The sequence below is a fragment of the Stenotrophomonas maltophilia genome, from assembly GCF_013464915.1.
Classification (GTDB): Bacteria; Pseudomonadota; Gammaproteobacteria; order Xanthomonadales; family Xanthomonadaceae; genus Stenotrophomonas; species Stenotrophomonas maltophilia_AT.
Genome location: NZ_RAVT01000033.1, coordinates 1 through 54,874, shown reverse-complemented (window position 1 = coordinate 54,874; position 54,874 = coordinate 1). Strand labels below are relative to the sequence as shown.

General features: G+C 68.0%; 51 protein-coding genes and 1 riboswitch. Of the genes, 25 read left to right on the top strand and 26 right to left on the bottom strand.

Annotation, left to right across the window (positions count from 1 at the left end; translation table 11 throughout):
• Positions 1-126 precede the first annotated feature (126 nt).
• Positions 127-3,189 (top strand): bifunctional diguanylate cyclase/phosphodiesterase, encoded by a 3,063-nt coding sequence (locus D7T59_RS12610; RefSeq protein ID WP_180863251.1) that lies wholly within the window; start codon positions 127-129, stop codon positions 3,187-3,189.
• A gap of 95 nt (positions 3,190-3,284) precedes the next feature.
• Here D7T59_RS12610 and D7T59_RS12605 read toward each other — a convergent pair whose 3' ends face one another.
• The gene (locus D7T59_RS12605; RefSeq protein ID WP_164137402.1) at positions 3,285-4,166 is read right to left on the bottom strand and encodes a LysR family transcriptional regulator; all 882 of its coding nucleotides are present in this window, start codon (positions 4,164-4,166) and stop codon (positions 3,285-3,287) included.
• A 97-nt stretch (positions 4,167-4,263) separates the two neighbouring features.
• On the opposite strand from D7T59_RS12605, the gene D7T59_RS12600 reads away from it, so the two are divergent.
• From D7T59_RS12600 to D7T59_RS12590, 3 genes are all read left to right on the top strand, one after another.
• Positions 4,264-4,674, top strand: coding sequence for a DoxX family protein (locus D7T59_RS12600; protein ID WP_164137401.1), 411 nt, complete (start codon positions 4,264-4,266; stop codon positions 4,672-4,674).
• Positions 4,675-4,705: 31 nt separating this feature from the next.
• A complete protein-coding gene (locus D7T59_RS12595; RefSeq protein WP_180851322.1) occupies positions 4,706-5,497 on the top strand; it encodes a dioxygenase family protein in 792 nt (263 codons plus the stop codon).
• 117 nt (positions 5,498-5,614) lie between these two features.
• Positions 5,615-7,264, top strand: a complete 1,650-nt coding sequence (locus tag D7T59_RS12590; protein WP_099552563.1) for a Na+/H+ antiporter — start codon at positions 5,615-5,617, stop codon at positions 7,262-7,264.
• 81 nt (positions 7,265-7,345) lie between these two features.
• On the opposite strand, the gene D7T59_RS12585 is transcribed toward D7T59_RS12590, so the two are convergent.
• Positions 7,346-7,594: a DUF3297 family protein gene (locus D7T59_RS12585; protein ID WP_012509930.1), complete on the bottom strand. Its 249-nt coding sequence runs from the start codon at positions 7,592-7,594 to the stop codon at positions 7,346-7,348.
• A gap of 90 nt (positions 7,595-7,684) precedes the next feature.
• Here D7T59_RS12585 and D7T59_RS12580 point away from each other — a divergent pair, with 90 nt between their 5' ends.
• Positions 7,685-8,227, top strand: coding sequence for a DUF6630 family protein (locus tag D7T59_RS12580; protein ID WP_005407911.1), 543 nt, complete (start codon positions 7,685-7,687; stop codon positions 8,225-8,227).
• Between the two features lie 327 nt (positions 8,228-8,554).
• Here D7T59_RS12580 and D7T59_RS12575 read toward each other — a convergent pair whose 3' ends face one another.
• The 5 genes from D7T59_RS12575 to msrB (D7T59_RS12555) all read right to left on the bottom strand — a co-directional run bounded on the left by D7T59_RS12575 (position 8,555) and on the right by msrB (D7T59_RS12555) (position 11,821).
• Complete coding sequence (locus tag D7T59_RS12575) at positions 8,555-8,830, bottom strand: DUF4031 domain-containing protein (protein WP_164137399.1); 276 nt, start codon at positions 8,828-8,830, stop codon at positions 8,555-8,557.
• 13 nt (positions 8,831-8,843) lie between these two features.
• Positions 8,844-9,332, bottom strand: coding sequence for a hypothetical protein (locus tag D7T59_RS12570; protein ID WP_164137398.1), 489 nt, complete (start codon positions 9,330-9,332; stop codon positions 8,844-8,846).
• A 133-nt stretch (positions 9,333-9,465) separates the two neighbouring features.
• Positions 9,466-10,404: a flagellar motor protein MotB gene (motB, locus tag D7T59_RS12565; protein WP_180851323.1), complete on the bottom strand. Its 939-nt coding sequence runs from the start codon at positions 10,402-10,404 to the stop codon at positions 9,466-9,468.
• Positions 10,405-10,407: 3 nt separating this feature from the next.
• The gene (motA, locus tag D7T59_RS12560) at positions 10,408-11,262 is read right to left on the bottom strand and encodes a flagellar motor stator protein MotA (protein ID WP_008264562.1); all 855 of its coding nucleotides are present in this window, start codon (positions 11,260-11,262) and stop codon (positions 10,408-10,410) included.
• 91 nt (positions 11,263-11,353) lie between these two features.
• Positions 11,354-11,821 carry a peptide-methionine (R)-S-oxide reductase MsrB gene (msrB, locus tag D7T59_RS12555; protein WP_049432331.1) on the bottom strand — a complete coding sequence of 156 codons (468 nt, stop codon included), beginning with the start codon at positions 11,819-11,821 and terminating at the stop codon, positions 11,354-11,356.
• Positions 11,822-11,961: 140 nt separating this feature from the next.
• Between msrB (D7T59_RS12555) and D7T59_RS12550 the strand changes: the two genes are divergently transcribed.
• Both D7T59_RS12550 and D7T59_RS12545 read left to right on the top strand, forming a co-directional pair.
• The gene (locus tag D7T59_RS12550; protein WP_099552569.1) at positions 11,962-12,333 is read left to right on the top strand and encodes a classical arabinogalactan protein 4; all 372 of its coding nucleotides are present in this window, start codon (positions 11,962-11,964) and stop codon (positions 12,331-12,333) included.
• A gap of 124 nt (positions 12,334-12,457) precedes the next feature.
• A complete protein-coding gene (locus D7T59_RS12545; protein ID WP_180851324.1) occupies positions 12,458-12,649 on the top strand; it encodes a lana protein in 192 nt (63 codons plus the stop codon).
• A 55-nt stretch (positions 12,650-12,704) separates the two neighbouring features.
• On the opposite strand, the gene D7T59_RS12540 is transcribed toward D7T59_RS12545, so the two are convergent.
• On the bottom strand, positions 12,705-13,184 hold the full coding sequence (locus D7T59_RS12540; protein WP_005407919.1) for a winged helix-turn-helix transcriptional regulator: 480 nt from the start codon (positions 13,182-13,184) through the stop codon (positions 12,705-12,707).
• Positions 13,185-13,333: 149 nt separating this feature from the next.
• Between D7T59_RS12540 and D7T59_RS12535 the strand changes: the two genes are divergently transcribed.
• Entirely contained in the window at positions 13,334-14,638 is a 1,305-nt protein-coding gene (locus D7T59_RS12535) for a D-amino acid dehydrogenase (RefSeq protein WP_164137394.1), read from the top strand.
• Positions 14,617-15,684: an alanine racemase gene (gene alr, locus D7T59_RS12530; protein WP_180851325.1), complete on the top strand. Its 1,068-nt coding sequence runs from the start codon at positions 14,617-14,619 to the stop codon at positions 15,682-15,684. The genes D7T59_RS12535 and alr overlap by 22 nt, the downstream gene beginning before the upstream one ends.
• Before the next feature lie 89 nt (positions 15,685-15,773).
• On the opposite strand, the gene D7T59_RS12525 is transcribed toward alr, so the two are convergent.
• Entirely contained in the window at positions 15,774-16,340 is a 567-nt protein-coding gene (locus D7T59_RS12525; protein WP_164137392.1) for a DUF3016 domain-containing protein, read from the bottom strand.
• A 243-nt stretch (positions 16,341-16,583) separates the two neighbouring features.
• On the opposite strand from D7T59_RS12525, the gene D7T59_RS12520 reads away from it, so the two are divergent.
• On the top strand, positions 16,584-18,572 hold the full coding sequence (locus D7T59_RS12520; protein WP_180851326.1) for a hybrid sensor histidine kinase/response regulator: 1,989 nt from the start codon (positions 16,584-16,586) through the stop codon (positions 18,570-18,572).
• 43 nt (positions 18,573-18,615) lie between these two features.
• On the top strand, positions 18,616-18,909 hold the full coding sequence (locus D7T59_RS12515; protein WP_111202444.1) for a DUF3247 family protein: 294 nt from the start codon (positions 18,616-18,618) through the stop codon (positions 18,907-18,909).
• A 70-nt stretch (positions 18,910-18,979) separates the two neighbouring features.
• Here D7T59_RS12515 and D7T59_RS12510 read toward each other — a convergent pair whose 3' ends face one another.
• Positions 18,980-19,243, bottom strand: coding sequence for a hypothetical protein (locus D7T59_RS12510; RefSeq protein ID WP_005407925.1), 264 nt, complete (start codon positions 19,241-19,243; stop codon positions 18,980-18,982).
• Positions 19,244-19,402: 159 nt separating this feature from the next.
• Between D7T59_RS12510 and D7T59_RS12505 the strand changes: the two genes are divergently transcribed.
• The 3 genes from D7T59_RS12505 to D7T59_RS12495 are packed head-to-tail and all read left to right on the top strand — an operon-like array spanning position 19,403 to position 21,845.
• Entirely contained in the window at positions 19,403-20,467 is a 1,065-nt protein-coding gene (locus D7T59_RS12505) for a class I SAM-dependent methyltransferase (protein ID WP_180851327.1), read from the top strand.
• Positions 20,464-21,165 carry a pseudouridine synthase gene (locus D7T59_RS12500; RefSeq protein WP_164137388.1) on the top strand — a complete coding sequence of 234 codons (702 nt, stop codon included), beginning with the start codon at positions 20,464-20,466 and terminating at the stop codon, positions 21,163-21,165. Before D7T59_RS12505 ends, D7T59_RS12500 begins: the two co-directional genes overlap by 4 nt.
• A complete protein-coding gene (locus D7T59_RS12495; protein ID WP_180851328.1) occupies positions 21,162-21,845 on the top strand; it encodes an HAD family hydrolase in 684 nt (227 codons plus the stop codon). Before D7T59_RS12500 ends, D7T59_RS12495 begins: the two co-directional genes overlap by 4 nt.
• A 77-nt stretch (positions 21,846-21,922) precedes the next feature.
• Here the strand turns inward: D7T59_RS12495 and fabB are convergent, their stop codons facing one another.
• Both fabB and fabA read right to left on the bottom strand, forming a co-directional pair.
• The gene (fabB, locus tag D7T59_RS12490; RefSeq protein ID WP_164137386.1) at positions 21,923-23,131 is read right to left on the bottom strand and encodes a beta-ketoacyl-ACP synthase I; all 1,209 of its coding nucleotides are present in this window, start codon (positions 23,129-23,131) and stop codon (positions 21,923-21,925) included.
• The gene (fabA, locus tag D7T59_RS12485; protein ID WP_005415130.1) at positions 23,131-23,646 is read right to left on the bottom strand and encodes a 3-hydroxyacyl-[acyl-carrier-protein] dehydratase FabA; all 516 of its coding nucleotides are present in this window, start codon (positions 23,644-23,646) and stop codon (positions 23,131-23,133) included. The genes fabB and fabA overlap by 1 nt, the downstream gene beginning before the upstream one ends.
• 190 nt (positions 23,647-23,836) lie before the next feature.
• On the opposite strand from fabA, the gene dinB reads away from it, so the two are divergent.
• Complete coding sequence (gene dinB, locus D7T59_RS12480; protein WP_180851329.1) at positions 23,837-24,931, top strand: DNA polymerase IV; 1,095 nt, start codon at positions 23,837-23,839, stop codon at positions 24,929-24,931.
• A 257-nt stretch (positions 24,932-25,188) separates the two neighbouring features.
• On the opposite strand, the gene D7T59_RS12475 is transcribed toward dinB, so the two are convergent.
• Both D7T59_RS12475 and D7T59_RS12470 read right to left on the bottom strand, forming a co-directional pair.
• The gene (locus tag D7T59_RS12475) at positions 25,189-26,103 is read right to left on the bottom strand and encodes an MBL fold metallo-hydrolase (protein ID WP_180851330.1); all 915 of its coding nucleotides are present in this window, start codon (positions 26,101-26,103) and stop codon (positions 25,189-25,191) included.
• Between the two features lie 86 nt (positions 26,104-26,189).
• Positions 26,190-26,828: an NAD(P)-dependent oxidoreductase gene (locus tag D7T59_RS12470; protein ID WP_180851331.1), complete on the bottom strand. Its 639-nt coding sequence runs from the start codon at positions 26,826-26,828 to the stop codon at positions 26,190-26,192.
• A 108-nt stretch (positions 26,829-26,936) separates the two neighbouring features.
• On the opposite strand from D7T59_RS12470, the gene D7T59_RS12465 reads away from it, so the two are divergent.
• From D7T59_RS12465 to gph, 3 genes are all read left to right on the top strand, one after another.
• The gene (locus tag D7T59_RS12465) at positions 26,937-27,866 is read left to right on the top strand and encodes a LysR family transcriptional regulator (protein WP_164137382.1); all 930 of its coding nucleotides are present in this window, start codon (positions 26,937-26,939) and stop codon (positions 27,864-27,866) included.
• Positions 27,863-28,654 carry a class I SAM-dependent methyltransferase gene (locus D7T59_RS12460; RefSeq protein ID WP_005412139.1) on the top strand — a complete coding sequence of 264 codons (792 nt, stop codon included), beginning with the start codon at positions 27,863-27,865 and terminating at the stop codon, positions 28,652-28,654. Before D7T59_RS12465 ends, D7T59_RS12460 begins: the two co-directional genes overlap by 4 nt.
• 64 nt (positions 28,655-28,718) lie before the next feature.
• The gene (gene gph, locus D7T59_RS12455; protein ID WP_180851332.1) at positions 28,719-29,375 is read left to right on the top strand and encodes a phosphoglycolate phosphatase; all 657 of its coding nucleotides are present in this window, start codon (positions 28,719-28,721) and stop codon (positions 29,373-29,375) included.
• A 141-nt stretch (positions 29,376-29,516) separates the two neighbouring features.
• On the opposite strand, the gene btuB is transcribed toward gph, so the two are convergent.
• The gene (gene btuB, locus D7T59_RS12450; RefSeq protein WP_164137380.1) at positions 29,517-31,358 is read right to left on the bottom strand and encodes a TonB-dependent vitamin B12 receptor; all 1,842 of its coding nucleotides are present in this window, start codon (positions 31,356-31,358) and stop codon (positions 29,517-29,519) included.
• 115 nt (positions 31,359-31,473) lie between these two features.
• A riboswitch (cobalamin riboswitch) is annotated at positions 31,474-31,696 on the bottom strand.
• 143 nt (positions 31,697-31,839) lie between these two features.
• Here btuB and D7T59_RS12445 point away from each other — a divergent pair.
• On the top strand, positions 31,840-32,418 hold the full coding sequence (locus D7T59_RS12445) for a histidine phosphatase family protein (RefSeq protein ID WP_164137379.1): 579 nt from the start codon (positions 31,840-31,842) through the stop codon (positions 32,416-32,418).
• A gap of 91 nt (positions 32,419-32,509) precedes the next feature.
• Here D7T59_RS12445 and D7T59_RS12440 read toward each other — a convergent pair whose 3' ends face one another.
• Both D7T59_RS12440 and D7T59_RS12435 read right to left on the bottom strand, forming a co-directional pair.
• Complete coding sequence (locus D7T59_RS12440; RefSeq protein ID WP_180851333.1) at positions 32,510-32,872, bottom strand: TfoX/Sxy family protein; 363 nt, start codon at positions 32,870-32,872, stop codon at positions 32,510-32,512.
• The gene (locus D7T59_RS12435) at positions 32,869-33,351 is read right to left on the bottom strand and encodes a GAF domain-containing protein (RefSeq protein WP_049432275.1); all 483 of its coding nucleotides are present in this window, start codon (positions 33,349-33,351) and stop codon (positions 32,869-32,871) included. Before D7T59_RS12435 ends, D7T59_RS12440 begins: the two co-directional genes overlap by 4 nt.
• A gap of 67 nt (positions 33,352-33,418) precedes the next feature.
• On the opposite strand from D7T59_RS12435, the gene bioD reads away from it, so the two are divergent.
• Positions 33,419-34,105, top strand: a complete 687-nt coding sequence (gene bioD / locus D7T59_RS12430) for a dethiobiotin synthase (RefSeq protein ID WP_180851334.1) — start codon at positions 33,419-33,421, stop codon at positions 34,103-34,105.
• A 122-nt stretch (positions 34,106-34,227) separates the two neighbouring features.
• Here the strand turns inward: bioD and D7T59_RS12425 are convergent, their stop codons facing one another.
• The 4 genes from D7T59_RS12425 to msrB (D7T59_RS12410) all read right to left on the bottom strand — a co-directional run bounded on the left by D7T59_RS12425 (position 34,228) and on the right by msrB (D7T59_RS12410) (position 39,010).
• Complete coding sequence (locus tag D7T59_RS12425; RefSeq protein ID WP_180851335.1) at positions 34,228-35,673, bottom strand: aminotransferase-like domain-containing protein; 1,446 nt, start codon at positions 35,671-35,673, stop codon at positions 34,228-34,230.
• Between the two features lie 240 nt (positions 35,674-35,913).
• On the bottom strand, positions 35,914-36,651 hold the full coding sequence (gene msrA, locus D7T59_RS12420) for a peptide-methionine (S)-S-oxide reductase MsrA (protein WP_180851336.1): 738 nt from the start codon (positions 36,649-36,651) through the stop codon (positions 35,914-35,916).
• A gap of 14 nt (positions 36,652-36,665) precedes the next feature.
• Positions 36,666-38,435: a cytochrome c biogenesis protein DipZ gene (locus D7T59_RS12415; protein WP_180851337.1), complete on the bottom strand. Its 1,770-nt coding sequence runs from the start codon at positions 38,433-38,435 to the stop codon at positions 36,666-36,668.
• Positions 38,436-38,437: 2 nt separating this feature from the next.
• Entirely contained in the window at positions 38,438-39,010 is a 573-nt protein-coding gene (gene msrB / locus D7T59_RS12410; RefSeq protein WP_164137373.1) for a peptide-methionine (R)-S-oxide reductase MsrB, read from the bottom strand.
• Between the two features lie 144 nt (positions 39,011-39,154).
• Between msrB (D7T59_RS12410) and D7T59_RS12405 the strand changes: the two genes are divergently transcribed.
• Positions 39,155-39,874, top strand: a complete 720-nt coding sequence (locus D7T59_RS12405; protein ID WP_180851338.1) for a response regulator transcription factor — start codon at positions 39,155-39,157, stop codon at positions 39,872-39,874.
• Positions 39,871-41,340, top strand: a complete 1,470-nt coding sequence (locus tag D7T59_RS12400) for a sensor histidine kinase (protein ID WP_180851339.1) — start codon at positions 39,871-39,873, stop codon at positions 41,338-41,340. The genes D7T59_RS12405 and D7T59_RS12400 overlap by 4 nt, the downstream gene beginning before the upstream one ends.
• Here the strand turns inward: D7T59_RS12400 and D7T59_RS12395 are convergent.
• Together D7T59_RS12395 and D7T59_RS12390 are read right to left on the bottom strand one after the other, a co-directional pair.
• Positions 41,337-42,683 carry an ATP-binding protein gene (locus D7T59_RS12395; protein WP_164137371.1) on the bottom strand — a complete coding sequence of 449 codons (1,347 nt, stop codon included), beginning with the start codon at positions 42,681-42,683 and terminating at the stop codon, positions 41,337-41,339. The two genes, D7T59_RS12400 and D7T59_RS12395, sit on opposite strands and share 4 nt — an antisense overlap.
• Positions 42,680-43,369, bottom strand: coding sequence for a winged helix-turn-helix domain-containing protein (locus D7T59_RS12390; protein WP_180851340.1), 690 nt, complete (start codon positions 43,367-43,369; stop codon positions 42,680-42,682). The genes D7T59_RS12395 and D7T59_RS12390 overlap by 4 nt, the downstream gene beginning before the upstream one ends.
• A gap of 350 nt (positions 43,370-43,719) precedes the next feature.
• Here D7T59_RS12390 and asnB point away from each other — a divergent pair, with 350 nt between their 5' ends.
• Positions 43,720-45,621 (top strand): asparagine synthase (glutamine-hydrolyzing), encoded by a 1,902-nt coding sequence (asnB, locus tag D7T59_RS12385; RefSeq protein ID WP_180851341.1) that lies wholly within the window; start codon positions 43,720-43,722, stop codon positions 45,619-45,621.
• A 448-nt stretch (positions 45,622-46,069) separates the two neighbouring features.
• On the opposite strand, the gene D7T59_RS12380 is transcribed toward asnB, so the two are convergent.
• Together D7T59_RS12380 and queD are read right to left on the bottom strand one after the other, a co-directional pair.
• Positions 46,070-46,417, bottom strand: coding sequence for a phasin family protein (locus D7T59_RS12380; protein WP_111113628.1), 348 nt, complete (start codon positions 46,415-46,417; stop codon positions 46,070-46,072).
• A gap of 116 nt (positions 46,418-46,533) precedes the next feature.
• The gene (gene queD, locus D7T59_RS12375) at positions 46,534-46,896 is read right to left on the bottom strand and encodes a 6-carboxytetrahydropterin synthase QueD (protein ID WP_004141227.1); all 363 of its coding nucleotides are present in this window, start codon (positions 46,894-46,896) and stop codon (positions 46,534-46,536) included.
• Positions 46,897-47,088: 192 nt separating this feature from the next.
• Between queD and D7T59_RS12370 the strand changes: the two genes are divergently transcribed.
• Together D7T59_RS12370 and D7T59_RS12365 are read left to right on the top strand one after the other, a co-directional pair.
• Positions 47,089-49,728, top strand: coding sequence for a TonB-dependent receptor plug domain-containing protein (locus tag D7T59_RS12370; RefSeq protein ID WP_180851342.1), 2,640 nt, complete (start codon positions 47,089-47,091; stop codon positions 49,726-49,728).
• Positions 49,729-49,802: 74 nt separating this feature from the next.
• Positions 49,803-52,397, top strand: a complete 2,595-nt coding sequence (locus D7T59_RS12365; protein ID WP_180851343.1) for a M14 family zinc carboxypeptidase — start codon at positions 49,803-49,805, stop codon at positions 52,395-52,397.
• A 559-nt stretch (positions 52,398-52,956) separates the two neighbouring features.
• Here the strand turns inward: D7T59_RS12365 and D7T59_RS12360 are convergent.
• Positions 52,957-54,378 (bottom strand): DEAD/DEAH box helicase, encoded by a 1,422-nt coding sequence (locus D7T59_RS12360; RefSeq protein WP_180851344.1) that lies wholly within the window; start codon positions 54,376-54,378, stop codon positions 52,957-52,959.
• Positions 54,379-54,874: the final 496 nt, after the last annotated feature.

Sequence of the window (54,874 nt, the reverse complement as noted above, 5' to 3'; positions counted from 1 at the left end):
TGGCCGTCCCTGTGGCTGGCCGGTCCTGTGCAGGATCTGGCTGAACGCGCCGAAGCGATCTTCACGTCGTCACCGGGGTGGTGCATGCTGGGCCCTGGAGCCCTGCGCGGACACGGGGAGGTGGCCATGCAGGACGGGGTCAGGCGTCAAGAATGGCGTTCGCCGGCCGTTGAGGTCGGGGATGTGGAGGATTCGTTCGCGCATGAAGCCAGCCGACTGCACAAGGAAGATCGACCGATGCCCGCGTTGAAGCGGGCGTTGGCCCGTCCGTTGCGCGCCATCACCTGGGGCGGCGTGCTGCTGGGCCTGTTGCTGGTGGCCGGATTGGCCACCATGCTGGCCAACGACCATCACCGCCGCCTGGAGGCCGCGCAGCGGCAGAGCCGGGCGCTGGCGGTGGGCAGCGAGCGCCTGCTGGCGCTGGAGCTGCGCAACCTGGAGCGGGCGATGTCCGGCATCGCCGCAGATGCCGCTGAACTGTTCCGCAGCGTGCCGGCGCAGGCGCCGGCACTGCTGGATGCCGCCATCGGTGGCGTGCTGCGCCGCCACGCTGAACTGCACAGCATCGTGGTGCTGGACAGCCACGGGCGCGCGCTGACCGCCGGCCGCGGCGACCTGCAGCTGCCGCTGTGGACCGACCCGCTGCGCCGCGGGCAGGGCAGCGCGCTGTACATCGGTCCGCCGCAGCGGGCCAGCGATGGCGGCTGGGTGGTGCCGCTGGCACTGCCGATGGCCGGTGAACGCTGGCTGTTGGCGCGGCTGCGCTGTGGTGAACTGCAGCGCATCGCCGGCGGCCTGGATGTGGGGCCCAACGGGCTGGTCTCGATCACCGATGCCGAGGGTTACATGCTGGCGCGCGTGCCCGATCCGCATGGCACCGTCGGTCGCCGCTACGACCTGCCGCGGCGTGACCTGCTCGGCAAGCAGGCGGTGGTCGAGCTCGGCAGCCTGCCCGGCGTGGTCGATGGTGTGCCGCGCATCACCACCATCAGCACGCTCGACCGCAGTCCGCTGGCGGTGCAGATCGGCCTGGCCGATGAAGACGTGCTGGCGCCATGGTGGCCCTACCTGCAGGCGTCGGTGGTGATTGTGCTGGCCTACATCGCGGTGCTGCTGGTGCTGCTGTATGCGGTGCGCCGTACGACCCGCCGCCAGCAATCGATGGCCGAGGAACTGAAGGCGGGCCATGCCGAGCTGCGCCTGGCCCATCAGGTCGGGCGCGTCTGTACCTGGTACGTGGACGAGGATGCCGCGTTGCTGCGCTGGTCACCGCTGGCACGCGAGATCTTCGGTGTGCAGACCGATGCGCTGCCGGTAGCCGATTTCTTCGCACGCGTGCATCGCGATGATGCCGCGCGCCTGCAGCAGGCCTTTGACCAGGCCTTCGCCGGTGGTGCAGTGCTCGACCAGGTGTTCCGCTTGGTGCTGCCCGGTGGTGAAGTGCGCTGGGTGGGTGCGCGCGGGCAACGGGTGGAGGTGGCCGACAGCGAGCGCCGCATGATCGGCGCGCTGACCGACCTGAGCGAGCGCTACCAGGCGCGCGAGCAGATGAGCGAAGTGGAACGCCGCTTCCGGCTGCTGTTCGATCGCAACCCGGCGCCATTCTGGGTGTTCGACCCGGACACGCTGCGCTTCATCGAGGTCAACGACGCTGCGGTGCGCCAGTATGGATACAGCCGCGAGGAATTCCTGGCGATGAGCATCCTCGACATCCGCCCGCGCGAGGGCTGGGACGAGGTGAAGGGAGCGATCGCCAAGGCCCGCGTTGGCGAGCTGCAGGACGCGGCAGTGCGGCTGCACCGGCGCAAGGACGGCAGCGTCTTCGAAGTGCGCGCGCATCTGTCCAAGCTCGATTTCGATGGCCAGCCGGCGTGCCTGGTGCTGGCCGAGGATGTCAGCGAACGGCTGGCCTACGAACGCGACCTGGCCTACCAGGCGCGGCACAACCCGGCCACCGGCCTGCTCAACGTGCGTGCGCTGACCGACCAGCTTGATGAGCAGGACGAGGGCTATACCATCGCTTTCGTGCAGTTGCGCGGCCTGCAGCTGGTGGCCGATACGCTGGGACGCGAGATCGGTGATGCGGTGCTGCAGTCGATGGCGACCCGCCTGGGCGGGTTGGGCGCGCGTTGCGGCACGCTGGCCTTCCAGCCAGCGGAGGACTTCGTGTTCGCCATCGGTGCCGGGCACGATACCCAGCGCGTGCTGGACGACCTGCTGCAGATCGTGTCGGCGCCGATGCGCGGCAAGGATTCGCTGCACCAGTTCGAGCCGCGCATCGGCGTGGCGGTGCATGTGGCCGGCGATGGTCACAGCGCCGAACAGGTGATCGGCATGGCAGCCCAGGCGGCGCATGCGGCGCGTGCCGAGGGCAACGTGGTGGTCTGGTTCGACGCGGCGGTGACCACGCGGCTGGCCGACCGGTTGCGCCTGGCCGGGCGCATCCATGCGGCCATCGACAACGAGTTCCAGCTGTACTTCCAGCCGATCCGGCACGCCAGCGATGGCAGCCCGGCGGCACTGGAAGCATTGCTGCGCTGGCCACAGGCCGATGGCAGCTTCATTCCGCCCAACGAGTTCATCCAGCTGTGCGAGGAGACCGGGCTGATCCTGGCACTGGGCCGCTGGGTGATCCGAGCGGCAGCGAAGGCGCAGCGGCGGTTGGTCGAGGCTGGCTGGGGCGAGCTGCCGATTGCGGTCAACGTCTCGGCCGTGCAGTTCTTCAACAGCGACCTGGTGGCCGAGTTCACCCGCGCCCAGCAGGAGTTCGGGTTGGCGCGGGGTGCGCTGCATGTGGAGCTGACCGAGAGCAGCCTGATGCGCAAGCCGGCGCAGGCGATGCAGACCATGCAGCGCCTGCACGAGCAGGGCATCAGCGTGTCGCTGGATGACTTCGGCACCGGCTATTCCAGCATGTCCTACCTGCAGCACCTGCCGCTGGACATCCTGAAGATCGATCGCAGCTTCGTAGCGGACGTGGAAACCAATCCGCGCAATGCCTCGATCTGCCGCGCGCTGCTGTCGCTGGGCCACAGCATGGGGCTGACCATCATCGCCGAAGGCGTGGAGACGCCGGGGCAGCTGGACTGGCTGGCCGCGCACGGCTGCGACCAGGTGCAGGGCTACCTGCTGGGGCGGCCGGCGCCGCTGGAGCGGATCATCGATGCGTTGGATGAAGTTGCCGCCTAAGTGGTAGTGCCGGCCGCTGGCCGGCATTCGCCCAGGCCCGGGATGTGTCTGATTGCCGGCCAGCGGCCGGCACTACCGGCAAGCGCCAGATTCGGCTACACCCCGGCATCCACCAGGTGGTCGATGAAACTGCGCACCTTCGGTGCGAGGTGGCTGCGGCTGGTGTAGACCGCGAAGATGCCGATCGGCGCGGCCTCCCATTCGGGCAGGATGCGCACCAGGCGGCCATCGGCCAGCGCGTCCTGCAGCAGGAAGTCCGGCTGCAGGATCACCCCCATGCCCGCAATCGCCGCTTCGCGCAGCACGTCGCCGTTGTTGGCGTGCAGCAGGCTGCTCACCGCCACCTTCACTTCGCCGCCGGGCCCCTGCAGCGGCCAGTTGTTGCCTGCGGCCCAGTAGCTGTAGCTCAGGCACGCGTGTGCCTGCAGCTCCTGCGGTGTCTGCGGCGTGCCACGCGCGGCCAGGTACGATGGCGCGGCGCACAGGCTCACCCGCGATTCGCCCAGGCGGCGCGCGATCAGCGTCGGCCCCGGCTCGCGGGTGATGCGGATGGCCACGTCGTAGCCTTCCTCGACCATGTCCACCAGCCGGTCGGACAGGGCCAGGTCCAGCTCCACCTGCGGGAAGCGCTGGCGGTAGCTGGCCAGCAACGGCCCGAGGCGGGCGATGCCCCAGCTGACCGGTGCGTTGATGCGCAGCGTGCCCGAAGGCTCCAGTGCCTGCGCGCCGATACTGGCCTCCAGCGCGTCGAATTCGGCCAGCAGGCGCACGCATTGGGCGTAGTAGGCGGCGCCGGCACTGGTCGGGCTGACCCGCCGCGTGGTGCGATGGAGCAGGCGGGTGGACAGGCGTTTTTCCAGCGCGGCGACCTGGCGGGTGACCCCGGCGGTGGACATGTCCAGCGCCTGGGCGGCGGCACTGAAGCCGTTGCGCTCGACCACCGCCACGAAGACCCGCATCGCGTCGAGGGTGTCCATTGTTGCGCCTTTTGAAATAAATACGGTCAAACCATCGTATTTATCGGCCCGTGAAGGCGCAATAACCTGTGCCTACTCCCTTCTAAGGTGCTTTCCGATGCACACCACGACCGCTCCTGTTTCGCCGCTGGCACCGTATGGCGCCACCCTGCTGCGCCTGGCCCTGGGCGTGCTGTTCCTGGTCCATGCGCTGACCAAGCTGCTGGTGTTCACCCCGGCCGGTACGGCGGCGTTCTTCGAATCGCTGGGGCTGCCCGGCGTGCTCGGTTACCTCACCATCGGCGTCGAGCTGGTGATCACCGCCGCGCTGCTGCTTGGTATCTACGCGCGCTGGGTGGGCCTGGTTGGCGTGCCGCTGCTGCTGGGCACCATCGTCACCGTGCACGGCGCCAATGGCTTCAGCTTCGCCAACGCCGGCGGTGGCTGGGAATACCCGGCCTTCTGGGCGTTGGCGCTGGTGGTGCTGTTCCTGGTCGGAGACGGCAAGTGGACCCTGCGTTCGCGCTGATCGCCGCCTGATCCTGCAACTGGAGAATTCCATGTCCCGCCTGCCTTCGCTGTACATCTCCCATGGTTCGCCGATGACTGCCCTGCATCCGGGCCAGGTTGGCGTGCGCCTGGCCGAGCTGGCGCAGGATCTGCCAACCCCGCGCGCCATCGTGATGGCCTCGGCGCACTGGCTGGGCCGGCAGCCGCGGGTCGGTGCGCATCCGCAGCCGCCGACCATCCACGACTTCGGCGGCTTCCCGCGCGCGCTGTTCGAACTGCAGTACCCGGCGCCGGGTGATCCGGCGCTGGCCGAAGAGGTGGCCGGCCGCATCGCCGCCGCTGGCCTGCCGGTGGCGCTCGACCCGCAGCGTGGCCTCGACCACGGCGCGTGGGTGCCGCTGCGGTTGCTGCGCCCGCAGGCCGACATCCCGGTGGTGCCGGTATCGATCCAGCCGCTGCTCGGCCCCGAACACCAGTTCGCGCTGGGCCGCGCGCTGGCGCCGCTGCGCGAACAGGGCGTGCTGCTGGTCGGTTCGGGCAGCATCACCCACAACCTGCACGACTGGGGCGACTACCAGGACGGCAAGGAAGCACCTTACGTGCGGCCCTTCATCGAGTGGGTGGAACAGCGACTGGCCGCCGACGACCGCCAGGCCCTGCTCGACTATCGCCGCCAGGCACCATTCGCCGAGCGCGCACACCCGACCGACGAGCACCTGCTGCCGCTGTTCTTCGCGATGGGCGCGGCCGGCGAGGGCGGCTTCGGTGCACGCCGCATCGACGCCGGTATCGATGCCGGCTTCCTGGCCATGGACCTGTACCGCTTCGATGGGGCGGCATGAGCCGGGGCTGACGCCAGGGGCCTCCCGTCGTCGCGGCTGCAGCCGCATGTGGTAGTTTTTTCCGGGTTTCCGGCGCTGGCCTCCGAGCCTCCCCACGCGCCGCTTCCTGGAAGAAGCATGCATACCATTGAAGTCGTCCTGGCGATGCTGGTGGCCGTTGTCGCCAGCGGCTACCTGGTTCGTGTCCTGCCGTTCTCGTTGCCGCTGCCGCTGGTGCAGATCGGCCTGGGCGCGGTCATCGCCGGGGTGTTCAACCGCGGCCACGCGCTGGAGCCGGAAGTGTTCTTCCTGCTGTTCCTGCCGCCGCTGCTGTTCCTCGATGGCTGGCGCATTCCCAAGCAGGGCCTGTTCCGCGACAAGGGCGCGATCCTCGAACTGGCGTTCGGCCTGGTGGTGTTCACCGTGATCGGCGCCGGCTTCCTGATCCACTGGCTGATTCCGGTGATGCCGCTGGCGGTGTGCTTCGCGCTGGCGGCCATCGTGTCGCCCACCGATCCGGTGGCAGTCGGTGCGATCGCCTCCAAGGCGCCGATTCCCAAGCGCCTGATGCACATCCTGGAGGGCGAGTCACTGCTGAACGATGCGTCCGGCCTGGTCTGCTTCCGCTTCGCGGTGGCCGCGGTGATGACCGGCACCTTCTCGCTGGCCACCGCCTCGCTGACCTTCGTGTGGGTGGCGGTGGCCGGCCTGGCGGTGGGCGTGGCGGTCACCCTCGGTGTATCGACCTTCCAGCGCTGGCTGTGGCGCCGTTTCGGTGAAGAGCCGGGCGCGGCGATGCTGGTCAACCTGCTCATCCCGTTCGCGGCCTACCTGCTGGCCGAAGAGATCCATGCCTCGGGCATCCTCGCCGCGGTCGCCGCCGGCATCGCGATGAGCTATGTCGAGCTGACCGGCCGCGTGTCCGGCAGCATGCGCGTGCAGCGCGCCGGGGTCTGGAACATGCTGCAGTTCAGCTTCAACGGCATCATGTTCGTGCTGCTGGGCGAGCAGCTGCCGGGCATCGTCGAGCGCGCCACCACCACCATGAACGAGAGCGGCCACCAGAGCGCGTGGTGGCTGCTGGTGTATGTGGTGGTGATCAACCTGGCGCTGGTGGTGCTGCGCCTGCTCTGGGTGTGGCTGTCGCTGCGCTGGAACCTGCTGCGTGCGCGTCGCCGTGGCCTGGAGCGGGGCGAGGCACCGAACTGGCGCATCGTGGTGGCGACCTCGGTGGCCGGCGTGCGCGGTGCGATCACCCTGGCCGGTGTGTTGACCCTGCCCCTGTTCCTGCCCGATGGCAGTGCGTTCCCGGCGCGTGACCTGGTGATCTTCCTGGCCGCATCGGTGATCCTGTTCTCGCTGCTGGGCGCCAGCATCGCGCTGCCACAGCTGTTGAAGGGCCTGCAGCTGCCGGCCGATTCGGGCGAACGCAAGGAAGAGGACCTGGCACGCCGGCTGTCATCGAAGGCTGCGCTGGCCGGGGTCGAGCGCATGCGCCAGCAGCTGGTGATGAACCAGAACACCGAGAACGTGCAGCTGTACAACGACGCTGCCTCGCGTGTGAGCCTGCTGTACCAGCGCCACCTGGAGCGCGACAGCGACGGGCCCGACGTGGACCCGGAGAAGGTGCGGCGCATGGAAATGGGGTACCGCCAGCTGCGCAGCGCCGGCCTCAATGCCGAGCGCGAGGAGCTGTTCCGGCTGACCCGGCGCGGGGTGATCTCCGATGAGATCTCGCGGCGCCTGATCCGCAACCTGGACCTGCTGGAATCGCGCAAGCGCGAGTGACGCTGCGGTCGGGCGCCGTCGATCGGGGTCAGATCCCTTTCCGCGGGAAAGGGATCTGACCCCAGGATCCGGGAGCCGCGCTTATTCCGGCTTGGTTTCCAGGAAATACGCCTCGACCTTGCCCTTGACCTTGATGGTCATCGGGTTGCCGCGGCGGTCGCGGGCCTTGCCGGCCTGCACGCGGATCCAGCCTTCGCTGACCGAGTATTCCTCGACGTTGTCGCGCTCGACGTCGTTGAAACGCACGCCGACGCCGCGCTCCAGCGCCTGCGCATCATGGAAGGGGCTGGCCGGGTTGATCGCCAGGTGGTCGGGAGGGGTATCGCTCATCGCTTCATTCACAGTGACGGCCACCAAGGCCGGCTTCAGCGGCACAGGATAAACCGTAGAATGCCGGCCTGCCCCAGAGGAAGCTCCGCCATGCCCGACAACAGCGACTATTTCGACTTCGAGGAAGACATCCACGACTTCGACGAAGACGGCTTCGAGGCGCGGGTCTGGAACCTGCTGGTGCTGATCAACCCGGGCGACGAGGAACTGGCTCTGCAGCAGTTCAACCGCTGGCGCGAGCACCTGGCCGAGGACGGGCAGCCGCTGGAAGCGGACAGCGACTGGCTGCCGGCCCTGTTCACCGCCATTGCCTGGCAGTCCGGTTTCGAGGTGGAACGTGATGACCTGGAATCGCTGCAGTCGGCGGTGAACGAGCTGTCGGCGCGCTTCAACCTGCAGCTGGACTGGGGCGGCGACCTGGACGACGAGGACTTCGCCGAAGACCTGGACGGCGTACAGCTGATGTCCACGGCCTTCGACCGCCTGCGCGAGCACAACTACACGCTGTGGAGCGTGGATGCCGGCAGCGACGGCTTCACCGGTGTGATGGCACTGACCCGCGACGACGACGCGATGCTGGCGCTGTGCTCGCTGCTGAACGTGGAAATCCGGCTGGGCAGCGACCCGTTCTGAGGGACGGGGTGATCGGCCTGGCATGGCCCGGCGGGGACGATCTGCTGGGCGCGGCCTGACGGGGTGATCCGACGGGGTGATCCGACGCGGGGATCCGACGCGGGGGGATCCGACGCGGGGATCCGACGCGGGGATCCGACGGGGTGATCCGACGGGGGGGATCCGACGGGGTAGAGTCGACTGTTAGTCGACTGCTCTCCGATCCGGCCGCGAAAACCCCGCGCTGCGCGCGATAGTCGACTAACAGTCGACTCTACCCCGTCGACTCTACCCAGCCGACTCTACCCCGTCGTCGCCGGTCGGTGCCTGGCGAGCGCTTGGCGTGGCCTACGGCCGGTATTGCGCCCGGGCGTTGGCAATCACCGCTTTGACCAGCTCGCGGTCGGCGTGCCGGGAAATCGCCCGCGCACCGAGCGCGATCGCCTGCGCGCGCAGCTCGGCGGTGACATCGTAGTGCGCGCCGCTGGCCTTGTTCTGGAAGGCCCGCGGGGGAATGCCGAGCTGCGCCGCCATGGCGTGCAGCTCGGGCAGGGTGTCGGCCATCAGGTGCGCCCAGCGCTGTCCGCGCCAGGGATGCACCGCGTCATCGACGTAGACCGTCACCGCCGCGGCCGGTTCAGGCCTGCGGCTTGCTGTCGCTGTCAGCGGCCGGCGCGGCCTCGGCAGCGGCTTCTTCAGCCACGGCGCCCTCGGCGGCTTCGCCTTCCTCGCCTTCAGCAGCGTCGACGCCTTCGAATTCGGCGACCAGCTTGTCCAGGTACTCGTCGGCGGTCTGCTCGGATTCGGCCGCCAGGGTGTCCAGCAGCTTCTGCAGCAGCTCGGAGTATTCCAGGTTGACCTTGCGGCCTTCCTTCTCCTGCACGTTGGCCAGGTGCTTGAGCATGGCCAGCATCGGAACCGGGTTCTCGGCGTTGCCCATGGTCTGGCCGCCGATGGCCAGCAGCCACTCACGGCCCTGCAGGCCGATGGCCGCAACCACCTGGCCGTCTTCGTTGGTCAGCACGGCATGGTTCTGCACCTGCTGCTGGGCGTTCAGGCGCAGGAACGGACGCTTGGCCTGCTGCTTCTTGCGCTTGTCGCGCTTGGCCTTGGAGTTCTGGGACATGGGGTGGGGTCACCTGGAAACGGAAAGACCGCCATTGTACTGGGTGCCGCGCTGCGCGCTCGCCGGGCCACGCCCGGCGAAGACCGGTCAGGGGTCGGATCCCTTTCCTGCGGAAAGGGATCCGACCCCGGCCTCACTTTGCCGGCCCCTGCGCGGCCTGCACATCCGGGTCGACGGTCGGCGCCGACAGCCCCACCTGCGGGCCGGCACCGGCCAGGGCAGCCTCCTCGGCGGCCCTGGTCATTACCACGATGCTGATGCGGCGGTTGATCGGGTTCTGCGGGTCGGCCCTGTCGAACAGCACGGACGAGGACAGGCCGACCACGCGGGTGATCTTGCTGTCATCCAGGCCGCCATCGACCAGTGCGCGGCGTGCGGCATTGGCGCGGTCGGCGCTCAGTTCCCAGTTGCCGTAGCCGCGCGCGGCCGAATAGGCGGTGATGTCGGTGTGGCCGGTCAGGCTGATCCGGTTCGGCACATGGTTCAGGTACTCGGCCAGCTCGTGCAGGATCTGCTGCGTATACGGCTTCAGCGTGGCGCTGCCGAGGTCGAACATCGGCCGGTTCTGCTTGTCCACGATCTGGATGCGCAGGCCTTCCGGGGTCAGGTCCAGCAGCAGCTGGTCCTTGAACGGTTCCAGTGCCTGGCTGCGGCTGATCGCCTCCTGCAGTTCCTTCATCAGCGCTTCCAGCTGCTGCTTGTCGCGCTGCTGTTCATCCACCGGCTGCGGAATCGATTTCTGCTGGTTCTGGAAGGGATCGTTGCTGTTGCCACGCGAGACATCGGTGGCGCCGCCCAGCTTGATCATCGAGGTGCTGGCACCGCCCGGCCCGGCCATGCCCGGTGCGGGCGTGGGGCTCTGCCCCGCCAGCGGGCTGGGGTTGCGGAAGTATTCGGAAATGGCCGCACGTTCGGGCTTGCTGGTGCTGGCCATCAGCCACAGCACCAGGAAGAAGGCCATCATCGCGGTCACGAAGTCGGCGTAGGCCACCTTCCACGAACCGCCGTGGTGGGCGGCGTGGCCGGCCTTCTTGACCCGGCGGACGATGACGGTGGGCTTGTTCTCGGCCATGGCTTACTTGACCGTCTTCAGGTGCTGCTCGAAATCGGAGAAGGCCGGGCGCACGTTCGACGGCAGCGTCTTGCGGGCGAACTCCAGCGCGATCTTCGGGTTGTAGCCGCGCAGGCAGGCCAGCAGGGCGGTCTTCACCGATTCGTAGATGCGGCTGTCCTGTTCGGCGCGGGCTTCCATTGCCGCCGCCATCGGGCCGACGAAACCGTAGCCCAGCAGGATGCCCAGGAAGGTGCCGACCAGCGCGCCGGCCACGTGGCCGCCCACTTCGACGATGTCGCCGCCGATCGAGCCCATGGTGATGACGATGCCCAGCACCGCCGCCACGATGCCGAAACCGGGAAGTCCGTCGGCGACCTTGGTCAGCACCTGCGACGGCGCCATGGCTTCGGCGTGATGCTTTTCCAGCTCCAGTTCCAGCAGCGGTTCCAGCTCGTGCGGCTCGATGTTGCTGCCGATCATCAGGCGCAGGCAGTCGGTGATGAAGTCGATCAGGTGGTGGTCGGCCTGCACCTTGGGGTAGTTGCCGAACAACGCGCTCTCGGCTGGGCGCTCGACATGGTCTTCCAGTGCCATGAAGCCTTCGCGGCGCGCCTTGTTCAGCAGTTCATAGAGCAGGCTGAGCACATCGATGTAGTCCTGCTGCTTGTAACGCGGGCCCTTGAACACGCCCACCATCGCCTGCAGGGTCTGCTTGACCGTCTTGGCCGGGGTGCCGACCAGGAACGCACCCAGCGCGGCGCCGCCGATGATGACCAGTTCGTAGGGCTGCCAGAGGGCACCCAGGCGGCCATGTGCACCAAGGTAGCCGCCCAGCACGCTGATGATGACGACCAGGAATCCAACGATGATGAGCATGGCGCGACGCAAGGAGAGGGGATATCTCCTTGTCGGCCCGTCGCCTGGTTTTCTGAAGAGGGAATTCTGTGAAATCGGTCAGCGGGGTGTTTCAGCCCGCCACGCCGGCCTCGGCACCGCCACGCTGCAGTGGATCGGGCCAGGGCTCGCCATTGCCGGTGAACGAAAGTGAGACGGAATTCAGGCAGTGGCGCTCATAGGTGGGCGGCGGACCGTCCGGAAATACGTGGCCGAGGTGGCTGCCGCAGCGTGCACAGGTGATCTCGGTGCGCACCATGCCGTGGCTGGTATCGCGGATCTCGCGCACGTGCGCCGGATCGAACGGGGCAAAGAAGCTGGGCCAGCCAGTGCCGGAATCGAACTTGGTACTGGAGCGGAACAGCGGCAGCGCACACAGCCGGCAGCAGTAGACGCCCTCGCGCTTGTTGTCGAGGAACACTCCGCAGAACGGTGCCTCGGTGCCGTGCTGCAGCAGTACGCGGCGCTCCTCGCTGCTGAGGCCGGCGACCAGCGCCTCGGTCTGGGTGGCAGTGGGGGGCGTCAGATCGAAGGCAGTCATGGCGGCGCTCCGTGGGGTCGATGGCCTGGGGATGCGGAAAAACGTGGGGGTGATGGCGCGACCTTGCAAGTGTGATGGCCGTTCATGGGCGGCACACAGGGGGTGGCGCATGGTAAAGACGATCCACGCCGGAGCGTGCCATGAAATCGCCCCTTCCCCTGTTGCTGATCGCCCTGCTGCCTGCGTTGGCGCTGGCCCAGGTGCCGACCGCCGATCCGACCGCCACCCGCAGCAGCACCACCGTGGCGCCCACCCCGGTGGCACCGCCGCCACAGGCCGCACGCCCGCAGCCGCAGGTACTGCCCTCGCCGCAGCCGGCGCAGCCGATCAAGTCCACGGGGCCGGCCCAGGTCGCGCCGACGCCGGTACCGAAGCCGGCCGACAAGGTCTATGACCGCAACGGTCGCATCATTCCCGGCGTGCGCCCGGCCGGTCCCAACCGGGTGTTCGATTCGCGCACCGGGCGTTATCTCGACAGCGTGCCGCAGGGCGACGGCCAGCAGATCCGGTAAGCCCGCGCCGCGCGCTGCGGCGCAGCTGAACCTCCGAAAACAACCGCGTGCCGATCACTGCTTTTTCGCCTGCGATTAACCGTTCCGGGACCACCGTGGCCGTGCGCCGGCATTCCGCCGCCGCATGTCCTTCGTCCACTGGATCGCGATCATGAAAAATCAGCAGAACCGTCATCCCGGCAAGGAACCGCAGGGCCGCAACCCGCAGCAGCAGCAGCAACAGCAGCAACAGCAGCAACAGATGGAGCCGCAGCAGTCGCACAAGGGTGGCAAGCAGCAGGAGCAGCGCTCGCAGAAGCATCCGCAGCAGCGCTGACGGATCCGGGGTCAGAGCCCGCGTTGCGGGATCTGACCCCACCCCCGCAGCAGCCTCAGTCCGGAATCGGCAGGCTCAGCGTTTCCTTCACCTCTTCCATCACGATGTAGCTCTTCGATTCACGCACGTGCGGCAGCGTCAGCAGGGTGCTGCCGAGCAGCTTGCGGTAGGAGGCCATTTCGCTGATCCGCGCCTTCAGCAGGTAATCGAAGTCGCCCGACACCAGGTGGCACTCCAGCACGTTGGGCAGCTTCAGGGCCGCGCGCCGGAACTCCTCGAAGATGTCGCCGGACTTGTAGGCCAGGCTGATCTCCACGAACACCAGCAGGCTGGCCTTAACCGCTGCAGGGTCCAGGTGGGCGTGGTAGCCGGTGATCACGCCCTCGCGCTCCAGCCGGCGCACGCGCTCGGTGCATGGGGTGGTGGACAGGCCGACCCGTTCACCCAGTTCGGTGAAGGAAATGCGGCCTTCGGCCTGCAGGATGCGCAGGATCTTGCGGTCGATCTTGTCCAGTTCACGGGTACGGGTGGCCATGGCCGTCAACCTTGGGGAATGAATTGCAGGAGAACATCCTGCCGGTTGATTGCAAATCAGGCAAATCAACTGGTATCGGCTGTCTATACTTCCCCAATTATGGTCCCGGCACGCTCCAGTGCAGGGAATGATCGGGTTGGAGAAGTCCCATGCGAGTCCTAGTTCTCGGCAGCGGCGTGATCGGCACCACCAGTGCCTGGTACCTGCGACAGGCCGGGTTTGAAGTCACGGTCATCGACCGCCAACCCGGCCCGGCGCTGGAGACCAGCTTCGCCAATGCCGGCCAGCTGTCGTTCGGCTACACCTCGCCGTGGGCAGCCCCGGGCGTGCCGAAGAAGGCGATCGGCTGGCTGTTCGAGAAGCACGCGCCGCTGGCGATCCGCCCGGGCATGGACCTGGCCCAGTACCGCTGGCTGTGGCAGATGCTGCGCAACTGCACCCACGAGCGCTACGCGATCAACAAGGCGCGCATGGTGCGCATGTCCGAGTACAGCCGCGACTGCCTGAACGAGCTGCGCGCGCAGATCGGCATCGAATTCGAAGGCCGCGACCTGGGCACCACCCAGTTGTTCCGCACCCAGCAGCAGCTGGACGCCTCGGCGCAGGACATCGAGATCCTGGCCCAGTACGGCGTGCCGTACGAGGTGCTGGACCGCGCGGGCATCATCCAGGCCGAACCGGCCCTGGCCCACGTCGATGGCCTGGTCGGCGCGCTGCGCCTGCCGCGTGACCAGACCGGCGACTGCCAGCTGTTCACCCGCCGCCTGGCGCAGATGTGCGTGGATGCCGGCGTCGAGTTCCGTTTCGACCAGGACATCACCGGCCTGGAGTTCGACGGCGACCGCATCACCGGCGTGCGCATCGACGGCAAGCTGGAAACCGCGGACCGCTTCGTGGTTGCACTGGGCAGTTACTCGCCTGCGCTGGTTGCACCGCTGGGCATGCGCCTGCCGGTGTACCCGCTGAAGGGCTACTCGCTGACCCTGCCGATCACCGACGCGGCGATGGCACCCACGTCGACCATCCTCGACGAGAGCTACAAGGTGGCGGTGACCCGCTTCGACGACCGCATCCGCGTCGGTGGCATGGCCGAAGTGGCCGGCTTCGACCTGTCGTTGTCGCAGCGTCGCCGCGAGACCCTGGAACTGGTGGTCAGCGACCTGTACCCGAAGGGCGGCGACCTGTCGCGCGCGCAGTTCTGGACCGGCCTGCGCCCGGCCACGCCGGACGGCACGCCGGTGATCGGCGCCACGCCGTTCCGCAACCTGTACCTCAACACCGGCCACGGCACGCTGGGCTGGACCATGGCCTGCGGCTCGGGCCGCTACCTGGCCGACCTGATGAGCGCGCGCCAGCCGCAGATCAGCACTGAAGGTCTGGATATTTTCCGCTACGGCCAGTACGGTCACGCGCCGCAACACGAGAACCGCACATGCGTCCTGCCCGCGCGCTGATCGATCTGGGCGCTCTGCGCAGCAACTACCGTCTCGCCCGTGAACTGGGCGGTGGCAAGGCCCTGGCGATCATCAAGGCCGATGCCTATGGCCATGGCGCGGTGCGCTGTGCCCAGGCGCTGGAAGGCGAGGCCGATGGCTTCGGCGTGGCCACCATCGAAGAGGCGCTGGAACTGCGCCAGGCCGGCATCCGTGCGCCGATCCTGCTGCTGGAAGGCATCTTCGAACCCAGCGACATGGCGCTGGTGGCCGAGCATGATTTCTGGTTCGCCGTCGGTTCGCCGTGGCAGCTGGAGGCCGTCGCCGCCTTCGACAGCCCGCGCCCGTTGACGGTGTGGCTGAAGCTGGACAGCGGCATGCATCGCCTCGGCCTGGACGTGGACAGCTTCCGCGCGGCGCATGCGCGCCTGTCAGCGCTGCCGCAGGTCGAGCGCATCGTGCTGATGACCCACCTGGCACGCGCCGACGAGCTGGACAGTGAGCGCACCCATGAACAGGCCACGACCTTCGCCCGCGCCATCGATGGCCTGGAAGGCGAGACCAGCGTGTGCAATTCACCCGCGCTGCTGGGTTGGCCGGACGTGCGCAGTGACTGGGTCCGCCCGGGCCTGATGCTGTATGGCGCCAACCCGCTGCCGGACAACACGGCACTGACCGAGCGCCTGCGCCCGGTGATGACGATGCAGTCGAAGGTGATCGCCGAGCGCTGGATCGAGGCCGGTGAGCCGGTCGGCTATGGCGCCCGCTTTGTCTCGAAGGCACGCACGCGTGTTGGCGTGGTCGCGCTGGGTTACGCCGATGGCTACCCGCAGTTCGCACCGAACGGCACGCCGGTGCTGATCGACGGCCAGCCCGGAGCCCTGATCGGCCGCGTGTCGATGGACATGCTGACCGTGGACCTGACCGCGCATGCGCAGGCCGGCATCGGCAGCGTGGTGGAACTGTGGGGCAGTGCACCGACGCTGTCCGAGCTGGCGCCGCGCTGTGGCGTGAGTGCCTACCAGCTGCCCTGCGCGGTCAAGCGCGTGGCCAAGGTGTACGTGTAGAGCCGAGCCCGCGCTCGGCTCTGGTAGCCGTTGACCTTGGCCGGTACCGTGAATGCGTGTCGACCAAGGTCGACACCTGCCGATGGGCCTTACCGCGCAGCGGTCGCCTGGCTGGCCAGCTGGCGCTTGACCCAGTCATCGATCAGGCGCTTCTCGTAGCGCAGGGGATCACTTTCGCTCTTCAGCCCAACGTTGTGCAGGTAGCCGGTGTCACTCAGGCGCGCGTCACCTTCACTGACAATGCGGCCGCTGGCGTCCTTCAGCGTGTACTGCAGGGTGATCCGCGGTGGGTAGATGTCGCGCATGATGCGGATGTCGCGCCCGCGCGGGCCATGCCACGGCTCGTAGTCACCGGCCCGCTTGATGTCGACCAGGGTCACATCCAGGGTCTGCCCCGGTTGCAGGGGTTTGGCGGCAGTGGTCTGCACGTAGCGCGCCAGCTGCTGGACCCAGTCGCCGCGTTCGGCCTCGAAGCGGTTGCTGCTCTGGCGGATCTCGGTGAATTTGGCCGGATCGTCCCACTTCACGCTGACCGGGCCATCGGCCTGCAGCGCACGCGGGGCTTCCGGATCGGTCACCGCGCGTGGCGCAGCGTTGGCGCCACCTGCCACGAGGGCACTGGCCAGCAGAAGGGCGGCAGCAAGTGAGCGGTTCATGACGGTCTCCTGCATCCCCTGAGGGGGACAATATTGATCACGGATCGAGTGTGATCCCGCTCCCGGGCAACGGCAATGGCCGAATGCGTCATGCGCAAGAGTGGTTGCCGCCAATTCATCGTCGTCAACCCTGACTGACGGCGCTTGACGCTGTGAATACGCTCTCTGGAAGATGCTGTGCCTCCAATCCGGCCCGTCCAGACGCCCTTGTCCACACTGCCGCCCCTAGTTGAGCGCCCACCGATGATGGTGCCGGCGCCCGAACCCGACCTGCATCATGGCGTGCTTGAGCGCATCAACGCTGGTTTCTGCGTGATCCAGGTGCTGTTCGAGGGTGACCGCGCGGTGGACTACCGTTTCATCGAGGTCAACGACGCGTTCGAGCGCCACACCGGCCTGAAGGACGCGCGCGGCCAGCGCATGAGCCTGCTCGAGCCGCACCACGAGCAGGACTGGTTCCGCATCTACGGCGAGGTCGCACGCAGCGGTCGCCCCGCCCAGTTCGAGATGGAAGCGCGCGCGCTGGGCCGCTCGTTCGCGGTTGACGCGGTGCGCGTGGGCCGGCCGGGCGAGGACAAGGTCGGCATCCTGTTCTTCGACATCACCGCGCGCAAGCAGATGGAAGTGGAGCTGGGCGAAAGCGAAGCCCGCTTCAGCGCACTGGCCGATGGCCTGCCGATGCCGGTATGGGTGCTCGACGAGCGCGGCCACGCCCGCTTCGTCAACAGCGCCTTCAGCGAGTTCTTCGGTGGCGACGAAACACGCGTTCCGGAAGATGTCTGGCGCGGCCTGGTGCATCCGGACGATGCGTCGGTATTCGAGTACGAGCTGCAAGAAGCACTGAGGGCGCAGCGTTCGATGCATGCGCTGGTACGCGCGCGGCGCGCCGATGGCCAGTGGCGCTGGCTGGAGATGAACGCGCGCCCGCGCTTCTCGCGCATGGGCCGCTTCATCGGCCTGGCCGGCAGCAGTCCGGACGTGACCGAGCGCCGCGAGATCGAACTGGCACGCGAGGAACTGCTGCAGTCCGAGCGCGCCGCGCGCAGTGCCGCCGAGAACATGGCGCGGCTGAAGGACGAATTCCTGGCCACGCTGTCGCACGAACTGCGCACGCCGCTGACCACCATCCTCGGTTGGAGCGAACTGCTGCTGCAGCGGGTGGACAACACCAGCCCGCTGTACAAGGGCCTGAACGTGATCGCCAACAGCGCCGGCGCGCAGAAGCGGCTGATCTCGGACATGCTCGATCTCAGCAGCATGCTGCTGGGCAAGGTACAGCTGGAGGTGGAAGTGCTGGACCTGCGCACGCTGCTTGGCGAAGCCATCGGCGCGCAGGAACTGGTGGCCGAGGGCAAGGCGCTGGACGTGCACCTGCAGTTGCCCGAGCAGCCAAGCCCCGTGCTCGGCGATGCCACCCGGCTGCAGCAGGTGTTCTGGAACCTGCTGTCGAATGCAATCAAGTTCACCCCGGCCGAAGGCCGCATCGACGTGCAGCTGCAGGCCGACGGCAACCAGTGGATGATTACGGTGCGCGATACCGGTGATGGCATCGCACCGGAGTTCCTCAACCACCTGTTCAGCCGCTTCCGCCAGGCCGATGGCACCACCACGCGCCGCCATGGCGGCCTCGGCCTGGGCCTGGCGATCGTGCAGCAGCTGGTCGAACTGCACGGCGGCACCGTTGCCGCCGCCAGCGAAGGCCATGGCCACGGCGCCACGTTCACCGTGCGCCTGCCCCAGCACCTGCCGGATGCCGAGCGCCGGCCGCTGCGCGAAGTCATCAGCGGGCCGATCCTGGAGCCGGTGATCGTCGAGCCGTATCCGCTGCGGGGCATGCATGTGCTGGCGGTGGAAGACCAGCCGGAGGTGCTGGAATACCTGCGCCGCATGCTGGAAGAGCAGGGTGCCAGCGTGTCGGCGGCCAGTTCGGCCGGCGAGGCACTGGCACTGCTGGCCGACACTGGCCATCTGCAGTACCACGTGATGCTGACCGACATCGGCATGCCGGGCATGGATGGCTATGGGCTGGTGCGCACGCTGCGCGAGGACATGGGCGTGGATGCGGCGATGCTGCCCGCGGTGGCGGTTACTGCGCTGGCGCGTGCCGATGACCGCCGTCGTGCCTTGGCGTCGGGCTTCCAGGAGCATGTGGCCAAGCCGTATTCGGTGGCGCAGCTGGTGGCCGCGGTGCGCAAGGTTCAGGTGCCGCGCGCCGACAGCGCGCTGCACTGAGCATTCACGGCCGATCGGCGACCCTGCACGCAGGAGGTCGCCGATGTCCCGTACAGCTCCCCGCATCCACACCGACCCGGCGCAGATCGCGCGCCTGGAAGCCCTGCTGCCGCAGCTGGAAGGCGAAACGCAGGTGGAACTGACCCTGCACGATGGCCGGCGCCTGCTCGGCACGGTGGCGGTGAAGCCGACCGTGCAGCAATACCGCAACGACGCCGGTGATGAAGGCAGCAACGGCCAGCTGCGCCTGGATGACTACGACACGCCGGTGCAGCAGCACCATGTGTGGCTGGACGAGATCGCCAGCGTCAACCGCCTGCCACCCAGGGCGCCTTGATCCGATGTAGAGCCGAGCCCACGCTCGGCTGCGCCGTCGCCCGAGCGTGGGCTCGGGCGCTACAGATGTGTCAATGCTCGAACAACGTCGGCGTCGCTTCGAAACGGCGTGCATAGGCGCGCTCTTCCGCGACCCGCGCCACCTCGTCGTCGGCCAGGTCCGGCGCGCCGTACACCGCATAGGCCACGCTGCCGTCGGCGCCATGGCCGACCTGGTGCAGCCGGTAGCGCGAGTGGCCGCCGCCGGTGTCCTCGGGGTAGTGCACGGGCGGATGGCTGCCTTCCAGGTCCATTTCACTGTTGTCGACCACGCCACCGACGAACAAGGCTCGCATGCAGGTTCTCCTGGGTTTCCGGGGGGGAGCCTCTACCCTGAACGTTCCAATGTTGCTGGCGGATCAAGGCCCCGTTCGGGTTTCGCAAAGCGGCCTGGCGGGGCCGACCCGGCCAAGCCGGTACAATGGACGGCCCCCACGCTTGAAGTACCCGCGCCGATGGCCTCCAGCGACGACGCCCCCCTGCAGACCCTGTTCCTGCCGTTCTCCCAAGGTGCCCTGCGCTGGCCGGAGGGCCCGGTGGCCTTCCTGCGTGCCCGCGACGGCTGGCCGTTGCGCGAGGCGGCGGGTAGCCGCGAGGTGCACTGCGAGCAGAGTTTTGCCCCGTTCGCGCAACCGCTGCAGCAGGCTGCCGGCTGGACCGTCAGCGGCCAGCTGGACGATGCCGCCGGCAAGGGCCGCTACCCGCTGGTGCTGGTGCTGCCGCCGCGCCAGCGCGAAGAAGCCCGTGCACTGTTCGCCCGCGCGCTGGCCCTGGTCGCCGACGGCGGCCGCATCGTTGCCTGCCAGTCCAACAACGAAGGCGCGCGCTCGGGCGAGGGCGACCTCAAGCAGTTGACCGGTCTCGGTGGCAGCCTGACCAAGAACCACTGCCGCGTGTACTGGACCTCCCCGCTGCAGGGCCAGCACGATGCCGACCTGGCCAAGCGCTGGTCGGCGCTGGATGCGGTGCGCCCGATTGTCGGGGGCCGTTTCCTCAGCCGCCCGGGCGTGTTCGCCTGGGACCGCATCGACCCGGCGTCGGCGCTGCTGGCCGAGCATCTGCCGGCCGACCTGGCCGGGCGTGCAGCCGACCTCGGCGCAGGCTACGGCTACCTGTCGCGCGAGCTGCTGGAGCGTTGCCCGAAGATCACCGCGCTGGACCTGTACGAGGCCGAGCAACGTGCGCTGGCGCTGGCCGAACTGAACCTGGCACCGCCGCCGCGCCCGCTGCCGCTGCGCTTCCTGTGGCAGGACGTCACCGCCGGCATCGAGCCGGGCTACGACGTCATCATCAGCAATCCGCCGTTCCACACGCCGTCGCGTGCCGACCGCCCCGACATCGGCCAGCGCTTCATCGCCGTGGCCGCACAGGCGTTGCGCCCGGGCGGGCGCCTGTACGTTGTGGCCAACCGCCACCTGCCCTACGAATACACGCTCAACGAGAGCTTCGGCGCGGTGCGCGTGGTCGCCGAGCGCGATGGCTTCAAGCTGGTGGAAGCAGTGAAGGGCAAGGGCCGATGAAACTGGTCAAGCACATCGCCAACCTGGGCTATGGCAGCCGCAAGCAGGTGCAGTGGATGTTCCGCGAGGGACGCGTCACCGACGCCGAGGGCGAGGTGCTGTACGCCGACGACCAGGTGCCGCACGAGGCCATCCGCGTTGACGGCGAACCGCTGGATCCGCCGGTGGGGCTGTCGATCGCGCTGCACAAGCCGGCCGGCTACACCTGCTCGACCAAGGACACCGGCCGCCTGATCTACGACCTGCTGCCAGCGCGCTTCCGCGACCGCGATCCGGTGCTGTCCACGGTGGGCCGCCTCGACCGCGAGACCAGTGGCCTGCTGCTGCTGACCGACGATGGTGGCCTGCTGCACCGGATCATCTCGCCGAAGTCGAAGCTGCCCAAGGTCTACGAAGTGGAGCTGAGCGACGACCTGCGCGGCGACGAGGTGGCCCTGTTCGCCAGCGGCACGCTGATGCTGGAGTCCGAGAAGACGCCCCTGCTGCCGGCTGAACTGGAAGTGCTGGATGCGCGCCGCGCGCGCCTGGTGTTGCACGAAGGCCGCTACCATCAGGTACGCCGCATGTTCGCCGCCACCGGCAACCACGTGCAGGCCCTGCATCGCAGCCGCGTTGGCGGGCTGGATCTGCAGGGGCTGGACGAGGGGCAATGGCGGCAGCTCACTTCCACCGATCTGGATACGCTGTTCGCTCCATGACCACCATTGCTGCGCTGCCGTTCCTCCCCGACGCCGTCATCTTCGACATGGACGGCCTGATGATCGACAGCGAGCGGGTCTCGCTGGCCTGCTGGAGCCAGGCCGCCGACGAGTTCGGACTGGGCCTGGATGAAACGGTGTTCCTGCGCATGGTCGGCCTCGGTGATCGCGATACGCACGCGCTGCTGCGTGCGCAGGGCATCGAGGACAGCGTGATCGAGGCGGTGGCCGCGCGCTGCCACGAGCTGTATGAAGCACGCACGCAGACCGGCCTGCCCTTGCGGCCGGGCATCCTGGAGCTGCTGGAACTGCTGAAGGCGCATGCGATTCCGCGCGCGGTGGCGACCACCACGCGGCAGCCGCGGGCCAACCGCAAGCTGGCCGCTGCCGGCCTGCTGCCGTACTTCGATGCGGTGATCACCAGTGGTGACGTGGCACGGCCGAAGCCGGCGCCGGATATCTACCTGCTGGCCGCACAGAAGCTGGGCCAGGCGCCGGAACGCTGCCTGGCGCTGGAGGACTCACCGGCCGGCACGCGGGCCGCACTGGCGGCTGGCATGACCGTGATCCAGGTGCCGGACCTGGTGCATCCGGATGAAGAGCTGCGCGCACTGGGCCACCGCATCGTCGGCTCGCTGCTGGACGCGCACACGTTGCTGCTGCCGCTGCTGCCGAAATAACCGGTAGGTGCCGACCGTTGGTCGGCACACCCCAATGCCCCGGTGGGTGCCAACCTTGGTTGGCACACCCCTTCCAATCACACCCGCCCGAACACCAGCGCGGCATTGGTGCCGCCGAAGCCGAAGCTGTTGGACATCACCGTATCCAGCTTCTGCTCACGGCTCTGGCGCAGGATCGGGAAGCTCTCCACCTTCGGGTCCAGCTCGCCGATGTTGGCCGAACCGGCGACGAAGCCGTCGCGCATCATCAGCAGGCAGTAGATCGCCTCATGCACGCTGGCCGCACCCAGCGAGTGGCCGGACAACGCCTTGGTCGACGACAGCGGCGGGACTGCATCGCCAAACACTTCGCGGATGGCGTTGAGCTCGGTGACATCGCCCAGCGGGGTCGAGGTGCCGTGGGTGTTCAGGTAGTCCAGCGGGCGATCGACGCCCTGCAGCGCCATCTTCATGCAGCGCACCGCGCCTTCACCGGACGGAGCAACCATGTCGGCGCCATCGGAGGTGACGCCATAGCCGATCAGCTCGGCATGGATGTGCGCACCGCGGGCAACCGCGTGGTCGTAGTCTTCCAGCACCAGCATGCCGCCGCCGCCGGCGATGACGAAGCCGTCGCGGTCCTTGTCGTACGGACGCGAGGCGCTGGCCGGGGTCTCGTTGAAGCTGGTCGACAGTGCGCCCATCGCGTCGAACATCACGCTCATCGACCAGTGCAGGTCTTCACCGCCGCCGGCGAACATGATGTCCTGCGCGCCATGGCGGATCATGTCCGCTGCGGCGCCGATGCAGTGCGCCGACGTCGCGCAGGCGGCCGACAGCGAGTAGCTGACGCCCTTGATCTGGTAGGCGGTGGCCAGGCAGGCCGAGACGGTCGAGCACATCGTGCGCGGCACCATGTACGGGCCGACCTTGCGCACGCCGCGCTCGCGCAGCAGATCGACCGCGCCGATCTGCCATTCGCTGGAGCCGCCACCGGAGCCGGCGATCAGGCCGGTACGCAGGCTGCTGACCTGCTCGGTGCTGAGGCCGGCATCGGCGATGGCATCGCGCATGGCCAGATAGGCGAAGGCCGCTGCGTCGCTCATGAAGCGCTTCTGCTTGCGGTCGATCAGCGCGTCCAGATCGAGATCGACGCGACCGCCGATCTGGCTGCGCAGGCCGGCCTCGGCATGGTCGGCCAGTGCGGTGATGCCGGAGCGCCCTTCACGCAGCGCGGCCGAAACGGTATCCAGATCATTGCCGAGGCAGGACGTGATGCCCATGCCGGTGATGACGACGCGACGCATCAGAAGCTCCCGGTTTCAGTGAACAGGCCGACGCGCAGGTCGCGCGCGCTGTAGATCTCGCGGTCATCCACGTACATGCGGGCATCGGACTGGGCCATCACCAGCTTGCGGTTGATGACGCGGCTGATGTCGATCTCGTAACGCACGAGCTTGGCATCCGGCAGTACCTGGCCGGTGAACTTCACCTCGCCACAGCCCAGCGCGCGGCCCTTGCCGGGGGCGCCCAGCCAGGTCAGGAAGAAGCCGGTCAGCTGCCACATGGCATCCAGGCCCAGGCAGCCGGGCATCACCGGGTCGCCGATGAAGTGGCAGCCGAAGAACCACAGGTCCGGGCGGATATCCAGTTCGGCGCGTACCATGCCTTTGCCATGCGGTCCGCCGTCCTCGCGGATGTCGGTGATGCGGTCGAACATCAGCATCGGGTCGTTGGGCAAACGGCCGGCGGCGGTGCCGAACAGTTCACCGCGTGCGCTGGCCAGCAGCTGTTCGCGGTTGAACGCGTGGAGACGGGTCATGAAGCACAATCCTGGAAGCGAAGAACAGGGAAACAAGCGCCCGAGAATGCCCGTGGAAACTGCGCCGATCAAACATTTCAACCGTACGCAACCGTAGTGTTTTCAAGGGAATATGCGCATCCTGTTGATGTGCAACGACCATACTTCGGCGTGTGGCCCACCCGGCCCGGCCCCGCCTTTTCCACCTGACATGACCCGACTGCGCAAGATCATCCACGTTGACATGGACGCGTTCTACGCGTCGGTGGAGCAGCGCGACGATCCGTCACTGCGCGGCAAGCCGGTGGTCGTGGCATGGCGTGGCGCCCGCTCGGTCGTATGCGCGGCGTCCTACGAGGCGCGCGTGTTCGGCGTGCGTTCGGCGATGCCTGCCGTGCGTGCCGAGCGCCTGTGCCCGGACGCGATCTTCGTGCCGCCGGACTTCGCGCGTTACAAGGCGGTGTCACAGCAGGTACGCGCGATCTTCCTGCGCCATACCGACCTGGTCGAGCCGCTGTCGCTGGACGAGGCCTACCTGGACGTGACCGAGCCGAAGAGTGGCATCGAACTGGCCACCGACATCGCCCGCACCATCCGCGCGCAGATCCGCGAGGAAACGAACCTGACTGCTTCAGCCGACATCGCGCCAAACAAGTTCCTGGCCAAGATCGCCTCGGACTGGCGCAAGCCCGACGGCCAGTTCGTGATTCCGCCGCAGCGCGTGGATGCGTTCCTGGCACCGCTGCCGGTGAACCGCGTGCCCGGTGTCGGCAAGGTCATGGAAGGCAAGCTGGCCGCGCGCGGCATCGTCACCTGCGGTGACCTGCGGCAGTGGGCGCTGATCGACCTGGAAGAAGCATTCGGCAGCTTCGGCCGCAGCCTGTACAACCGCGCACGCGGCATCGACGAGCGGCCGGTGGAACCGGACCAGCAGGTGCAGTCGATTTCCTCGGAGGACACCTTCGCCGAGGACCTGCTGCTGGAAGACCTGACCGAGGCCATCGTGCAGCTGGCCGGGAAGACCTGGAACGCCACGCGCAAGACCGAGCGCATCGGCCACACCGTGGTGCTGAAACTGAAGACCGCGCAGTTCCGGATACTGACCCGCAGCTTCACCCCGGAGCGCCCGCCGGAATCGATGGAAGAACTGCGCGACATCGCCCTGGCGCTGCGCGCGAGGGTGGACCTGCCCGCAGAGACCCGCTACCGCCTGGTCGGCGTCGGGCTAGGTGGCTTCCGCGAAAAGGAGCCGGTGGTGCAGGGGGAATTGTTCGAGCACGAAACGAACGATTCCACATCCATCTGATCGTCAAAGACGGGGTCAGAGCCCGTTGCGCAGCAACGGGATCCGACCCCAGCAGATCGCGAAAATCTGTCGAAGGCGGGGTGGGTCCGGTTGCGGCGGCGTGAGCGCCATGGATGGCGCGACCGAGCCTCCATGGACGGATTCACGGCGTCCCCCGCAACCGGCCCCACCTCGCCCACCCTCAGGAAACCAGCTTCTGCCGTTGCTGTTGCCTCTGCGGGTGCAGGGCGCAGCCCTGCAAAAGAAAACTCCCTACTTCATGGCCACTGCATCTCGCCCTTGGCCACCTTCGCACTCAACTCCAGCGACGCCACGCCTGCCAGCTTCGGGTAGCGGGCCTGCATCGCCTTCACCAGCGCCGCACTGTCCTTGGCCTTGGCCGTTTCAACATCGAAGGCGCGGATGTAGTCTGCGGTGAAGCGCAGCGCACTGGCATCCAGCGCCGCACCCGGCGCGTAATGCCCCGGCACCACCACCTTCGGCTTCAGCGCCTGCAACCGCTGCAGGGTCTGCAGCCAGTCGGCATGCGATTTCGGTGTCTGCGTATCGGCCATCCACACGTGTTCGCCGGCCACCACTGGAATACCACCGACGATCGCGCGCAGCGACGGCACCCACAGCACCGTGCGGTCCGGGGTCGGGCCGTCCAGGCCGATCAGCGGCAGGCGCTGGCCTTCCAGCTGCAGGGCGTCACCGTCCAGCACCTGCGGCACCACGATGCGTGCCGGCACGTCTGCACCCATCTTCGGCCCCCAGTAGGCCAGCTTGCCGGCCTGGCTCTGCTGGATGTGGGCAACGGTCTGCGCGGTGGCGACGATGCGTGCCTGCGGGAAGGCATCCTGCAGCGTGGCCAGGCCGAAGTAGTAATCCGGATCGCCGTGGCTGATGTAGATCGTGGTCAGCTGCTTGCCGCTGGCACGGATCAGCCCGACCAGCTTGCGCGCGTCGCTGGCGCCGAACTGCGCATCGACCAGGATCGCGTCATGGCGGCCTTCGATCAGCACCGAAGACACCGAGAACATCGCCTGCGGGCCCGGATGGAAGGTCTGCAGGTGCAGCTGGGATCTGGTCGCCGTGGCCGGCGTCGGGGACGAGGCCGATGCAGCAAGCAACGGCGCACTGGTGAAGGTGGCGGCCAGGGCGAGGGGAAGCAGCAGGGCAGCGGTACGCATGGGGCATTCCTTGTGGCGGACGGCGAGCCGAGCGTGGGCCTGGCTCTACAGGTGGGTAGCGCCGGGCCATGCCCGGCGGCCTGGCATCAATACGCCGCGGTGATGATCTGCTTCGGGTACTGGTGCGCTTCCAGCTCGGCGACGAACGCGGCGCCGTAGTCGGCGTAGCTGATGCGGCTGTGGCCGCTGGCGTCGGCCAGGAAGGCCCTGGGCTGCACGCGGTACTGGCCGCGCTCTTCGCCCGGGCCGATTTCGGCGGCCGGCGAGAAGAAGGTCCAGTCCAGGTCGTCCACCGCCTGCAGGCGATTGAAGGCTTCACGATGGGCCAGCGCGTACGGCTTGTAGGCCTCCGGGAAGTTGGGGGTATCGACCAGCTGCACGCCCGGCGCGACTTCCAGGCTGCCGGCGCCACCGACCACCACCAGGCGCGGTACACCGGCCTTGCGCGCGGCGGCGGCCAGCTGCGCGGCCACTTCGCCGACGCGGCCGATGTCATCGCCCGGACGCGGGCCATAGGCGCTGGCCAGCACGTCGTGGCCGGCGATGGCGGCGACCAGGGCATCCGGGTCATCCAGCGAGGCGATCACCGGATGGGCACCGGCCAGTTCGGCCGGAAGATCCTGCGCGCTGCGCACGATGACGGTGAGTTCGTGGCCGCGGGCCAGCGCGTGGCGGGCGATCTGGCGGCCGATGTTGCCGGTGGAACCAACGAGGGCGATCTTCATGGCAGGACTCCGTGGGGCGGTGTGGGGTGGGAATGGGGCCACTCTAGGCCGCTGCAGTCGCTCGAAAAACAGCGTATAACGCGCTTGTTTGTTGCATGGATCGAGCATATGGACCGATTGACCGCCATGACCGTGTTCGTCGAGGTGGCCGAGCGCGGCAGTCTCACCGCCGCCGCCGAGGTGCTGGACATGTCGCGGGCGATGGTCACCCGCTACCTGGCCGAGGTCGAGGGTTGGCTGGGCGCGCGCCTGCTGCACCGGACCACGCGCCGGGTCAGCCTGACCGGGCCCGGCGAGGCGGCGCTGGTGCGATTCCGGCAGATGCTGGCCATCGGCGAGGAACTGCAGGGTGAGCTGGCCAGCGACGATCCCGAACCGCACGGCACGTTGCGGGTGACCGCCAGCGTGTCGTTCGGGCAGAGCCACCTGGCGCGGGCGGTGGCCGCTTTCGTCGCACGCCACCCGGCGGCGCGCATCGAACTGCTGCTGGTCGACCGCACCGTGAACCTGGTGGAGGAGCGCGTGGACCTTGCGGTGCGCATCGCCCGCCAGATCGACCCCAGCCTGATCGCACGACGGCTGGCCACCTGCCGCTCGGTGCTGTGCGCGACGCCGTCCTACCTGCAGGCACGCGGTACGCCTACCGCACCGGAACACCTGGCCGCGCACAACTGCCTGACCCATCACTACGTGGGCAAGAGCCTGTGGCAGCTGCACCGCGATGGCCGTTCACTGTCGGTGGCGGTGGGCGGCAACATCAGCGCCAACGAAGCCTCGCTGCTGCTGGAAGCGGTGCGTGCCGGCGCCGGCATCGCCATGCTGCCGACCTACCAGGTGGCGCCGCTGCTGCGCAGTGGCGAGCTGATCGAACTGCTGCCCGGATTCAGTCTGGACGAACTCGGCATTCATGCCGTGTACGCATCACGGCGCCAGCAGCCCGCTATCATGCGGCGATTCCTGGATTTCCTGGGCGAGTGCTTCGCCAGCCCGGCCTTCCAGGATCTGGATTGGCGCCCACCGGGCAAGGAGAACACATGAACCATGGACAGGCCTTGATCGACCACAACCGTGCTGCCTGGGACCGCCAGGCCAGCGAAGTGCGCGAATGGTCGCGCCCGGTGGAAAGCTCAACGATTGCCGCCGCGCGCGATGGCCGCTGGCAGGTGCACCTGACCCCGCGCGCGCTGCCGCTGGACTGGCTGGGTGATGTGCGCGGCCGCCGCATCCTCTGCCTGGCCTCGGGCGGTGGCCAGCAGGCCCCGGTGCTGGCGGCGGCCGGGGCGGAGGTGACCGTGTTCGATCTGTCCGATGGCCAGCTCGAGCAGGATCGTCAGGTGGCGGCGCGTGATGGCCTGCAACTGCGCACGGTGCAGGGCGACATGCGCGATCTGCACGCCTTCGCCAACGACAGCTTCGATGTGGTGTTCCACCCGATCTCCAACCTGTACGTGCCTGACGTCCGGCCGGTGTGGACCGAATGCCGCCGCGTGCTGGCGCGCGATGGCATGCTGATGGCCAGCTTCTACAACCCGGTGCTGTTCGTCGGTGCGCGCGATCCGCAGCTGGATGCACAGGGCCTGATCCGGCCGCAGTACGCCATTCCCTATTCGGATCTGGAAGATCTGCCACCGGCCGAGCGCGAGGCGAAACTGGCGCGGGGCGATGCGCTGACCTTCGGCCACAGCCTGACCGAACTGATCGGTGGCCAGCTCGATGCCGGCTTCGTCATCGATCGCTTCATGGAAGACTGGCAGCCGCAGCCGCGCTTCCTGATCGACCGTTACCTGCCCACGTTCCTGGCCACGCGCGCGCGCAGGATCGGTTGAGGCAGGGCTGCCCAAAACACTGCGGCGTACAATGGACGGCCCCACGTCATGCAGGTGCTGTCCCTTGTCGTATCCGTATCCGCTGGTCGTGTTCGACCTCGATGGCACGCTGGTCGACAGCGCTGCCGATATTGCCGAAGCGCTGAACCGCACGCTGGAGGACATCGGCGTGGCGCGCGTGCCGGAAGCCACCGTGCTGGGCTGGATCGGCGACGGTGTGCGCCGCCTGGTCGAACAGGCGGTGCATGCCGCTGGTCGTGAGGTCGACCTGGCCGAGGTGATGCCGGTATTCATGGTGCACTACCGCGAATGCCTGCTGCGCAGCCCGCGGCTGTTCGATGGCGTGGGCGAAGCGCTGGCGCAACTGCGTGCGCGCAACGTGCCGCTGGCGATCTGCACCAACAAGCCCGAAGCACTGGTGCCGCCGCTGCTGCAGCACCTGGGCATCGGTGATGCATTCGCGCTGGTACTGGGGGGGGATTCGCTGCCGCAGCGCAAGCCCAGCGGTGAGCCACTGCGGCACATCGCCGCGCACTTCGGGCTGCCGGTGGAGTCCTGCCTGATGGTGGGTGATTCGTTGACCGACTACCGCGCCGCCGAAGATGCCGGCATGCCGATCGCACTGGTGCGCTACGGCTATCCGCGCGGCCTGGACCTGGCCACCGCGCATGCGGTGGCGGTGATCGACGACCTGCGTGAGTTGCCGGGGTTGCAGGGCTGATGCAACGGACATTCCTGGTCGCCGGGCGGTAACCCGGGCCGACGCAATGGGTAGTGCCGGCCGCCGGCCGGCAATCTGGAATGCGTTGCCGAAGATCACGATGTTGCCGGCCHGCGGCCGGCACTACCATGACCGTCGCGCTCACTTCGGCTGGTAACGCACGCTCAACTGGTACTCGCGGCCGGGCTGGTTGAACCACGCCACGGTCTCATACCTGCGGTCGAACACGTTGGCGGCACGCGCCAGCAGCGACCATTCCGGCGTCAACGCGTACTCGGCGCGCAGGTCCAGCGTACCGTAGCCGCCGACCTTCACTGCGTTGGCGGCATCGTCATAGCGCTTGCCCGCACCCTGCACGGTAAGGCCGGCGCGGAAGTCGCCGAAGCGGCGGTCGATGTCCAGGCGCGCGGTCTGCTGCGCGCGGCGCGGCAGCCAGTTGTCGAACTGGGTGCTGCCGCCGGTGCGGTTGCGCGGGTCGGTATAGCTAAGCTGCGCGTTGATGTCGAAGCCGGCCAGCAGCACGCCACCGGTCAGTTCGGCACCGCGGATGCGGGCCTTCTCCACCTGCTGCATCTTGAAGGTCGCCGCATCGTAGGTGATCAGGTCATCGATGCGGGTTTCATACACGTCCAGGCCCCAGTGCCAGCCCTGGCCCTGCTGCGAAACGCCCAGGTTGGCACTCTTGGACTTCTCCGGGTTCAACGTCGGCACGCCGCTCCACGGGTCGTACAGGTCGCTGAAGGTCGGTGCCTTGAAGGCCGTGCCGTAGCTGGCATTGACGCGCAGACCGTGGCCCAGGTCCATGGCCCAGCCAACGCTGCCGGTGGCGTGGTTGCCGAACTGCTGGTTGTCGTCGTTGCGTGCGCTGGCCTGCAGCTGGTGGCGGCCGAAGCGGCCCTGGTACTGCACGAACACGCCGGTGTTGCGGCGGCTGTCGACGAGGTAGCCCGCGCTGCTGCCATCCAGGTTGTCTTCGCTCCAGTCCACGCCTGCGCTCAGCAGCTGGCCTTCGGCCACGCCGAAGTCGCCCTGCAGCGAGGCGCTGTCGCGGTGGGTCTGTGCGCTGCCACGTGCACCGAAGTCGCCGAAGTTGTCCGACTCGTTGTCACTGCGGCCGACGTTGGCGGTGAATGCCAGGCGCTCGGACGGGGTGTAGCGCACTTTGCCGGCCAGCACCTGCTGGCGGGTTTCCGAATAGTTGTAGTAACCGTCGTAATGGTTCCTGCCGTCGGCGCGCAGGGCGCTGCCTTCCACGTTCCACTGGTCGTTGAAGGTGTAGCCACCGCGCAGGCTCTTGGACAGGTTGCGGTAGCCGTCGCGGTCGGGCTCGTCGGCGAAGCAGCCGGCGAACAGCGTGGCCGAACCGCGGCAGGCATCGATGCCGTCGGAATGCTGGTAGGCGATGTCGGCACCGAACCAGCCGCGCTCGGTACCACCGCCAATGCCACCGCTGGCTTCGCGCAGGCCGTTGCTGCCACCGCCAAGCTGGAAGTGCGGGGCGAAGTCACCCTGGTTGCGGCGGGTGAAGATCTGGATCACGCCACCGATGGCGTCGGCGCCGTACAGGCTGGACTGCGGGCCGCGCACGATTTCCACGCGTTCGATCTGCGCCAGCGGCAGGTCCTGGTACATGGCCAGGCCGAGGTCGGCGCTGTTGATGCGCACGCCGTCAACCAGCACCACGGTGTGGCCCGAGTTGGTGCCGCGCAGGAACAGCGAGCTCTGCTTGCCGAGCCCGCCGGAGTTGGTCAGGTTGATGCCGGCGCGGCCACGCAGCAGTTCCTGCAGCGAGGTCGCCTGGCTGGATTCGATCTGCGCGCGGTCGATCACCTGTGCCGGCGCGATGCTGTCCTGCAGGGCGATCGGGGTGCGGGTGGCGGTGACCAGGATCTGGTCGAGCGCGGTGGTGTCCTCGTTGGCCTGTGCCAGCGCGGGCAGGGCGGCCAGCACGGCCAGGGACAGCATTCGGGACTGCAGCTTCATGGGGGACTCCAGGTGCCACGCACGCCCGCGTGGCGAAGGGGAGGAGCCGCGAAGGCAGGCACGCGCCGATGCCGCAGCGCACGCCACGGTCATCCAGCGCCATGCCCACCGCATCGCGACCTGAGGCTTCCGGGCCGGTCTCCGGGCTCGCCGCCGGGTGGCGCGAGGCCACCGTCCAGGCGCCTTCCCATGCCTGCGGCACAGTGGCGGTATTGCCTGGAACTGACGTGCTTACCGTTGCGGGGGCAGCGCCGGCATGGCGTGGAATCACGCGTCACCGGCTTCCCGTTTCAACCTGCCGGCCACGGCCGCAGGTCACCTGGAAGTGGGCGCAGTCTACGGCATCGCAGGCCGTCCCGTTGCGTCGCGCCTGCGCGACTGCCTTTGCTGTGCCTTTAGAATGGTTGCTCGATCCCGTGGTGCCGTTGCCGATGTCCGCCCGTTTTCCGCTGTACCTGCGTTGCCCGTCCGGGACGCGCGCATGATCCTCGACCTGGTCCGCCATGCCGGCAACGGCCGTGATGAGTTCCTTGATGGCCGCAGCGACCCACCGCAGCTGGCCGGCCTGCCGCAGGAGCTGGTCGAGGCCTATGCCGGGCAACGCTGGGAGCGGGTGATCAGTTCGCCGCGGCTGCGTTCGCTGCATACCGCCATGGCGCTCGCCACCCCGCGCGGGCTGGACGTTGAAGCGGACGAGGAATGGGAAGAGCTGGATTTCGGCGACTGGGACGGGCAATCGCTGTTCGACCTGCCGGAAGATGCGCTGGCCGCCTTCCACGCCGATCCGCATGCGTTCCCGCCGCCGAACGGCGAGAGCTGGGGCCATTTCGAGCGGCGCATCGCGCGCGCGCTGGATCGCCTGCTTGATGACGATGACCCGGTGCCGACGCTGGTGGTCAGCCACGGTGGCCCGTTGCGCATGGTGCTGTCGCAGGTCTGCGGTCTGCCGATGTCGCTGTGCTGGGCGCTGCGCATCGACCACGGCACGCGCCTGCGGGTGTGGCTGGAGCGTGGCGAGGTCGGGCTGGTGGGTGAGCTGCTGGAGCTGCAGCAGCCCTGATGGCACTCGCCGGGCATGGCCCGGCGCTACCGATCCCTCATCACAGTGGTAGTGCCGGCCGCTGGCCGGCATCCCCAGGAACGCGGAGGCTTCAATCCTCGTCGGCGTGCTCGGCCACGCTGTCTTCCGCGTCATCATCGGCATCGAAGCGCTGCTCATGCACCGGGCCCGAGGCCGGGCCAGCTGCCTTCAGCGGATGCGCAGCGATGCGCGCTTCGTAATCCTGCACCAGTGCTTCACGCTGTGGCTCGCTCAGCTCCTGCCAATGGCAGTCCAGCAATGCGCCTTCCAGCGAGTACAGCAGGTTCAGGCTGGGCTTGAAGCCAGCGCGCTTGACCTTCACGAAGGCGCCGACGGCTCCGATCGCGACCAGGTCGTCGCGGCTTCGCAGGCCGACCTGGCGCAGCCACGCCGCACTTTTCGGGCCGATGTTGCGCAGCTTCGGTGCGCTCATCCCAACGCCTCGACGAACACGCGGGCGATGGCTTCCAGGCCGGCCTGATCTTCTGCGTCGAAGCGGCCGACCTTCGGGCTGTCGATGTCGAACACGCCGATCAGTTCATCGCCGCGCAGTAGCGGCACCACCAGTTCCGAGCGCGAGGCCGAATCGCAGGCGATATGGCCGGGGAAGGCGTCGACGTCCTCCACGCGCTGGGTCACGCGCTGGCTGGCGGCGGCACCGCACACGCCTTTGTCCAGCGGGATGCGCACGCAGGCCGGCAGGCCCTGGAACGGGCCGACCACCAGTTCCTTGCCGTCGTACAGATAGAAGCCCACCCAGTTCAGGTCGGGCAGGGCATGGTAGACCAGCGCAGAGAGGTTGGCCGCGTTGGCGACGCGGTCGGACTCGCCGTAGACCAGGCCACGGGCCTGTTCCAGCAGCTGGGCGTATTGTTCCGGCTTGCTGCCGGTGAGCGAGGCATTGGCGAACATGCCCGCAGTCTAGCAAGCGCGCCGGGCCGGCGATAATGCACGCACTGTTGCCCTGTTGGAGCCCTCGATGCCGTTGCCCACCCCGCTGCCGCCGGCCCTGTTCATCACCGGCACCGATACCGAGATCGGCAAGACCGCGGCCAGCACCGCGCTGCTGCACGCGCTGCGCCGGCGCGGCCTGCGCGCGGTGGGCATGAAGCCGGTGGCCAGCGGCAGCGAAGACCTGGGGCAGGGCCTGCGCAATGAGGACGCGCTGGCGCTGCAGGCGGCCAGCTGGCCGGTACCGGACTACGCGGACCTTAACCCGTACGCGCTGCGGCAGCCGCTGGCACCGGAACTTGCCGCTGCCGAGGATGGCGTGCAGGTGGAGCTGGCGCCGATCGTGGCCGCGTTCGCGCGGCTGCGTGCGCAGGCCGACATCGTGGTGGTGGAGGGTGTGGGCGGCTGGCTGGCACCGGTCTCGGCTTCGCTGGACCAGCTCGACCTGGTGCGGGCGCTGCAGTTGCCGGTGCTGCTGGTGGTGGGCATGCGGCTGGGCTGCGTGAACCATGCGCGGCTGACCGCGCAATCACTGCAGGCCAGCGGCGTGGATTGCCTGGGCTGGATCGGCAACCACATCGATCCGGCCATGCAGCGCCAGGACGAGAACTTCGCCACGCTGCGGCAGCGCCTGCCGATGCCGTGCTGGGGGCGGCTGCCATTTCTGCCGGGAGCGAGCGGTGAGGCGCTGGCGGCACACCTGTTCGACGCCTGAATTGCTGAAACGCGAAATCGATGCCGGAGAGGGTAGAGTCGACTGTCAGTCGACTCGCGCGCGCAGCGCGGGATTTTCGGGCATCCGGTGCAGAGCAGTCGACTGACAGTCGACTCTACCAATCAATCAGCCCGCGCCAGCTCCCGCGCGATCGCACCCAGCCGTTCCACTGCACCAGTGAAGCGCGCATCCAGCGTCTGGCAGCACGACAGCCGCAGGCAATGCCGGTAGCGCGCGCCGCGTGAATACACCTGGCCAGGCATGAACACGATGTCCTCCCGCAGTGCACGCTCGAACAGCTCGCGCGTATCGATGCCCGGCAGTTCCAGCCACAGCAGGAAGCCGCCCTGCGGCTCGGTGGCACGGGTGCCGGCCGGGAAGTGTTCGGCCACCAGCTGGCGCAGCCGCCCGACCTGCTCGCGATAGAGGCGACGCATGCGGTGCAGATGGTGTTCGTAGCTGCCCGCTTCCAGGTACGCCGCCACCGCGTCGCCAAGCAGCTGCGGCTCGCCGCCGGTGGATTGGAACTTCAGCAGCGCGATGCGCTCGGCGAAGCGGCCGCCATCCAGCCAACCGATGCGATAGTCCGGCGCCAGCGTCTTGGAGAACCCGCCCACCACCATCACCCAGCCGTCGCGATCAAACGCCTTCAGCAGTGGCGCTGGCGGCTCGCAGAACTGCAGCTCGGCGTACACCGCATCCTCGATCAACGGCAGCTGGCGGGCATTGACCAGCTCGGCGAGGCGCTGCTTGGCGCCCATCGGCATGGTGCAGCCCAGCGGGTTGTGCACGGTGGGCATCACCACCAGCGCGGCCAGCGGTGTGTGTTCCAGCATCGCGTCCAGCGCATCGACATCCAGGCCGTGCTGCGGATGGGTGGGCAGTTCGATGGCCTGCAGGCCGAGGTTGGCCAGCAATGGGTACAGATTGAAGTAGGACGGTGCTTCGACGCCGACCGCGTCGCCGGGCTGGGTCACTGCACGTAATGCCAGCTGCAGCGCTTCCATTGCACCGTGGGTCAGCAGCAGGCGCTCGGCATGGGTGTGCAGGCCCATGCGCGGACCGCGGCGCACGATCTGTGCCAGCAGCCGCGGCGAACCATTCGGGCGCGCGTAGGTCTCCACGGTCTGCTGGCCATGGCGCAGTACCTGCGCGGTGTGCTTGGCCAGCTGCGCGCCGGGGTAGAACTGGCGACCGCGCGGGCCGGCGAAGGCCAGATCGATCACGCCCGGGCGGCGCTGTGCTTCAAGCACCCGGGCCATCAACACCTGCTGCAGCGGTGCGGTGGGTGCCGAGGGCACATCGCGCAACGACCGTTCCGGCACCGACAGCCGTGGCGCGACCTCGAAGCCGGCCTTGGGCCGAGGAATCACCAGGCCGGCGTCTTCCAGCTGGCGGTAGGCGGCGATCACCGTGTTCAGGCTGAGCCGGCGCTGCGACGCCATCTGCCGCAGCGAGGGCAGGCGGCTGCCTACCGGAAGCCGGCCGCCGTGGATGGCCTCGGCCAGTTCATCGGACAGCCGCTGGTAGCGGGGGGGAATCATCGAGGTCTGGTCATCTGTATCCATCGAATATCCCGCCATCTGGTGCTGTACCCATGATGATGACGAGCCTAGCATGTCGTTGTCGGCCGGGCCTGATCGGGGCACGGCCGGTACTTTCCAAGCGCACGGCTGGATGGCCGTGCGCCTTTTTTTGTGTAGAGCCGAGCCCATGCTCGGCTGCGCTTCCGCCAACAGCAGCCGAGCGCGGGCTCGGCTCTACAGAAGAGTGCCGCCGAGCGCCGGTCAGGCCCAGGGAAGATGCCGTCAGCGCATGGGCACCAGCGCCGCATCGCGCCGGTACAAGGCCGGGAACTGCCTGCCCAGCGCGGCCAGCTTCGGTGCGTCGTAGTAGCGGATGTAGGCCGCTTGCGGGTAATTGGTCATGTAGTTCTGGTGGTAGCTCTCGGCCGGGTAGAAACGCTGGCCGCTGACCAGCTGGGTGACGATCGGTGCGCGGTAGCTGCCGGCCTGGCCGAGCTGGGCGATGTAGGCGCGGCTGGCCGCCTGCTGGCGGGCGTCGTCGGTGAAGATCGCCGAGCGGTACTGGCTGCCGTGGTCCGGCCCCTGGCGGTTGAGCTGGGTCGGGTCGTGTGCCACCGAGAAGAACACCTGCAGCAACTGTCCGTAGCTGACCTGGCGCGGGTCATAGTCGATCTTCACCGCCTCGGCATGGCCGGTCTGGCCACTGCTGACCCGCTCGTAACGCGCGTTGGCGGCGCTGCCGCCGATGTAACCGGAGACCGCATTGCTCACGCCCTTCACGTGCTGGAACACGCCCTGCACCCCCCAGAAGCAGCCACCGGCCAACACCACGCTGGCGTGGGTGGCGTCATCGCGGAACGCGGCATCGCCGCTGGGTGCGGGCAGCGCGCTGGTCTGAGCGCTGGCTTCGACCGGCGCCGCCACTGCGCGGTGATCGACCAGCAGCACGCCAGCGATGAGTGCGGTGGCCACCAGTCCGGCAACACCGGCGGCAATGCCCTGTTCAAAGGAGAGTTTCATCGTGTCCTCCCGGTTCAACCGAAGGTGAAGGCATAGGCCTGCACGCCCGCGTCGAGGAACTCGATCTCGAAGCGGTGCGGGCCGACCGTGCCGCGTTGGCGTACCAGCTGGTACAGACGGTGCTCGTCGACCACGCCGCTGCCATCGGCACCGACATCAGTGCCGGCATCGGCGGCGGGCAGCGGCTTGCCATCCAACAGGACGCGGAAGCGCACCGGCTTTCCTTCCTGGCCCGGTGCCAGCACCAGGTGCAGGTCGCGCGCATGGAACTGGAAGGCAATGCGGCCACCGGCCTGCTGCAGCTGTGCGGCTTCGTCGGTAACGGTCCAGCGCCCCGACAGTCCCCACCGGTTCAACGCCAGGGTGGCCGGCAGGTTGTAGTCGAACGCGGTGTCGCTGCGCTGCCCACCGGGTGAGGCGAACTGCTCGGCACGCGCGTGGCCCAGGTAGGTTTCCGGCGAGCGCAGATTGCCCATGTCGGCCTGCGCGGCTACGCCCTGCAGGTCTGCGGCGGCCGGATCGGCCGGCGGCGGCAGATGGGTCTGGCCGGCCTCGGTCAGCAGGCGGCGGATCACCTGTTCCGAGCGCGCGTAGTTGCCTTCGCCGAACTGGTGGCCACGGATGTTGCCCTGTGCATCGACGAAGTACTGCGCCGGCCAGTAGCGGTTGTTGAACGCGCGCCAGATCGTGTACTGGTTGTCCAGCGCCACCGGGTACGCGACCTTCAGCTGCTGCACCGCCTTCATGACGTTGCGCGGGTCACGCTCGAAGGCGAACTCCGGCGTGTGCACGCCGATCACTACCAGGCCATGGTCGCGGTAGCGGCGCTCCCATTCGTGCACGAACGGCATCGCACGCAGGCAGTTGATGCAGGAATACGTCCAGAAATCGACCAGCACCACCTTGCCGCGCAGCTGCTGGGCCGTCAGCGGCGGGCTGTTGAGCCAGCCGGTGGCGCCATCGAGTGCTGGCAGGGTGCCTTCCACCGGCAGCGGTGCATCGGCCCCGGCATTGGCGCCGGCCATCATCATCATCGGCGGTGCCGCCGGTTGCGCACCAGGTACCGCATCCAGCAGGCCCTGTTCGATGCGCGCGGTGCTGACCGTGGACAGGCGGGTCAGCAGGCCGGTATCCCAGCCCAGCCCGATCGCCACCACCGCCAGCAGCGCGGCCACGCCCAGCACCTTGCGCAGCACGTCGCCGAGGCCGAGCCGCGCCTGCAGGGCGCGGAACACGCGGCCACCCACCCATACCGCCAGCGCCAGCGCGGTGATCGCACCCAATGCATAGGCCAGCAGCAGCGTGCTGGTGCCGACGCTGGCGCCGTGGAGGGCGGCACCGGTCAGTACCAGGCCAAGTATCGGCCCGGCACACGGTGCCCACAGCAGGCCGGTGGCGATGCCGATCAGCAATGATGTCCACGCGCCGCCACGCCCGGCGGCATCGGCCGCATCGGCGCGTGCGCTCAGCCGCGCACCCACGCGCTGGAACGGCGCCAGCAGATGGTCGGCCAACCGCGGCCACAGCAGTGCCAGCGCGAACAGTGCCATCAGCAGCAGGGCGATCCAGCGTCCGATCTGGTTGGCCTGTGCCACCCACTGGCTGCCCACCGCAGCCAGGCTGGCGACCACGGTGAAGGTGAGTGCCATGCCCAGCAGCAGCGGCAGCGTGCTGCGCAGGAAGGGGCGGTCGGCACGTGCGAACACGAACGGCAGTACCGGCAGGATGCACGGACTGAGCAGGGTCAGCGCGCCCCCCAGGTAGGCAAGCAGCAACAGCAGCATGGTCAGGCTCCGGAAAGGGTGGAAGAACCGACCGGCACGCGCCAGCCGTCGGCGGTGCCATCCCCGGCACCGGGAACGAACACCATCGCCGCACCGTTCATGCAGTAGCGCAGCCCGGTCGGGCGCGGGCCATCGTTGAACACGTGGCCGAGATGGCCGCCGCAGCGACGGCAGTGCACCTCCACCCGCAGCATGCCGAAGGTGACGTCGCGGTCTTCGCCGATGGCGTTGTGCAGCGGCGCCCAGAAGCTGGGCCAGCCGGTGCCGCTCTCGAACTTGGTGGAGGAGGAGAACAGCGGCAGTGCACAGCCGGCGCAGGCAAAGGTGCCTTGCCGGTGCTCCTTGTTGAGCGGGCTGCTGTACGGGCGCTCGGTGGCCTGCTGGCGCAGCACCGCGTACTGCGCCGGGGTTAGCTGCTGGCGCCACTGCGCATCGCTGTGCATGACCTCGAACTGTCGCGACGGGCGCGCTTCGGCGGCGGCCGGGGCGGCGCGGCTGCAGGCCCCCAGGCCGAGCAGGCCGGCGGCGGTGGCAACACCGCCCAGGCCCAGCAGATGGCGGCGGGACAGGGACATGGCGGACTCCGGGAAGGGGCGACGGGGCCATGCTGCGCCCGCCCGGGTCAACGAATCCTCACGCAGGATTCAATTTTTCGTGAGGTATCGGCAGCCGTCCCGCGCCACAATGCAGCCAGCCTCCCCACTGGCCCCGAGCTGCCGATGTCCACCAAACGCGTGCTGATCGTTGAAGACGATGCCCACATCGCCGACCTGCTGCGCATGCATCTGGGCGATGAGGGCTACGACGTCGCCCATGCCGCCAGCGGCGATGCCGGCCTGCGCCTGCTTGAGCAGGAAGGGCCATGGGATGCGCTGGTGCTGGACGTGATGCTGCCCGGCGTGGACGGCCTGCAGGTCTGCCAGCGCGCACGCGCGATGGCGCGTTACGTGCCGATCATCATCATCAGTGCGCGTGGCAGCGAAACGCAGCGCATCGTCGGCCTGGAACTGGGCGCGGACGACTACCTGGCAAAGCCGTTCTCGATGCCGGAACTGGTGGCCCGCGTGCGTGCGCTGCTGCGCCGGGCCGAGGCGATGGCGCAGAGCGCGCGCATCGATGCCGGTGCGATCGAGCTGGGGGGCTTGCAGCTGGACCCGGTCGCGCGCACCGCGTCGGTGGATGGCAACGCGCTGGAGCTGACCCCGCGCGAGTTCGACCTGCTGTTGTTCTTTGCCCGTCATCCGGACCAGGTGTTCGCGCGCATGGAGCTGCTCAACCAGGTCTGGGGCTACCAGCACGACGGTTACGAGCACACGGTCAACACCCACATCAATCGCCTGCGCAGCAAGATCGAGCCGGACCCGGCCAACCCGCGGCGGCTGCTGACGGTGTGGGGACGCGGCTACAAGCTGGTCGATCCGGCCGGGGCGGTGGCATGATCAAGCCGAACCTGTGGCAGAAGCTGGCGGCGGTGATCGCCGCGCTGATGCTGATGTGCTGCATGGCGCTGCTGGCGCTGCAGATGCGCGCCAATACCCGCCACGAGCAGGAAGTGGTGCAGCGGTTGTCGCTGGGCCTGGCGGAGCACATCGCCCAGCGCAGCGAACTGATGGACACCAGTGGCATGCGTGACGCCGCGGTGCGCGCGTTGTTCGGCCAGCTGATGGCGGTCAATCCCAGCGTCGAGGTCTACCTGCTGGACGACCAGGGCCGCATCCTCGGCCACGACGCGCCCACAGGCCATCTGGTGCGCAACAAGGTGGACGTGGCACCGCTGCGCCGGCTGCTGGCCGGTGCGCCACTGCCGATCCTCGGCGATGACCCGCGCAGTGCCGATGGCCGCAAGGTGTTCAGTGCCGCACCGTTGATCGTGCAGGGCCGCCAGGCCGGCTACGTGTACGTGGTGCTGGTCGGCGAACACCGCCAGATGCTGTCCGACGACCTCGCCGCCGGCAGCCAGTGGAACACCACGCTGTGGTCGGTGATGCTGGTCGGCAGCCTGGGCCTGCTGGCCGGGCTGGTAGCGTTCTATTGGGTGACCCGCCCGTTGCGGCGGCTGACCCGGCGCATCCAGGCCTTCGACATCGATGCGCCGACGCCGCTGCCGCCGCCCGAGCCGCTGCGCCCCGGTGAGCGCGACGAACTGGTGATCCTGGAACACGCGCACGCGCAGATGGCGCAGCGGCTGGGTGAGCAATGGCAGCAGCTGCGCCAGCAGGATCTGCAGCGGCGCGAGCTGGTGGCCAATATTTCGCACGACCTGCGCACGCCGCTGTCGTCGCTGCACGGCTACCTGGAAACGCTGGCGTTGAAGGATGCCACGCTGTCGCCGGACGAGCGCCGCCGCTATCTCGGTATCGCCCTGGCGCAGAGTGCCAAGGTCGGTCGGCTGGCACGCGCGCTGTTCGAGCTGGCGCGGCTGGAGCACGGCGAAGTACGGCTGGAGTGGGAGGTGTTCGCGCTGCCGGAGCTGCTGCAGGACGTGCTGCAGAAATTCGAGTTGGCGGCGCAGGCGCGCAACCAGTGCCTGCACGCGGACTTCCCGCCAGGCCTGCCGTTGGTACGCGCCGACCTGGGCCTGGTCGAGCGCGTGCTGACCAACCTGCTCGACAACGCGCTGCGGCATGCGCCCGACGGTGGCCGGATCGAGGTGCGCCTGCGCGCGACGCCCGACAGCGTGGAGGTGAGCGTAGCCGATGATGGTCCTGGTGTTGCCCCTGCACTGCGCACGCAGCTGTTCCAGGCACCGGCCGCGCTGGGCGCGCGACGTGGCGAGAACGGCGGACTGGGCCTGCTGATCGTGCAGCGCATCGTGCAGCTGCACGGCCGTCGCATCGAACTGCGTGACAGCGAGCGCGGCGCGCTGTTCGTGTTTGCGTTGCCGCGCGCGGAACCGGCGGCCTAGCAGGCCGCCTCGCACTCCACCACGCCGCTGCTTTCCAGCGGCAGGTGCAGGCGGATGCAGGCACCGCCCAACTCCGAATCGGTCACCTCGACGTGGCCGCCATGCTTGTCGGCCACCACCTGCACCAGGGCCAGGCCGAGGCCGAAACCGGGGCTGCCCGGGTCAAGCCGCACATACGGTTGCAGTACCTGGCCGCGCAGTTCGGGCGCGATGCCGGGGCCATCGTCCTCCACCTGCAGGCACAGCCAGCCATCGTTGACGGTGCTGGCGATGCGGATCTGGCGTCGCGCGTAGCGCAGGGCATTGCCGAGCAGGTTGCGCAATGCCAGTTCCAGCATGTGCCGGTTGACGTTGACCAGTCCCACCGGCGACAGCGCCTGCTGCACGGGCATCGGCAACGGCGCGAACTGGGCGACCACGCCGCGCACCAGTGCCGCCAGCTGCAGGCGCTGCCGGGTCAGCTGATGGCAGCGACCGAGTGCGGCGTACTCGACGCCCGCATCGGTCAGGTGCTGCAGGCGATCAACGTCGGTGCGCAGGCCACCCAGCGCATCGCGCTGCACCTCATCAAGCGCGGTGTCCTCCAGGTCGGCCAGGCCGAAGCGCATCCGCGCCAATGGGGTGCGCACCTCGTGCGCCACCGCCTGGGCCAGCACGCGCTGGCTTTCCAGCAGCTGCTGCAGCTGCTCGGCCATATGGTTGAAGGCATTGGCCAGCGGCCGCACCAGCGCGGTGCCGGCGCGTGGCGCACGCGTGTCCAGCTGTCCGTCGCGCATCTGCCGCGCCGCCTGTGCCAATTGCGAGACGTCCCGCCACAGGCGGTAGACCATCACGTACATCGGCAGTGCCACCGCCACCATCAGGATCAGCAGCAGGATGGCCACGCCGGATACTTCGCTGTCCTGCCAGCCTTCGTCGGGCAGCGCTTCGTCCAACGGCCCCAGCATCACCGCGTAGTCACTGTCGCCGATCCGCTGCAGGCTGCGCATGTGCTCCAGGTCGATCTGCACGCGGCCGTTGTTGAAGGGGGGACGCTGGCTGGCCGGCAGCTCCTTCGTCGCCTCGGCCAACGGCACCATGCGCAGGGCGTAGGCGAAGTCGGCATCCAGTTCGCGCGCCAGCGCCGGCCACTGCTCGCGCGGGGTTTCGGCGAAGCGGTGCTGCAGCAGGGCATGGGTGCCACGCATTTCGGCCTGGAGCCCGGCTTCGGTGCGGTCTTCCAGCAGCGCGTCCCAGGCCCACAGGCCGAGCACGATCAGCAGCAGATGGGCGACCAGGAAGCCGATGCCGTAGCGCAGGAAGTGGAAGGCGTGGCCGCGCATCGCCGAGGGCGTACGCTTCATCCCCATGCCGATCGGCTGAACAGGTAGCCGCGGCCGCGTACGGTCTTGATCCGTTCCGGCTGCTCCGGGTTGTCGCCCAGCTTGCGACGCAGGCGCGAGATGCGGGCATCGATCGAGCGGTCCAGGCCGTCGAAGGCGATCCCGCGCAGGCCGCGCAGCAACGCGTCGCGGTCGAGGATCTGCCCCGCGTTGCTGGCCAGCAGGAACAGCAGGTCGAACTCGGCGGTGGTCAGTTCCAGCTGGGCGCCCTGCAGGTGGACGTTGCGCGTGGACGGGTCGATGTTCAGCTCGCCGAAGCGCAGGCTGCCGTCGCGTGGTTCAACCCGGCGGTGGCGGCGCAGGTGGGCGCGCAGGCGGGCCAGCAGCACTCGTGGTTCGATCGGCTTGCCGATGTAATCGTCGGCGCCCAGTTCCAGTCCCAGCACCTGGTCGATGTTGTCGGTGCGGGCGGTCAGCACGCAGATGATCCCGTCATAGTGGGGCCGGATCTGCCGACACACTTCGAAACCATCCTGGTCGGGCAGGCCGACATCGAGCAGGACCAGGGCGGGCTTCTCGGCCAGGATCCGGGTCACCGCACGCTCACCGCTGCGCTCGTGGGCCACCTGGTAGCCATGCCGCTGCAGATAGTCGCTGACCATCGTACCCAGGCGGGCATCGTCTTCGACCAGTACGATATCCAGCATTCTCAAGGCCTCCGTGGACGCAAACGTACCGCCACGGCACGAGCGCGGCGATGCTATCCCAGCCTTCGGGCCGCCCGGGTCCCGGGGGCGGGCGCCATTCAGCCGGGGTTGCTGGCGCACGGGCCGGGCCTCAGGCCCGGCAACAACTTGGCGTCCAGCATAGCCTGTTGCTGTTACAAAACGTTACCTTCGTGATACGTACGGTGACCATCGCTGACAGCAAAGCGACTGACGCGGGGCCGGGGGCGGGCCGAGCATGGAGTCTCCTCCGCTCCGCGTGCCGTTCCCATGTCGCCCGCCGCCGCCTGCCTGCTGAACCCGTCCCGCCGCTGCCGCTGCGGAGGTGCCCGATGAGCGGCGTGGTCGGGGCCTGGCTGCCCCCCGCCGAGGACGAACACCTGCTGCAGCAGCTGGCGCCGATGCTGCGCGCCCTGCAGCAGCGCGGCCGGGGCCGCATCGGCTACTGGACCGACGCCGAGGCCGGCCTGGCGCTGGGCCATTGCCGGGCGCCGACCGATACCCCGCTGCAGCCCCTGAGTTCGGACTGTGGCCGCTACGTGCTGTGCCTGGATGGCCGGTTGTACAACCGGGCCGACCTGCAGTCGCAGCTGCGCGATCTTCCACGCAGCTGCAGCGATGCGCGGCTGCTGCTGCAGGCGATCGTCGAATGGGGCGTGGAGCGGGCACTCTCCCGCATCGAGGGCGCGTTCGGTTTCAGCGTATGGGACCGCGAGTCGCGCGAACTGTGGCTGGCCCGCGACCCGGTCGGCGAGCGGCCGCTGTACTACGGCTGGTACCAGGGCCAGTTCCTGTTCGCCTCGGAAATGAAGGCGCTTCAGGCCTTCGCCGGCTTTGCCCCGAGCATCGACCAGGATGCGCTGAGCCTGCTGCTGCGCCATGACTACGTGCCGGCACCACACACCATCTACCGCGGCATCCACAAGCTGGTGGCAGGTGCGATGCTGCGCATCGATCTGAATGACCATGCGGCTGGCGGTTCCAGCCAGGCCGCGCAGGGCGGCTCACGCTACTGGTGCGCACGCGATGCGATGCAGAGCGCACTGCAGGAACCGCTGCAGCCGGCCCCCAGCCTGGAGCAGGCCACCGACCAGCTGGAAGCGGTACTGCAGAAGGCCATTGCCGCACGCATGCACTCGCCGCTGGCCTGCGGCGCGTTCCTGTCCGGTGGCACCGATTCTTCATTGGTAACCGCAATGATGCAGGCGCAGTCGACCCTGCCGATCGAAGCCTGGACGGTCGGTTTCGACGATCCCGGCCATGATGAGAGCGACTGGGCCTCGCAGGTCGCGCGCCACCTGGGCGTGCAGCATCACCTGCACCGCATGGACGCGCGCCAGGGCCTGGACCTGCTGCAGCGCCTGCCGCAGGTCTGGTGCGAGCCGTTCGCCGATGCCTCGCAGCTGCCGACCCTGCTGGCCAGCGAACTGCTGGGCGCTCGCAAGCCGGTTGCACTGACCGGTGACGGTGGCGATGAACTGTTCTTCGGTCACCCCAGCTACGGCCGCGCGCTGCGCAATGCACGCCTGTGCGGTGGCCTGCCGGACTGGGTGCGTGACCTGGCACGGCGCAGCGGCAACCGCATGAACGTGGAGCGTGGCCGCCTCGGCGGCTGGCGCGCACTGGTGGCCGAGGTCGCTGCCAACGACGTGGAAGGCCACTACCTGCAGCGCGTGACGCGCTGGCGGCAGCCGGCGCAGGTGGTGCTGGGCGCGCGCGAGCCGATGACGATCTTCCAGCAGCAGGACACCGCGTTGCCGGCCGAGGCGCGCATCCAGCTGCTGGATTTCCGCATGGACCTGGCCGAGGGCATCCTCGCCAAGGTCGATCGTGCGGGCATGGCGGCGGGTGTGGAAACGCGTGCACCGCTGCTGGACATGGAGGTGGTGCGGTTGGCCTGGCGCCTGCCGCAGCACCTGAAGTACCACGATGGCGAGCACAAGCTGATCCTGAAGCACCTGCTGGCGCGTTACCTGCCCGAACCGCTGGTGTATCGCCCCAAGCGTGGCTTCGGGCCGCCGATGGCGCGCTGGTTGGCCGGCCCGCTGCGCGATTGGGCGGAGGCGCTGCTGGACCCGCAGCTGCTGCGCAACCAGGGCTGCTTCGATGCGGCGCGCGTGCGCGGTATCTGGGAGGCGTTCCTGCGCGGTGAGCGCAAGTGGCACACGCACCTGTGGAATGTGTTGATGTTCCAGGCGTGGCACCAGCATTGGCACGGTGGCCGCGGGCGCTGAGCCGTCCCAGCATGGCGTGTGGCGGATTCTTTCTGCGCGGCGCAGGGCGGAGGCCCTTGCGTACGAATGTCCTCCGGCGCCGGCCGTTGGCCGTCACCTCCCCCTTTACTTCGTACGCAAGGGCCTYCGCCCTGCGTTCGGAGTTYGTCGGCGCCTCRTTGARWGGCTGCCRCGAGCGCTGCGCTTTTCCTGCCGCAAGCCRAGCCTCGTCGGGGCGGGCAGGGGTCTGGGCAAAGTAAAGGAGGAGGTGACGGCCAACGGCCGGCGCCGGGGGACATTTGCCCAGATCCCTGCCCGCACCGGCGGGGCCCTTCAGCTCGCGGAGATCTCGAACGAAGACGTACTTCGGAATCCAAGCGCCAGGCAAAAAAAGACCCGGCAGAGGGAGGGATCTGCCGGGTCCGGATTGCATGGGGGGAGGGACCCATGCAATGAGCGTTGCGTCGCGTCAGTGACTGTTCGCGTCCGCCGTTGATGCGTTGTAACCCTGCGCCAGTTCGGACCAGGCCTTGCTGGCCTGCAGGCCGAGCCCGACCATGTCCTGCTGGGCCTGGCCCAATCGTTGCAGGTTGTCCTGCCACAGTTGCGCGCCCTTGGAGAGCGTACCGGCCGCGTCTTCACTGCGGGCCAGTTCGCCCAGCCAGCCGCTGGTGGCGGTCAGGTTGCGTTCCATCGCCTTCAGCTGCACGCCGAACATGCTTTCCGCGTTCTCCAACGCCAACCGGTTCGCGCGCGTTGCCGCGGCGGCGAGCTGGCGGGTGGCATCACTGAAGCGATCGCTGAAGGCGGCGGCCATGGGGCATCAGGAAGTGGCTTGATGCATTGCAGCATACGCCCTTGATGCCGCATTGCAACAAAAATAACAAAGGCGCCCAAGGCGCCTTTGAAAAACCTTTCAGATCAATGGTTTGATCAGATCGCAGGGCCGCGGTAGCGGCAGCCCGAAGTGCAGGTTTCGTGCACGGTGATCTCGCTCAGCGCCGGCAGGCTGGGCTTGAGTTCGTTCCAGATCCACACCGCCAGGTTCTCGCTGGTGGGGTTCTCCAGACCGGGAATGTCATTGAGGTAGTGATGGTCCAGGCGGTCGTAGATCGGCTGGAAGGCCGCCTTCACGTCGCCGAAGTCCATGATCCAGCCGGTCTGCGCACCCGGTTCGCCCTCGACCTTCAGTTCCACCCGGAACGAGTGGCCGTGCAGGCGCGCGCACTTGTGCCCCGGTGGCACGTTGGGGAGGCGATGCGCCGCTTCGAGCATGAAGACTTTGAAGATTTCCATGGCGCGATTGTACGCCGCGGGCGGCCCGGCAGCCTGAGTGGATGTTGGGCATTCGTGAAGAAAGTCTTTTCATCCGGATGAAGAGATGATAGCTTCTCTTATATCCGTATGAAGAGATGTTATTGGCCGGACCCCGGCCAGGCATGGACTACTGCGGGACTTCATCGCCCTTACCACCTCCCCCACATCGTCATGCCCAAGCACACCCTGCTCGTGGCGGCCCTGGCCGTCGCTCTGGCCGCGCCTTTGTCCGCCGCCGCCGAAACCTCCGCCGACGCCAGTGGCGAAGCCAGCACCCTGGCCGCCGTGCGCGTCACCGGTTCCAACATCAAGCGCGCCGATACCGAGGCCTCCAACCCGGTGCAGGTGATCGGCCGCCAGCAGCTGGAACAGACCGGCAAGGCCACCGTGGCTGACGTGCTGCGTTCGATCTCGGCCAATACCGGCAACGCCAGCAACGAAACCACCAACAATGGCTGGGCCTCCGGCTCTGCCGGCATCGGCCTGCGTGGCCTGTCGCAGAAGAACACGCTGGTGCTGCTCAACGGCCGTCGCCTGGCCAACTACGGTTTCCCGGCCGGTGGCCTGTCCGACACCTTCGTCGATCTCAACGCGCTGCCGCTGGTCGCGGTCGAGCGCATCGAAGTGCTCAAGGACGGCGCCTCGGCGGTGTACGGCTCCGACGCCGTGGCCGGCGTGGTCAACATCATCACCCGGCAGAACTTCGAAGGTGCCGAAATCGGTGGCAGCTTCGGTGGTGCCGACCAGGGGGGGCTGCACGAGCAGAACCTGAAGTTCGTCGGTGGCCTGGGTGATCTCGACACCGATGGCTACAACATCCTCTTCAGCCTGCAGGGCTACAACCGCGAGCGCCTGGACCAGGACGAGCGCAACCTGACCAGGAGCGGCATCTACACCGACAAGCCCGGTGGCCGCTGGAACGGCTGGTCGGCCAAGGGCGCGCGCTACCTGGTCAACGGCGTGTCGGTGCCGATGCTCGACGCCAACGGCAACTGCCCGGCCGGCACCACCCGCGTTGCCAGCGCGCCGATCGATGGCCTGGCCGGCGATACCTGCGGCTTCAACCAGGCACCGTTCACCACGCTGATCCCCTCGACAAAGCGCTACCAGGCCTATGCCAACGGTACCTTCCGACTGAACGACAACGTCGAAGCCTTCGGCGAAGTGCTGTACAGCCAGATCAAGAGTGCCGCGTGGTTCGGCAGCAGCCCGTTCTTCACCCTGGAGAGCGGCCGCTTCGCACTGAACGCGAACAGCGGCCTGGCCGAGCCGGTGTCGTCGCTGCTGCCGGCCAACAATCCCTACAACCCGTACGGCCGTGCGATCCCGATCGAGTACACCTTCTTCGACCTCGGCGGCACGATCAAGACCAACCGCTCCACGGCCTACCGCGGTGTGTTCGGCCTGCGCGGCACCACCGCGTCGTGGGACTGGGAAGTGGCTGCGTTCGGTGCACGCAGCAGCGAGCGCGAGAGCGTGTCCGGCGGCTTCGCCAACCGCTGGGCGCTGGCCGATGCGCTGGCCACCGGCAGTTACAACCTGCTGAACCCGGCGGCCACGCCGCAGTCGGTGCGTGACTCGATCAACATCGCCACCCTGCGTCCGGCCGAGTCCAAGCTGCAGGGCATCGACGCGAAGATCTCCGGCAGCCTGGGCCACACCTGGGCCGGCGAGATCGGCTTCGCTGCGGGTGCCGAGTGGCGCCGCGAGAAGCTCGATTCCAACAACCCGTGGCAGATCGACGCCGGCCTGCAGGTGCGCCCGGCGATCGCCGAAGTGCACGGCAAGCGACAGGTCAGTGCGGCCTACGCCGAAGTGAACGTGCCGCTGGCCGCGACGCTGGAGCTGTCCGCCGCCGCGCGCGCCGACCACTACGACGATTTCGGCGATGCCTTCTCGCCGAAGATCGGCCTGCGCTGGCAGCCGCTGGACGTCCTGCTGGTGCGTGCGTCGGCCTCGAAGGGCTTCCGTGCTCCGTCGCTGTCGGAGAACTCCAACAGCACCAGCATCGCTTACGGCAGCGTGGTCGACCCGCGTGATCCGGACGTGCCGGGCTCGCGCCAGAACCCGACCTTCTTCACCGTCGGCAACAACGAACTGAAGCCCGAGCGCACCAGGAGCGTGAACTTCGGCGTGGTGCTGTCGCCGTGGGCCAACACCAACCTGAGCGTGGACTACTACCGCATCCAGCTGGACAACCTGGTCGGCACCAACAACACCCAGACCCTGGTCAACGACAACGTGGCCGGTGCCGTGCAGCGTGATGAGCGCGGCAAGCTGCAGGCGGTCTACAACCGCTACCAGAACCTGAGCGAGCTGAAGACCTCGGGCATCGATGTCGAACTGCGCCAGCGCATCCCGACCGCCGCGCTGGGCGACTTCACCGTCTCCTCGGCCTACACCCACGTGCGCGACTACCGTCGCCCGACCGTGGTCGGTGGCCCGCTGGTGGACTACGCCGGCAGCAACCTCGGCGCGACCCTGCCCAAGGACAAGGCCACCACCACGCTGGACTGGAAGTACGGCGATTTCAACGCGGCCGTGACCTGGTATTACACCAGCAGCTACCGCCAGGAAGCCAGTACCGCGGCCAAGGCCGTGCAGCAGCGTGTCGGCAGCTACAGCCAGTACGACCTGTACCTGGCCTACACCGGCATCGACAAGCTGACCGTGTACGCCAAGGTGCAGAACCTGGCCGACAAGACGCCGCCGTATGACGCCTCATTCCCGGGCATCCGCGCGCCGTACGACTTCAGCCAGTATGACCTGCGTGGCCGCTACTTCACGCTGGGCTTCGATTACCGCTTCTGATCCATCCGCCGCGGCCGGTCACCWTCGGGGGCCGGCCSCGCGACTGTCTGCCGTTGAGTTCCAGGGGAGTCACCGTGTCCTTGCATCGCCGTGCCGTTCTTCCGCTGCTGATCGCCGCCGCCACCGCGCTGTCCTCGCCGCAGCCGGCGCAGGCGCAGAGTGCGTACTTCTTCCCGCAGTCCACCGAGGCGGCCGCGTTCGAAACGTCCATTCCCACGCCGGAACAGTTCCTTGGCTATCCGATCGGCAGTCGTTACACCCGGCACGACCAGCTGGTGGCGTACTTCCAGGAACTGGCGAAGCGTTCCGACAAAATCAGCGTGCGCGAGATCGGCCGCAGCTATGAGGGGCGCCCGCTGCTGATCGCCACCGTCACCGCGGCGGGCAACCACGCGCGGCTGGAGCAGATCCGCCAGCAGCACGCGACCCTGGTCGATCCGGCGCAGCCGCGCAGCGCCGCCGGTAACAGCCCGGTGGTGGTTTGGCTGGGCTACAGCGTGCACGGCAACGAGACATCCAGTGCCGAAGCCGCGATGCTGACCGCCTACTACCTGGTGGCCAACCGCAGCGCCGAAACCCAGCAATGGCTGCAGCAGGCGGTGGTGCTGTTCGACCCGGCGCAGAATCCGGACGGCCGCGATCGTGCCGCCAACTGGCACAACGCGTGGGCGTCCGACCCGGCCTCGGCCGATCCCGCCGACAAGGAGCACGTCGAGCCGTTCCCGCAGGGCCGCACCAACCACTACTTCACCGATCTCAACCGCGACTGGCTGGCGCTGACCCAGCAGGACTCGCGGCCGAAGGTGGAGGTGTTCCACCAGTGGTACCCGAACGTGCAGATCGACTTCCACGAGATGGGCAAGGACAGCACCTATTACTTCGAACCTTCGCCGAAGAGCATGCACAGCCCGCTGATTCCGGCGGCGTCATACGACTTCAACAAGACCCTGGCGAAATACCACGCGCAGGCATTGGATGCGCTGGGCTCGCTGTACTACACCGGCGAGAACTTCGACAATTTCTCGCCGGTGTACGGCTCGACCTATCCTGATTTCCACGGCGCGGTCGGCGTGACCGTCGAGCAGGCCAGCTCGCGTGGCCGCGTGCAGGAATCGGTGAATGGCCTGCTGACCTTCCCGTTCACCATCCGCAACCAGGTCGCGACCGGCCTGGGCACGGTGCGTGGCGCGGTGACCGAGCGCGGCGGCCTGTTCGACCTGCAGAAGCAGTTCTTCCAGAGCGCGCTGAAGCAGGCCGCGCAACAGCCTGTGAAGAGTTTCGTGTTTGGTGATGCGCATGACCCGGCGTTGACCCGTCGCCTGCTGGAACTGTTGCTGCTGCATCGCATCGAGGTGCGCGCGCTGGATCGCGCGGTGACCGTGGATGGCCAGCACTTCGCACCGGGCAGTGCCTACGTGGTGCCGGTGCAGCAGGCGCAGTTCCGGCTGGTGCATTCGATCTTCGCCGAGACGCCGCCGATCAAGGGCGATGTTTTCTACGGCAGCACCAGCTATGCGATTGCACCGGCGTATGGCGTGGCGTTCGCCGGCAGCCGCAGCCGTGTTGAGGGCGGTGTGCGCGTGACCACGCTGCCTGCGGAACAGGGGACGGTCGTCGGTGGGCAGGCCGGATTCGCCTACGCCATCGACTGGCGCGACTACAACGCCGGACGCGCACTGGCGGTGCTACAGCAGAAGGGATTGAACGTGCGCGCCGCATTCCAGCCGTTCACTACCGCGACCGCACAGGGCGAGGTCAGCTTCGCCGCTGGCAGCCTGGTGATTCCGGTGGCTGGGCAACCGCTTCAGGACACAGCACTGCTTGAAGCGGTGACGTCTGCCGCGCGCGAGGCGGGGGCGCAGGTGCATGCGCTGTCCAGCGGCCGCAGCCGCGAAGGCATCGACCTCGGCAGTGACGGCGTCAAGGCGCTGCGCAAGCCAGTCGTAGCGCTGGTGATGGGTGAGGGCGTGGCCCCCACCGAGATCGGCTCGGCCTGGTTCCTGCTCGACCAGCAGCTGCGGCTGCCGGCCAGCAAGCTGGATCCGCAGCAGCTGGGCAAGGTGCCGTTGGACCGCTACACCACCATCGTGCTGGCCGGCGGCACTTACACCGGCGTCGATGCCACGGCAGTGGCCGCACTGAAGCGCTGGGTGCAGGGCGGCGGCTCGCTGGTGACCTACGGTAGTGCTTCGAAGTGGGCGATCGAGCAGAAGCTGGCCGACGGCGAGAAGCTTGGCAAGGACGAAGAAGCTGCTGACGAGAGCCGCCGTGCGTTCGGCGACCAGCGCGACATCGCCGCGATCGAGCGGGTCAGCGGCAACATCCTCAGCGCAGATGTGGACACCAGTCATCCACTGGCATTCGGGGTGCCGCGTCGGCAGTTGTCGATCAACAAGGAGAACACGGTGACGCTGCAGCCGAGCGCGAATCCCTTCTCGACGGTGGTACGCATCGACACGCCGCCGCGGGTGAATGGTTACCTGTCCGAGCGCAACCGCGCGCGGGTAGCAGGCAGCGCGTGGCTGCTGGTGTCGGCGCAGGGGCAGGGCAACGTGGTGTTGTTCGCGGATGATCCGGCGCACCGCAAGTACTGGCACGGGACGGATCGGCTGCTGATCAACGCGATCTTCTTCGGGAATCTGGTGAATCCGAGTAAAGCGCGGGGTTGAGGCTTTGCGCGCCTTGATTGATGCGTGTGGGGGAGGTCGGGCGGGCTGCGCAGGACACGCTGTAAATACGTCCATGTAAGCTCGATCGGCGCATCCATGCGCCTCACGGTCCTGCGCAGCCCGCCCGGCCTCCCCTCGACAGTTTCCTGCGGGCGCGGACGCATCAGACCGCCAAGGCGGGAGCAAGGGCAAAAGCAAACGCAAAAGCAAAAGCAAAGCCAGGAATTGCGACTTCGGCTTTTGCCTTTGAATTTGAATTTGAATTTGAATTTGATCTTTCTTCTCCCGGCTACCCGGCGGGAGAAGAGGGCGCAGGCAATGCTTGAAGCGGATGGGCATGGGGGCAGCGCAGAACCGTTGGCGCCATGGATGGCGCCATCGAGCTTACATGGACGTATTTACAGCGTGTTCTGCGCTGCCCCCATGCCCATCCGCCCTCGGTACTGCCACCGCGTGCTTCATCACCCAGTAGCCCGCAACAAAAAAAAGGACGGCGCGTCAGCGCCGTCCCTCGATAAGCCCCCCGCGCAGCGGGAAGCACCATCCATGTCAGCCGGGATCAGCCGGCGCGACCGCCGCCGTTGCCGCCCTGGCCGCGGCCACGGCCGCCACCATTGCCACCACCGCCACGACGCTGGCCCTGACCGGCACCTGCACCGGCACGCTGCTGGCCATTGCCACTGCCCTCACGACGGCCGCCACCGGCCTTCTTCGGGCCCGCGTGCGCATGGCGCGGCGCATCACCGTGCGGACGGCGCGCGTGGCTCTTGCGCGGCGCGCGCTCGCCGGTATCGTGCTCGGCCTTGCCCGGCGCACTGTTGCCCCAGCGGATCGGCGTCTGCAGTTCGAAGCCCGGCACATCACGGATGTCCATGTCGCGGCCCAGCAGGCGCACGATCGCGCGCAGCAGCTTCACTTCGTCCTGTGCGACCAGCGAAATCGCCTGGCCGGTGGCGCCGTTGCGGCCGGTACGGCCGATGCGGTGCACGTAGTCCTCGGCCACCATCGGCAGATCAAAGTTGATCACCTTCGGCAGCTCGTTGATGTCGATGCCACGCGCAGCGATATCGGTGGCCACCAGCACGGTCACGCGGCCAGCCTTGAAGTCGCCCAGCGCACGCAGGCGCTGGCCCTGGCTCTTGTTGCCATGGATCGCCGCGGTCTTGATGCCCGACTTTTCCAGGAACGTGGCCAGCTTGTCGCTGCCGTGCTTGGTGCGGGCGAACACCAGGGTCTGCTCGCGGCTGTCCTGCGCCAGCAGGTGCAGCAGCAGGTCACGCTTGCGGCCGGCATCGACCGGGTGCACGCGGTGGGTGATGGTTTCGGCCACGGTGTTCTTCGGCGTCACCTGGATCTGTTCCGGGTTGCGCATGAACTCCAGCGCCAGCTGGCGGATGTTGTCCTCGAAGGTGGCCGAGAACAGCAGGGTCTGGCGGTTCTGCTTCGGCAGCTTGGCCAGGATGCGCTTGATCGACGGCAGGAAGCCCATGTCGAGCATGCGGTCGGCCTCGTCCAGCACCAGCAGTTCAATGCCGGACAGGTCGATGCTGCGACGCTCCAGATGGTCGATCAGGCGGCCCGGGCAGGCCACCAGCAGGTCCACGCCGCGGCGCAGGATGTCCAGCTGGTTGCCCATGCCGACGCCGCCGTAGATGCAGGCGCTGGGGATGCGCAGGTACTTGCTGTAGCCGCGCAGGCTGTCGTGTACCTGGGTGGCCAGTTCGCGGGTCGGGGCCAGGATCAGCGCACGCGGCTTGCGCGGGCCGCTGCGCACTTCCTGCGAGGCGGTGCCCAGGTGCTGCAGCAGCGGCAGGCCGAAGGCGGCGGTCTTGCCGGTACCGGTCTGTGCACCGGCCAGCAGGTCGCGACCGGCCAGCGCCAGCGGGATCGCCTGCTGCTGGATCGGGGTCGGGTTTTCATAGCCCTGCTCGGCAAGCGCACGCAGCAGGAAGGGCGCCAGGCCCAGCGATTCAAAAGACATTGAGTTTGCTCCAAGTACAAGAAACGCCTGTCCGACTGGACAGACGGGGGCAGATCAAACTGATCGGCTGACTCGGAGCGTTCCCGTGAACCGCGCTGCGAGAATTGGGTGCAGCCGGCACGGAGCGCAGGCTGGAATGCGTGACGAACGGCGTCGGAGTGGGGGCGGGCGAAGAGGGCGGACCCTGGTCGCCGGCGATCCCGGAGGGAAACGGACGGCCGCTGCAGACCCTGCAAGTCTAAACGATGTTTGAGACTTCACGCAAAAAGGCCTGTTCAGGTAGGGGTTCTGCCTGCAGGGCTTGCAGCCCTGCACCCGCAGAGGCCAGAGCCAAGGCCGGAGCAAGATCAAAAGCCGGGTTCCTGTGGGTTGGCGGGGTGGGTCCGGTTGCGGGAGACGCCGTAAACCCCCAGACCGGCCCAGCCGCTGGCGGCTGTGCGTTCGGGCGCTTGCGAAGCAGTGCTTCGCAAGCAAAGCGCCCTCACCCATGGGGGCT

Bases quoted from the DNA above. Each gene is read 5' to 3' on its own strand.
- D7T59_RS12610 (WP_180863251.1), top strand. From the start codon at position 127: ATGCAGGACGGGGTCAGGCGTCAAGAATGGCGTTCGCCGGCCGTTGAG.
- D7T59_RS12605 (WP_164137402.1), bottom strand. From the start codon at position 4,166: ATGGACACCCTCGACGCGATGCGGGTCTTCGTGGCGGTGGTCGAGCGC.
- D7T59_RS12600 (WP_164137401.1), top strand. From the start codon at position 4,264: ATGCACACCACGACCGCTCCTGTTTCGCCGCTGGCACCGTATGGCGCC.
- D7T59_RS12595 (WP_180851322.1), top strand. From the start codon at position 4,706: ATGTCCCGCCTGCCTTCGCTGTACATCTCCCATGGTTCGCCGATGACT.
- D7T59_RS12590 (WP_099552563.1), top strand. From the start codon at position 5,615: ATGCATACCATTGAAGTCGTCCTGGCGATGCTGGTGGCCGTTGTCGCC.
- D7T59_RS12585 (WP_012509930.1), bottom strand. From the start codon at position 7,594: ATGAGCGATACCCCTCCCGACCACCTGGCGATCAACCCGGCCAGCCCC.
- D7T59_RS12580 (WP_005407911.1), top strand. From the start codon at position 7,685: ATGCCCGACAACAGCGACTATTTCGACTTCGAGGAAGACATCCACGAC.
- D7T59_RS12570 (WP_164137398.1), bottom strand. From the start codon at position 9,332: ATGTCCCAGAACTCCAAGGCCAAGCGCGACAAGCGCAAGAAGCAGCAG.
- motB (WP_180851323.1), bottom strand. From the start codon at position 10,404: ATGGCCGAGAACAAGCCCACCGTCATCGTCCGCCGGGTCAAGAAGGCC.
- motA (WP_008264562.1), bottom strand. From the start codon at position 11,262: ATGCTCATCATCGTTGGATTCCTGGTCGTCATCATCAGCGTGCTGGGC.
- msrB (WP_049432331.1), bottom strand. From the start codon at position 11,821: ATGACTGCCTTCGATCTGACGCCCCCCACTGCCACCCAGACCGAGGCG.
- D7T59_RS12550 (WP_099552569.1), top strand. From the start codon at position 11,962: ATGAAATCGCCCCTTCCCCTGTTGCTGATCGCCCTGCTGCCTGCGTTG.
- D7T59_RS12545 (WP_180851324.1), top strand. From the start codon at position 12,458: ATGTCCTTCGTCCACTGGATCGCGATCATGAAAAATCAGCAGAACCGT.
- D7T59_RS12540 (WP_005407919.1), bottom strand. From the start codon at position 13,184: ATGGCCACCCGTACCCGTGAACTGGACAAGATCGACCGCAAGATCCTG.
- D7T59_RS12535 (WP_164137394.1), top strand. From the start codon at position 13,334: ATGCGAGTCCTAGTTCTCGGCAGCGGCGTGATCGGCACCACCAGTGCC.
- alr (WP_180851325.1), top strand. From the start codon at position 14,617: ATGCGTCCTGCCCGCGCGCTGATCGATCTGGGCGCTCTGCGCAGCAAC.
- D7T59_RS12525 (WP_164137392.1), bottom strand. From the start codon at position 16,340: ATGAACCGCTCACTTGCTGCCGCCCTTCTGCTGGCCAGTGCCCTCGTG.
- D7T59_RS12520 (WP_180851326.1), top strand. From the start codon at position 16,584: ATGATGGTGCCGGCGCCCGAACCCGACCTGCATCATGGCGTGCTTGAG.
- D7T59_RS12515 (WP_111202444.1), top strand. From the start codon at position 18,616: ATGTCCCGTACAGCTCCCCGCATCCACACCGACCCGGCGCAGATCGCG.
- D7T59_RS12510 (WP_005407925.1), bottom strand. From the start codon at position 19,243: ATGCGAGCCTTGTTCGTCGGTGGCGTGGTCGACAACAGTGAAATGGAC.
- D7T59_RS12505 (WP_180851327.1), top strand. From the start codon at position 19,403: ATGGCCTCCAGCGACGACGCCCCCCTGCAGACCCTGTTCCTGCCGTTC.
- D7T59_RS12500 (WP_164137388.1), top strand. From the start codon at position 20,464: ATGAAACTGGTCAAGCACATCGCCAACCTGGGCTATGGCAGCCGCAAG.
- D7T59_RS12495 (WP_180851328.1), top strand. From the start codon at position 21,162: ATGACCACCATTGCTGCGCTGCCGTTCCTCCCCGACGCCGTCATCTTC.
- fabB (WP_164137386.1), bottom strand. From the start codon at position 23,131: ATGCGTCGCGTCGTCATCACCGGCATGGGCATCACGTCCTGCCTCGGC.
- fabA (WP_005415130.1), bottom strand. From the start codon at position 23,646: ATGACCCGTCTCCACGCGTTCAACCGCGAACAGCTGCTGGCCAGCGCA.
- dinB (WP_180851329.1), top strand. From the start codon at position 23,837: ATGACCCGACTGCGCAAGATCATCCACGTTGACATGGACGCGTTCTAC.
- D7T59_RS12475 (WP_180851330.1), bottom strand. From the start codon at position 26,103: ATGCGTACCGCTGCCCTGCTGCTTCCCCTCGCCCTGGCCGCCACCTTC.
- D7T59_RS12470 (WP_180851331.1), bottom strand. From the start codon at position 26,828: ATGAAGATCGCCCTCGTTGGTTCCACCGGCAACATCGGCCGCCAGATC.
- D7T59_RS12465 (WP_164137382.1), top strand. From the start codon at position 26,937: ATGGACCGATTGACCGCCATGACCGTGTTCGTCGAGGTGGCCGAGCGC.
- D7T59_RS12460 (WP_005412139.1), top strand. From the start codon at position 27,863: ATGAACCATGGACAGGCCTTGATCGACCACAACCGTGCTGCCTGGGAC.
- btuB (WP_164137380.1), bottom strand. From the start codon at position 31,358: ATGAAGCTGCAGTCCCGAATGCTGTCCCTGGCCGTGCTGGCCGCCCTG.
- D7T59_RS12445 (WP_164137379.1), top strand. From the start codon at position 31,840: ATGATCCTCGACCTGGTCCGCCATGCCGGCAACGGCCGTGATGAGTTC.
- D7T59_RS12440 (WP_180851333.1), bottom strand. From the start codon at position 32,872: ATGAGCGCACCGAAGCTGCGCAACATCGGCCCGAAAAGTGCGGCGTGG.
- D7T59_RS12435 (WP_049432275.1), bottom strand. From the start codon at position 33,351: ATGTTCGCCAATGCCTCGCTCACCGGCAGCAAGCCGGAACAATACGCC.
- bioD (WP_180851334.1), top strand. From the start codon at position 33,419: ATGCCGTTGCCCACCCCGCTGCCGCCGGCCCTGTTCATCACCGGCACC.
- D7T59_RS12425 (WP_180851335.1), bottom strand. From the start codon at position 35,673: ATGGATACAGATGACCAGACCTCGATGATTCCCCCCCGCTACCAGCGG.
- msrA (WP_180851336.1), bottom strand. From the start codon at position 36,651: ATGAAACTCTCCTTTGAACAGGGCATTGCCGCCGGTGTTGCCGGACTG.
- D7T59_RS12415 (WP_180851337.1), bottom strand. From the start codon at position 38,435: ATGCTGCTGTTGCTGCTTGCCTACCTGGGGGGCGCGCTGACCCTGCTC.
- msrB (WP_164137373.1), bottom strand. From the start codon at position 39,010: ATGTCCCTGTCCCGCCGCCATCTGCTGGGCCTGGGCGGTGTTGCCACC.
- D7T59_RS12405 (WP_180851338.1), top strand. From the start codon at position 39,155: ATGTCCACCAAACGCGTGCTGATCGTTGAAGACGATGCCCACATCGCC.
- D7T59_RS12400 (WP_180851339.1), top strand. From the start codon at position 39,871: ATGATCAAGCCGAACCTGTGGCAGAAGCTGGCGGCGGTGATCGCCGCG.
- D7T59_RS12395 (WP_164137371.1), bottom strand. From the start codon at position 42,683: ATGAAGCGTACGCCCTCGGCGATGCGCGGCCACGCCTTCCACTTCCTG.
- D7T59_RS12390 (WP_180851340.1), bottom strand. From the start codon at position 43,369: ATGCTGGATATCGTACTGGTCGAAGACGATGCCCGCCTGGGTACGATG.
- asnB (WP_180851341.1), top strand. From the start codon at position 43,720: ATGAGCGGCGTGGTCGGGGCCTGGCTGCCCCCCGCCGAGGACGAACAC.
- D7T59_RS12380 (WP_111113628.1), bottom strand. From the start codon at position 46,417: ATGGCCGCCGCCTTCAGCGATCGCTTCAGTGATGCCACCCGCCAGCTC.
- queD (WP_004141227.1), bottom strand. From the start codon at position 46,896: ATGGAAATCTTCAAAGTCTTCATGCTCGAAGCGGCGCATCGCCTCCCC.
- D7T59_RS12370 (WP_180851342.1), top strand. From the start codon at position 47,089: ATGCCCAAGCACACCCTGCTCGTGGCGGCCCTGGCCGTCGCTCTGGCC.
- D7T59_RS12360 (WP_180851344.1), bottom strand. From the start codon at position 54,378: ATGTCTTTTGAATCGCTGGGCCTGGCGCCCTTCCTGCTGCGTGCGCTT.